Source organism: Mesorhizobium sp. M0140 (assembly GCF_040322475.1).
GTDB lineage: Bacteria > Pseudomonadota > Alphaproteobacteria > Rhizobiales > Rhizobiaceae > Mesorhizobium.
Genome location: NZ_JAMYTM010000041.1, coordinates 1 through 49,957, shown reverse-complemented (window position 1 = coordinate 49,957; position 49,957 = coordinate 1). Strand labels below are relative to the sequence as shown.

Annotated in this window: 38 protein-coding genes; 24 read left to right on the top strand and 14 right to left on the bottom strand. The window is 63.3% G+C overall.

Features of this window, described 5'->3' with window-relative positions; genetic code table 11:
• Positions 1-157: 157 nt before the first annotated feature.
• The 4 genes from NKJ37_RS28540 to NKJ37_RS28525 are packed head-to-tail and all read left to right on the top strand — an operon-like array spanning position 158 to position 4,216.
• Entirely contained in the window at positions 158-1,705 is a 1,548-nt protein-coding gene (locus NKJ37_RS28540) for a sugar ABC transporter ATP-binding protein (RefSeq protein WP_352611329.1), read from the top strand.
• Complete coding sequence (locus tag NKJ37_RS28535; RefSeq protein ID WP_127295462.1) at positions 1,702-2,682, top strand: ABC transporter permease; 981 nt, start codon at positions 1,702-1,704, stop codon at positions 2,680-2,682. The genes NKJ37_RS28540 and NKJ37_RS28535 overlap by 4 nt, the downstream gene beginning before the upstream one ends.
• Positions 2,679-3,665, top strand: coding sequence for an ABC transporter permease (locus NKJ37_RS28530; RefSeq protein WP_127295464.1), 987 nt, complete (start codon positions 2,679-2,681; stop codon positions 3,663-3,665). Before NKJ37_RS28535 ends, NKJ37_RS28530 begins: the two co-directional genes overlap by 4 nt.
• Positions 3,666-3,667: 2 nt before the next feature.
• Entirely contained in the window at positions 3,668-4,216 is a 549-nt protein-coding gene (locus tag NKJ37_RS28525) for a gluconokinase (protein WP_352611328.1), read from the top strand.
• A gap of 63 nt (positions 4,217-4,279) precedes the next feature.
• On the opposite strand, the gene NKJ37_RS28520 is transcribed toward NKJ37_RS28525, so the two are convergent.
• Together NKJ37_RS28520 and NKJ37_RS28515 are read right to left on the bottom strand one after the other, a co-directional pair.
• Positions 4,280-4,441: a hypothetical protein gene (locus NKJ37_RS28520; protein WP_352611327.1), complete on the bottom strand. Its 162-nt coding sequence runs from the start codon at positions 4,439-4,441 to the stop codon at positions 4,280-4,282.
• Positions 4,442-4,554: 113 nt separating this feature from the next.
• A complete protein-coding gene (locus NKJ37_RS28515; RefSeq protein WP_352441166.1) occupies positions 4,555-5,460 on the bottom strand; it encodes a LysR family transcriptional regulator in 906 nt (301 codons plus the stop codon).
• A gap of 119 nt (positions 5,461-5,579) precedes the next feature.
• Between NKJ37_RS28515 and NKJ37_RS28510 the strand changes: the two genes are divergently transcribed.
• Both NKJ37_RS28510 and NKJ37_RS28505 read left to right on the top strand, forming a co-directional pair.
• A complete protein-coding gene (locus NKJ37_RS28510) occupies positions 5,580-6,002 on the top strand; it encodes a DoxX family protein (protein ID WP_127295470.1) in 423 nt (140 codons plus the stop codon).
• Positions 6,003-6,045: 43 nt separating this feature from the next.
• Entirely contained in the window at positions 6,046-6,915 is an 870-nt protein-coding gene (locus tag NKJ37_RS28505; protein ID WP_023813228.1) for an NmrA family NAD(P)-binding protein, read from the top strand.
• Between the two features lie 120 nt (positions 6,916-7,035).
• On the opposite strand, the gene NKJ37_RS28500 is transcribed toward NKJ37_RS28505, so the two are convergent.
• Positions 7,036-7,485 carry an RrF2 family transcriptional regulator gene (locus NKJ37_RS28500; protein WP_023813227.1) on the bottom strand — a complete coding sequence of 150 codons (450 nt, stop codon included), beginning with the start codon at positions 7,483-7,485 and terminating at the stop codon, positions 7,036-7,038.
• Positions 7,486-7,741: 256 nt separating this feature from the next.
• The gene (locus tag NKJ37_RS28495) at positions 7,742-8,728 is read right to left on the bottom strand and encodes a sulfate ABC transporter substrate-binding protein (protein ID WP_352551694.1); all 987 of its coding nucleotides are present in this window, start codon (positions 8,726-8,728) and stop codon (positions 7,742-7,744) included.
• Positions 8,729-8,981: 253 nt separating this feature from the next.
• On the opposite strand from NKJ37_RS28495, the gene NKJ37_RS28490 reads away from it, so the two are divergent.
• The 4 genes from NKJ37_RS28490 to NKJ37_RS28475 all read left to right on the top strand — a co-directional run bounded on the left by NKJ37_RS28490 (position 8,982) and on the right by NKJ37_RS28475 (position 10,575).
• The gene (locus NKJ37_RS28490) at positions 8,982-9,263 is read left to right on the top strand and encodes a type II toxin-antitoxin system TacA family antitoxin (RefSeq protein ID WP_023813225.1); all 282 of its coding nucleotides are present in this window, start codon (positions 8,982-8,984) and stop codon (positions 9,261-9,263) included.
• Positions 9,263-9,748 (top strand): GNAT family N-acetyltransferase, encoded by a 486-nt coding sequence (locus tag NKJ37_RS28485; protein WP_128303536.1) that lies wholly within the window; start codon positions 9,263-9,265, stop codon positions 9,746-9,748. The genes NKJ37_RS28490 and NKJ37_RS28485 overlap by 1 nt, the downstream gene beginning before the upstream one ends.
• 155 nt (positions 9,749-9,903) lie before the next feature.
• Positions 9,904-10,176 (top strand): AbrB/MazE/SpoVT family DNA-binding domain-containing protein, encoded by a 273-nt coding sequence (locus NKJ37_RS28480; protein ID WP_023813223.1) that lies wholly within the window; start codon positions 9,904-9,906, stop codon positions 10,174-10,176.
• Complete coding sequence (locus NKJ37_RS28475) at positions 10,177-10,575, top strand: type II toxin-antitoxin system VapC family toxin (RefSeq protein WP_023813222.1); 399 nt, start codon at positions 10,177-10,179, stop codon at positions 10,573-10,575.
• Between the two features lie 15 nt (positions 10,576-10,590).
• Here the strand turns inward: NKJ37_RS28475 and NKJ37_RS28470 are convergent, their stop codons facing one another.
• The 7 genes from NKJ37_RS28470 to NKJ37_RS28440 all read right to left on the bottom strand — a co-directional run bounded on the left by NKJ37_RS28470 (position 10,591) and on the right by NKJ37_RS28440 (position 23,360).
• A complete protein-coding gene (locus NKJ37_RS28470; RefSeq protein WP_023813221.1) occupies positions 10,591-11,631 on the bottom strand; it encodes a sulfate/molybdate ABC transporter ATP-binding protein in 1,041 nt (346 codons plus the stop codon).
• Positions 11,632-11,644: 13 nt separating this feature from the next.
• Positions 11,645-12,529 carry a sulfate ABC transporter permease subunit CysW gene (gene cysW, locus NKJ37_RS28465; RefSeq protein WP_352776011.1) on the bottom strand — a complete coding sequence of 295 codons (885 nt, stop codon included), beginning with the start codon at positions 12,527-12,529 and terminating at the stop codon, positions 11,645-11,647.
• Positions 12,522-13,373 (bottom strand): sulfate ABC transporter permease subunit CysT, encoded by an 852-nt coding sequence (cysT, locus tag NKJ37_RS28460; RefSeq protein WP_013530875.1) that lies wholly within the window; start codon positions 13,371-13,373, stop codon positions 12,522-12,524. Before cysT ends, cysW begins: the two co-directional genes overlap by 8 nt.
• Before the next feature lie 21 nt (positions 13,374-13,394).
• The gene (locus NKJ37_RS28455) at positions 13,395-14,420 is read right to left on the bottom strand and encodes a sulfate ABC transporter substrate-binding protein (RefSeq protein WP_127271865.1); all 1,026 of its coding nucleotides are present in this window, start codon (positions 14,418-14,420) and stop codon (positions 13,395-13,397) included.
• A gap of 220 nt (positions 14,421-14,640) precedes the next feature.
• Positions 14,641-15,297 carry a M15 family metallopeptidase gene (locus NKJ37_RS28450; protein WP_502895930.1) on the bottom strand — a complete coding sequence of 219 codons (657 nt, stop codon included), beginning with the start codon at positions 15,295-15,297 and terminating at the stop codon, positions 14,641-14,643.
• Positions 15,298-15,605: 308 nt separating this feature from the next.
• Positions 15,606-17,687, bottom strand: coding sequence for a penicillin-binding protein 1C (pbpC, locus tag NKJ37_RS28445; RefSeq protein ID WP_352722521.1), 2,082 nt, complete (start codon positions 17,685-17,687; stop codon positions 15,606-15,608).
• A gap of 174 nt (positions 17,688-17,861) precedes the next feature.
• The gene (locus tag NKJ37_RS28440) at positions 17,862-23,360 is read right to left on the bottom strand and encodes an alpha-2-macroglobulin family protein (RefSeq protein ID WP_352441162.1); all 5,499 of its coding nucleotides are present in this window, start codon (positions 23,358-23,360) and stop codon (positions 17,862-17,864) included.
• Positions 23,361-23,632: 272 nt separating this feature from the next.
• Between NKJ37_RS28440 and NKJ37_RS28435 the strand changes: the two genes are divergently transcribed.
• From NKJ37_RS28435 to NKJ37_RS28400, 8 genes are all read left to right on the top strand, one after another.
• On the top strand, positions 23,633-25,561 hold the full coding sequence (locus tag NKJ37_RS28435; protein ID WP_352776006.1) for an autotransporter assembly complex protein TamA: 1,929 nt from the start codon (positions 23,633-23,635) through the stop codon (positions 25,559-25,561).
• Between the two features lie 3 nt (positions 25,562-25,564).
• On the top strand, positions 25,565-31,618 hold the full coding sequence (locus tag NKJ37_RS28430; protein WP_352776003.1) for a translocation/assembly module TamB domain-containing protein: 6,054 nt from the start codon (positions 25,565-25,567) through the stop codon (positions 31,616-31,618).
• A 266-nt stretch (positions 31,619-31,884) separates the two neighbouring features.
• Positions 31,885-33,537 carry an ABC transporter substrate-binding protein gene (locus tag NKJ37_RS28425; protein WP_352441159.1) on the top strand — a complete coding sequence of 551 codons (1,653 nt, stop codon included), beginning with the start codon at positions 31,885-31,887 and terminating at the stop codon, positions 33,535-33,537.
• A 228-nt stretch (positions 33,538-33,765) separates the two neighbouring features.
• The gene (locus NKJ37_RS28420; RefSeq protein WP_027035014.1) at positions 33,766-34,800 is read left to right on the top strand and encodes an ABC transporter permease; all 1,035 of its coding nucleotides are present in this window, start codon (positions 33,766-33,768) and stop codon (positions 34,798-34,800) included.
• 12 nt (positions 34,801-34,812) lie between these two features.
• Positions 34,813-35,970 (top strand): ABC transporter permease, encoded by a 1,158-nt coding sequence (locus tag NKJ37_RS28415; RefSeq protein ID WP_023813215.1) that lies wholly within the window; start codon positions 34,813-34,815, stop codon positions 35,968-35,970.
• Positions 35,971-36,037: 67 nt separating this feature from the next.
• Complete coding sequence (locus NKJ37_RS28410; protein WP_128303439.1) at positions 36,038-38,386, top strand: dipeptide ABC transporter ATP-binding protein; 2,349 nt, start codon at positions 36,038-36,040, stop codon at positions 38,384-38,386.
• A gap of 118 nt (positions 38,387-38,504) precedes the next feature.
• Positions 38,505-38,732 (top strand): ribbon-helix-helix domain-containing protein, encoded by a 228-nt coding sequence (locus tag NKJ37_RS28405; RefSeq protein ID WP_023813213.1) that lies wholly within the window; start codon positions 38,505-38,507, stop codon positions 38,730-38,732.
• Positions 38,729-39,166: a TA system VapC family ribonuclease toxin gene (locus NKJ37_RS28400; RefSeq protein ID WP_023813212.1), complete on the top strand. Its 438-nt coding sequence runs from the start codon at positions 38,729-38,731 to the stop codon at positions 39,164-39,166. Before NKJ37_RS28405 ends, NKJ37_RS28400 begins: the two co-directional genes overlap by 4 nt.
• An 87-nt stretch (positions 39,167-39,253) precedes the next feature.
• Here the strand turns inward: NKJ37_RS28400 and NKJ37_RS28395 are convergent, their stop codons facing one another.
• Entirely contained in the window at positions 39,254-39,844 is a 591-nt protein-coding gene (locus NKJ37_RS28395; protein WP_352441157.1) for a transglycosylase SLT domain-containing protein, read from the bottom strand.
• Between the two features lie 215 nt (positions 39,845-40,059).
• On the opposite strand from NKJ37_RS28395, the gene NKJ37_RS28390 reads away from it, so the two are divergent.
• Positions 40,060-41,598 carry a trimethylamine methyltransferase family protein gene (locus NKJ37_RS28390; protein ID WP_352775997.1) on the top strand — a complete coding sequence of 513 codons (1,539 nt, stop codon included), beginning with the start codon at positions 40,060-40,062 and terminating at the stop codon, positions 41,596-41,598.
• A 57-nt stretch (positions 41,599-41,655) separates the two neighbouring features.
• A complete protein-coding gene (locus NKJ37_RS28385) occupies positions 41,656-44,082 on the top strand; it encodes a GcvT family protein (RefSeq protein WP_128303441.1) in 2,427 nt (808 codons plus the stop codon).
• A gap of 112 nt (positions 44,083-44,194) precedes the next feature.
• Here NKJ37_RS28385 and NKJ37_RS28380 read toward each other — a convergent pair whose 3' ends face one another.
• Positions 44,195-44,587 carry a DoxX family protein gene (locus NKJ37_RS28380; protein WP_128303442.1) on the bottom strand — a complete coding sequence of 131 codons (393 nt, stop codon included), beginning with the start codon at positions 44,585-44,587 and terminating at the stop codon, positions 44,195-44,197.
• A gap of 200 nt (positions 44,588-44,787) precedes the next feature.
• Between NKJ37_RS28380 and NKJ37_RS28375 the strand changes: the two genes are divergently transcribed.
• A complete protein-coding gene (locus NKJ37_RS28375) occupies positions 44,788-45,276 on the top strand; it encodes a hypothetical protein (protein WP_206517306.1) in 489 nt (162 codons plus the stop codon).
• Between the two features lie 81 nt (positions 45,277-45,357).
• Here the strand turns inward: NKJ37_RS28375 and NKJ37_RS28370 are convergent, their stop codons facing one another.
• Positions 45,358-46,134: a VOC family protein gene (locus NKJ37_RS28370; protein WP_128303444.1), complete on the bottom strand. Its 777-nt coding sequence runs from the start codon at positions 46,132-46,134 to the stop codon at positions 45,358-45,360.
• A 165-nt stretch (positions 46,135-46,299) separates the two neighbouring features.
• Here NKJ37_RS28370 and NKJ37_RS28365 point away from each other — a divergent pair, with 165 nt between their 5' ends.
• The 3 genes from NKJ37_RS28365 to preA all read left to right on the top strand — a co-directional run bounded on the left by NKJ37_RS28365 (position 46,300) and on the right by preA (position 49,838).
• Positions 46,300-47,037, top strand: a complete 738-nt coding sequence (locus NKJ37_RS28365) for a gamma-glutamylcyclotransferase (protein ID WP_128303445.1) — start codon at positions 46,300-46,302, stop codon at positions 47,035-47,037.
• A 120-nt stretch (positions 47,038-47,157) separates the two neighbouring features.
• Positions 47,158-48,522 (top strand): NAD(P)-dependent oxidoreductase, encoded by a 1,365-nt coding sequence (locus NKJ37_RS28360; RefSeq protein ID WP_023813204.1) that lies wholly within the window; start codon positions 47,158-47,160, stop codon positions 48,520-48,522.
• Positions 48,523-48,524: 2 nt separating this feature from the next.
• The gene (preA, locus tag NKJ37_RS28355) at positions 48,525-49,838 is read left to right on the top strand and encodes an NAD-dependent dihydropyrimidine dehydrogenase subunit PreA (protein WP_027035003.1); all 1,314 of its coding nucleotides are present in this window, start codon (positions 48,525-48,527) and stop codon (positions 49,836-49,838) included.
• The last annotated feature ends 119 nt before the right edge of the window (positions 49,839-49,957 follow it).

The window sequence follows — 49,957 nt, the reverse complement described above, 5'->3', positions numbered from 1 at the left end:
CCCCCCATTCGCTGCGCGCGCGCCGCAACAAATCCCCCCCCCTACAAAATCGTGGCACAACCCTCCCAAAAACATAAAACGCACGTGGCGGGCCGCGGGCCGCCGGGGGCGCCGCGGGGCCGCTTGTCTCAATCCCACAATCGCCCTGGGAGGGCCGATGGACGGTGCGGCTCCGCTCTTTCGTATGGAAGGCATATCCAAGCGCTATGGCGGCGTACGTGCGCTGGAGAAGGCCGAGCTTGTCGTCGAAGCCGGCAGCATCCACGCCATTCTCGGTGAAAACGGCGCCGGCAAATCGACGCTGATCAAGGTCATGGCAGGTGTCGTGGCGCCCGATGAGGGCCGCATGACGCTGGACGGGCGCGAGGCGACCTTCGCTTCTCCGGGGGCCGCCAACAAGGCCGGCATCGTCTGCATCTTCCAGGAACTGTCGCTGGTCCCTGAGCTCAGCGTGGCCGACAACATCGTCATTTCCGATCCGCCCAAACGCTTCGGCATGATCGACCGCAAGGCGCAGCGCCGCATCGCCGAAGAAGCACTTGCTCGCGCCGGCGCAGCCGACATCCACCCGCTGGCGCTGGTCAAGGACCTGCCATTGTCGCGCCGCCAGATGGTCGAGATCGCCAAGGCTTTGGCACGCAAGCCGCGCATCCTCATCCTCGACGAAGCGACCTCCGCGCTGACCGCCGCGGATGTCTCGAATATCTTCGCGGTGCTGAAGCGGCTGCGCTCGGAAGGGCTGGCGCTGCTTTACATCTCGCACCGCATGAACGAGATCGCCGAACTGGCGGATCAGTGCACGGTGTTCCGCAACGGCCGCAATGTCGCCAGCTATGCAGCCGGCTCGAAGAGCGACAATGAGGTGGTCGAACTGATGATCGGCCGCGAATACAGCCATATCTTTCCGCCCAAGCCGGCGGCCGTGCCTGCCACCGCGGCCCCCAGGCTCGAGGCCCGCAAGCTCTCATGGGCCGACCGGCTGCACGATATCTCGCTGACCGTCAGGGCAGGTGAGGTGGTCGGCCTTGGCGGCCTCGACGGCCAGGGCCAGCGTGAATTGCTGCTCGCCTTCTTCGGCGTGCTGCGGGGCCTCAGCGGCCAGATCCTGATCGACGGCAAGTCTGTCTCGATCACCAGTCCATCCGTTGCGCGCGACGACGGCATCGGCATGGCGCTCATTCCCGAGGACCGCAAGACCGAAGGGCTGATGCTGCCGATGACGGTGCGCGAGAACCTGTCGTTCGCGGCGCTCGACCGGCTGTCGAAAGCCGGCATCATCGATCGCGCCGCCGAGCAGCGGCTGATCGACGACATGGTCGGCCTCTTGGCGATCAAGACGGCGGGCCTCGACATTCCGGTCGGCGCGCTTTCGGGCGGCAACCAGCAGAAAGTGGTCATCGCCAAATGGCTGATGCGCCAGCCGCGCATCATCCTGCTCAACGATCCGACGCGTGGCATCGACGTCGGCACCAAGCAGGAGTTGTACCAGCTGATGCGCAAATTGGCCGACGCGGGTGCGGCGATCCTGTTCTACTCGACCGATTATGACGAACTGATCGGCTGCTGCGACCGCGTGCTGGTGCTCTATGACGGGGCGGTCAAGCGCGAGTTGGTCGGTGCCGAGATCACCGAACGGGCGCTGATATCAAGCGCGCTCAACATCCATGGCGAGGAGAGCCCAGTGGGCCTGGGAGCAAGCGCGTGAAAGATTGGCGCTACTGGCTGGCCGAGCAGCGCGGAACGCTGCTGGCGTTCGGCATCTTCATCGTCATGTTCGTCATCTACACCTCGAACCATCCGGCGGGCTTCACCGCCAATGTCGTGCAGACGGCGTCGAACAAGGGTGTGCTGCTCGCCTTTGTCGCCATGGCGCAGACGCTGGTGGTGATCACCGCCGGCATCGACCTGTCCGTCGGCATGATCTTCCTTTTGACCAACTGCCTGGCCTCCTGGCTGGTGGTCGGCACGCCGATGCAGACGACGCTCGGTGTCATCGCCGTGCTGGCGGTAGGGCTGCTGTGCGGCGCGATCAACGGCGCCATCGTCATCTATGGCCGATTGCAGCCGATCGTCGCCACCATTGCCACGGGGGCCGTCTATTACGGCATCGGCCTTTTGCTGCGGCCATTCCCGGGCGGCTCGGTCAATGAGGATCTGGCCGATGCGCTGACCGGCCGTGTGTTTGGCGTGGTGCCGGCGAGCCTGGTCGTCCTGCTGGCCGTCGTGCTGGTGATCTGGGTGCCGTTCAGCCGCTCGGTGCTCGGCCGCGCCGCCTACGCGGCAGGCTCATCGGAGACGGCGGCCTACATGTCGGGTGTGCCGATCCGGCGCGGCAAGTTCGCCGCCTACACGCTGGCCGGCCTGCTGGCGGCGATCGGCGGACTGTTCCTGACCTTCTTCACCTATACGGGTGAAGCGGCCTATGCCAGCGGCAACTCCTACACGCTGTTTTCGATCGCCGCCGTGGTGCTCGGCGGCGTTTCGCTGTTCGGCGGCAAGGGCAGCGCGATCGGCGCCATCTTCGGCGCACTGGCCTTCCGCACCATCGGCGACCTGTTGTTCGTCTTCGATTTCGATCCGCTCTGGCAGCCGCTGTTCCAGGGCGTTATCCTGCTGGTCGCCGTCAGCCTCGGCGCCTTCGCCCTGTTTCGGGTCCGCAACCGGCTGGAGTGGTTCCTGTGAGCGAAACGACGCTTGGCGGCATTGCCGGCCGCATGCCCAGATTCATCCGCCGTGCCGATCCGGCGGTGCTGACGGCCTTTGCCTGCATCGTTCTCTTGCTGTTCCTGGGCAGCCTCTATTCCAGAAGCTTCCTGTCGCCTGAATATCTTCTGCAGCAGCTCAAGGTGGCTTCATTCCTCGGCGTCATCGCCACCGGGATGATGCTGGTCATCCTGCTCGGTCAGATCGACCTGTCGGTGCCGTGGGCGGTGGCGGCGGGCGCCATGATGGCCTGCGCTGCGGCGGCGTACGGCCCGGTCGGCGTGGCGCTGGCCATTCCGTTCGGTATTTTCTGCGGCATGCTGATCGGCGTCGTCAACGGCATCGGCGTCGCCTATCTGCGCATCCCCTCGATGATCATCACATTGGCCACCAACGCCGTCGCGCAAGGGCTGATGGTGGTCTACACCGGCGGCTTCTCGCCGCAGGATTCGGCGACGGGCGCGATGCGCTACCTGGCGACCGGCTTCGCCATTCCGGGCGTGCCCAACGCGGTCATCATCTGGGCGCTGATCGGAGCCGCGATGGTGTTCGTGCTGACCCGTACCAGCTTCGGCCGCACCGTCTACGGCATCGGCAACCGCGAGCGCGCGGCCTATCTCTCCGGCATCGATACGCGGCGCGTGGTGATGATCGCCTTCGCCGTCTCCGGCGGGCTCTCGGCTTTCGGCGGCGTGCTTCTGGCGGGCTATGCCTCCAAGGCGGCGCAGTCGATGGGCGACGCTTATCTGCTGCCGTCGATCGCCGCGGTGGTGCTTGGCGGCACCTCGATCCTGGGCGGACGCGGCTCTTATCTCGGCACTGTCGCCGGTGTCATCCTCATCACGCTGCTGCAGTCCATCCTGTCGGTCATGCAGATGCCGGAGGCGGGGCGGCAGATCATCTATGGTGTCGTCATCGTCGCCATGCTGCTGCTCTACGGCCGCGCGCCGGCAAGCCGCTGACAGTGGATGAAAAGGCAGCACAGGCGCCAGCGGGCGCTCCCGGCTCGGTGTCTCCGGCCATCGTGGTGATGGGCGTCGCCGGCTGCGGCAAGTCGGCCGTCGGTATTGCGCTGGCGGCCGCGCTGCGCGTTACCTTTATCGAGGGCGACAGGCTGCACCCGCCGGAAAACGTCGCACGCATGGCAAGCGGCGAACCCCTTACCGATCAACTGCGCGAAGGCTGGCTCAACGCGATCGGCGAGCGCATCGCGGAGTCGGTGGGCGGCCGACAGGGCGTGGTTGCCGCCTGCTCGGCACTGAAGCGCAGCTACCGCGAACGGTTGAGCGGCTTCTGCCCGGAAATCGTCTTCCTCTATCTGGAGATCGACCCTGCCACGGCCAGGCAGCGTGTCGGCAACCGCAAGGGCCATTTCATGCCGGCAAGCCTGGTCGACAGCCAGTTCGCCATCCTCGAGCCGCCGGCAGTGGAGGAGCGGGCCTTGTCGCTCGATGCGACGCGCCCGGTCGGTGAGCTCGTCGCTGCCGCGGTCCGACTGATACGCCGGTCATGAACTTTCATCGTCAGTGCCGATGCCGGTGCTGTCCTGGGCCTCGGTCAGCCGCTGCCGGCGGGATCACGTCAGCATCTGCTCGGGGTAGAGCCTCAGCGCCTCCAGCAGGCGGTCATGCTTGAGCAGGATGTAGTGCGCCTGCACGGCCATGTTCTTGGCGCCATCCCTGGCGGTGTCCGTTGCCGGGGTGACAGACGCCTCCGGCGCCAGCGCGGGGCTGAGCACGGCCCGGTACTCATGTCCGTGCTTGAGCCGGCGCCCGCGACGCCGGACCGCCGATCGGCAGACACAACTTCAGAAATGTTGATTTCGAGGGTCGGACGAAGATATTCGTGTCGCTATTCCATATATGGCGTCAGCACATCTTCGATCCATTTCATGAATGCGCGGACTCGGCGCGACAGATTGCTCCGATGCGCAACGACGAGGGACACGGCGAGCGCCCGGCGACGAAAATCGGGTATGATCTCGACAAGCGCTCCACTCTCCAAGTATCGGCCAATGCCCAAGAGTGGCGCCTGAATCACACCAAGGCCGGCGAGGGCGGCGGCTTCGTAGGTCTGCGCGCTGTTGACGTGTAGCCCACCTGGCAACTGAAGCGTCGCGTAGCTGTCGCCGTCCGGATATTCCCATCCATAGGGTCTCGCGCCCAGCACCGTCGAAAAGTGAATTGTCCTATGTTCCTGACGCTGGAGATCTTCCAGCGACCGAGGGACGCCATGGCGCGCCAGATAGGCGGGGCTGGCAGCGTTGGCCATGCGCAACAGGCCCAGTGGGCGGGCAATCAGCGTCTCGTCCCGAATGGGTCCAAGCCGCAATACACAATCGAACCCCTCTTGAACCAGATCGACTTGCCGATCCGTACTCGACACCTCCAGCTCCAACTCGGGGTGCGCCGCCATGAAATCCGGCAAGGCCGGCACGATCGTTGTGCGCGCCACTTCGGTTGGAAGGTCGACCCGCAAACGCCCGCGAAGTGCCACGCGATCGCCGGCGAACATCGAGTGCAGATCATCGACTTCAGCAAGCAGATCGCGGGCACGGGCATGAAATGCGCGTCCGTCTTCCGTCAACCGCACGCTGCGCGTCGTCCGGTGCAGGAGCCTGACACCGAGATCTTCTTCCAGCTTCCGGACCGCCGTTGAGGCTCTCCCCTTTTGGATGCCCAGGCTGTCGGCTGCGCGGGTGAAGCTCCCCATTTCCGCTACCGTTATGAAAATGAGGATGGGTTCGAGATTTTGCATTTTCGTGCCCCGGTATTGTTTCCCGAAAAGAGAACAGTCGGTTCATTTCCTCGGTGTTTATCACGTCTTGGGGGCACAGTAAGCTTGGAACATGGGATCTTCCCAATGGAGAATGACAAGTGTCGGAAACCGTAAACCTGCATCAGACACCTGAAACTATGACCTTGCATCGCGCCCTGTGGGCCGGCCGGATAATGAGCGCGTTTGTCGTTATCGCTTTGATGGCAGACGGCACTGTTCAGCTTTTCGCGCCGGCACGGATCGCGAGCATGTTGCAGGAAACCGGGTTCGCGATGGACCTGACCCGTGTCGTGGGTCCGATCATACTCGCCTGCGCCATCCTCTATGCCATCCCGGTCACCGCCGTCCTCGGCGCGATCCTGGTGACTGGCTTTCTGGGAGGTGCCATCTGCGCCCATCTCCGCATCGGTGAGTTGGGGTCGCCGCCGGAAATCATTTCCCTGCTTCTGGGCGCGATGACCTGGGGCGGCCTCTATCTGCGCGATCCGCGTATCCGGGCCATTCTGCCGCTCATCCATTGAACCAACAGGGGCAGCTCTGTCCCTAAACATCAGGAGAAAACACATGTTCTTAGTAATGGGAATCACGGGAAACGTGGGCGGCGCGACGGCAAGGCATTTGCTAGCGCAAGGCAAGAAGGTGCGCGCGCTGGTCCGCGACCGCGAGAAGGCATTGAGCTGGGCGAACCGGGGCGTGGAGCTCGTTGACGGCGATTGGAACGATTCGGCAGCCATCGAGCGAGCGCTCGAAGGCGTCGAAGGCGCGTTCGTCATGCTGCCCCCTGTCTGGGCGCCTTCGCCCGATTACAAGGAAGCAAAGGGCGTGATTGCAAGCTATGTCGAGGCGCTCACCAAGACAGCGCCGCCGCGAGTGGTTGCGCTTTCGTCTATGGGGGCGAACAGAACCAGCGGGCACGGGGTAATCGCGGCCTTGTCCCTTCTGGAGCAAGGTTTTCGCGACCTGACATCGCCAGTTGCTTTTGTGCGCGCAGGCGGATTCTTCGAGAATTTTCTTTTCGGGTTGCAGGTCGCGCAGGGCGGAACGCTGCCGGCTTTCTACAATCCGACAAACCGGAAATCGACAATGGTCGCGACGAACGACATCGGCGCGGAATTCGCAACGCTTTTGACCGGGCCAATGTGGTCAGGGCAGCGCATCGTCGAGCTTGGTTCGATGGTCAGCGCGGACGACGTCGCCGAGCAATTGGGCGAAGTCCTGAATCTCGACGTGAAAGCCTTTGCAATCCCGCGTGCGGGGTGGGCGGAAGCGCTCGAGCAATTCGGCATCCCGAAGGGCCACAGCGGACCTGCCGAAGAAATGTACGAGGCCGTGAATGCGGGATGGATGGACCTCGGTGTGGCGGGTACGGAGCACGTGGCGGGTACGACGTCCGCACGCGATGTATTCGAGGCTGCGTCCAATTTGAACGGGTAGGCCAAACTGTATGGGGTTCTCCTGTGATTTCAGGTCTTCGCAACCCGGGATTTGGAGAACTCCCTCTTCAATGGAAGAATCTCATGTCTGTCTGAGCGCGGTCAGCTTGCAGTCGGTGGTTTAGATCTGCGACGTCAGCTCGACCGGAAAATCGTCATTGTCCGCATCGCGCATGGCGGCGAGGCTGCGATTGTCCAGCACCTCGGCGATAGCCTGCCGCACCTCCAGCATCATGTGGCGGACCTGGCAGGTCGCCTCGTCGCAATCCTCGCAGCGCTGATACTGCGTGCGGCTGGCGCAAGGGATCGGCGCCAGCGGCCCGTCAAGCACGCGCACGACATGGCCGATCTTGATTTCGGAGGCCAACCGGGCAAGGCGGTAGCCGCCTTCCTTGCCTTTGCGGCTCTGGACGAAGCCGGCATTGCGCAACTCGCCCAGGATGGCATCGAGGAATTTCTTCGGGATATTATTGGCCACAGCGATGTCATTGACGAAGGCCAATTGGCCGGCCGGCAGGCCAGACAGATGCACGAGGGCCTTGAGGCCGTATTTGCCTTTTTTTGTCAGCATGCCCAGATCAACCCATAAAAGCCCCAACCACTCGCATCTGCCGACTGTTTGTGTGCAAATAATGACGTCTTCGCCCTGCGATGATGTTTCGCAAACAGCCACCAAATTGCACGTTAGGCATAAACGCGTTGATTCTTTGTAACGTTTTGCACTGAGAAGGCGGATATTCTGCTGATAACCAGGTTTTCGGCGTTCAAAAACGAAAAAAGCCGGCAGGGCGCCGGCTTTTCCGTCTACTCCGCAGATATCGCGGCCTTCAGCGGCTGCCGTAGGTCTGGTCGAGCAGGCCGCCAGCGGCGAAATGCTCTTTCTGTACTTTGTCCCAGCCGCCGAAGACGTCTTCCACCGTCAGCAGCCGGATATCGGGGAAATCGACCTTGTATTTTGCCGCCACAGCGGCGTCGCGGGCTCTGAGGCCGTTGCGGGCGGCGATGTCCTGGCCCTCCGGCGTGTAGAGGAAGTCGAGATAGGTCTTGGCCAGATCGCGCGTGCCGTGCTCGTCGGCAACCTTGTCGACGATCGCGACGGGGAATTCGGCCAGCAGGCTGACCGAAGGCGTGACCTGCTCGAACTTGCCGTCGCCATACTCCTTGCGAATGCCGCGCGTCTCCGACTCGAAGGTGATCAGCACATCACCGATCTCGCGCTGCACGAAGGTGGTGGTCGCGGCGCGGCCGCCGGTGTCGAAAATCGGCACGTTGTTGAACAGCTTGGTGATGAACTCCTTCACCTTGGCGTCGTCGCCCTTGAAGGCCTCCTTGGCGTAGGCGGTGGCCGCCAGATAGGTGTAGCGCGCATTGCCGGAGGTTTTCGGATTGGGGAAGATCACCTGCACGTCGTCGCGCACGAGATCGTTCCAGTCCTTGATATGCTTGGGGTTGCCGGCGCGTACCAGGAAGGACGGCAGCGAATAGAAGGGCGAGGCGTTGTCGGGAAAGTTCTTCTGCCAGTCTGCCGACACGAGGTCCTTCTTGACCAGGAAGTCGATGTCGGTGACCTGGTTGAAGGTAACGACATCGGCGCCAAGGCCCTCGGCGATGGCGCGCGCCTGCGCCGAAGTGCCGGCATGCGACTGGTCGACGGTGACGCCCGGATGCTGAGCGATGAAAGCCTTGTTGACCTGCACGAACAGTTCGCGGCCGACATCATAGGATGCGTTGAGCAGTTTGTCAGCCGACCAGGCCGGGGAGGATGCGAGGAACAGGCCGGCGACGGTGGCAAGCCCGAGGAAAAATCGCTTCATGAAAACAGGCTCCGATGCAATGTGTTTATGGTCGGACCATAGCCGGGGTGCGTGGTGTGCGACGAGGCATGGGTCCGGGGATCAATGCATCGCTTCTAGAAAACCTATCCCCGGAATAGAAGGTTCGTAGTTTTTTCTTTCAAGTGCGACTTCGCCTCGGTGGACGCCGATCGTTCCAATTCGTTTGACTGTTCCGAAAAAAGATACACATTGTGTATGCAGGTGTGCTACGGGAGCGACAAGGAGCGCTGCCATGACAAAGACCACACCCGAGACCCACGCCAAGCCTGTCAATCTGCGCATCCGAGAGGATGTGCGCATATTGATCGACCGTGCTGCGAAAATACGCGGGAAGACCCGCTCCGACTTTATGATCGATGCTGCATATCGTGCGGCCGAGGACACGCTGCTCGACCAGGCACTGATCAAGGTGGATCCCGAGAGCTATCGGCACTATCTCGACATCCTCGATGAGACGCCAAGCGGTGAAGGTTTTGCACGCCTTATGAACGTGCCCAGGCCGTGGCAGGGATGATACTATCGGCGCCCGCGCCTCTGGCCGAAAATCACGATCTCGACCTTTTTCGAAGCGGGACGGAAAGTCTCGACCAATGGCTTCGCCTGAGGGCGCGAGCCAACCAGGTCAGCGGCGCGTCGCGTACCTATGTGGTGGCGGAAGACGCGCGCGTTGTCGGTTATTCCTGCCTCTCTTCGGGCGGGCTTGATCTCGCGCAGGCACCCGGCGCCATTCGTCGCAACATGCCTGATCCCATTCCGATGGTCGTGCTCGGGCGTCTTGCCGTCGACGCGGGCTGGCAAGGCAAGGGGCTGGGTGCCGCGCTGCTGCAAGACGCCGTTTTACGGGCAGGTCGCGCCGCGACGATCCTCGGGATTCGCGGGATATTTGTTCATGCCATATCGGATGAGGCGAAAGCCTTTTACGAACACTACGGTTTTGCGGCTTCGCCGAAAAACCCAATGACCTTGGTGCTGTCGCTGAAAGGCGTGACGAAAGGATAGTCGTGTCGCTCGAAGCATGAATTAAGCCGACCGCCATCAGACCGAAACGTTCCGGGGTGCGATGGCAGGCGATGTCTCCTGTGCCGAGTTTTCCCGGGCCTTGCACCGTGGCGCTGTTTGGCATATACAAATGGCATATACAAAAGAGCTGCAACATGCCCCAGAACCGTCATTCAACAACGCCGCCCAAGGAGGCGAAGCTGTTTCGCAACAACCGCAGCCAGGCGGTGCGCATTCCTGTCGAGTTCGAGCTTCCCGGCGAAAAAGTCCTGATCAGCCGGGAAGGCGATCGTCTTGTCATCGAGCCGGTTCGCAAACCTGGCCTCACCGCGTTGCTCGCCCAGTGGGCGAAAGAGCCGCCGCTCGATCCTGAAGACGACTTCCCCGAGATCGACGACACGCCAGTCAAATCCGAGGACATTTTCTAGATGCGGTTCATGCTGGATACGAACATCATCAGCGACATGATCCGAAACCCGGCTGGCAAGGCCGCGAGGGCAATGTCGCGCGAGGGAGATGACGCGGTTTGCACCAGCATCGTGGTCGCCTCGGAATTGCGATATGGCTGCGCCAGGAAGGGATCGGCCAAGCTGCTCAAGAAGGTTGAAGACTTGCTGGCCGAGATTCCTGTCTTGCCGCTCGATGTGCCGGTGGATGCCGAGTATGGCGGACTTCGCGCCGAGCTTGAAGCGGCAGGCCAGACCATTGGCCACAACGATCTTTTTATTGCCGCTCATGCCTGTGCATTGGGCGCCACGCTGGTGACCGCCAACACGGGCGAGTTCAACCGGATCAAAGGCCTGAAGGTCGAGAACTGGCTGGCGTAGCCCTCGACCAGAGGATCAAGCCGCCGGAAAAAGTTTCCAGCGTCCGGGGCGAAACGCCACCCGGCTTTTCTGCGCCGCGGGGTGGTCGACGGGCAGTTCGATTTCGACCCGCTGGCGCTCTCCGCCGATCTCAAGCTCGACCCGGCGCGTGCCGGCGACGCGGCGGCTGGCGGCGACCGTGCCGGCGATACAGCCGCTGCAGCCGTCCAGCAGTTCGACATCATGCGGGCGGAAATAGAGCGTCGCATCGCCCGAGGGCTCGTTGGGCGCGGCAATCCCGATCGGACGGTCGGCGAGCCAGATCTCGCCATTCTCGACCTTGACGGGAAGCGAGCTTGATTCACCGATGAAGCCATAGACGAAGGGCGAGTTCGGCGTGTCGTAGATATCGTCGGCGGTGCCGACCTGCTCGATGCGGCCCTGGCTCATCACCACGACGCGGTCGGCAAGCTCCAGCGCCTCTTCCTGGTCGTGGGTGACGAAGACGGTGGTATGGCCGGTGGCGTCATGGATTTCGCGCAGCCAGCGGCGCAATTCCCGGCGCACCTGCGCGTCAAGCGCGCCGAACGGCTCGTCGAGCAGCAGCACCTTGGGCTCGATCGCCATGGCGCGCGCCAGCGCCACGCGCTGCCTCTGGCCGCCGGAGAGCTGCGCCGGATAGCGCTTTTCGAGCCCTGAAAGCTGGACGAGGTCCAGAAGCTCGGAGGCGCGACGGCGGATCTCCTGCGCCGGCGGGCGCGACGGTCCGTGCCGGACCTTCAGGCCGAAGCCGATATTGTCCGCCACCGTCATATGCCGGAACAGCGCATAGTGCTGGAAGACAAAGCCGACATTGCGCTCCTGGATCGACTTGTGCGAGGCGTCCTCGTCGCCGAAGAATATCTTTCCCCGTGTCGGCCGCTCCAGCCCGGCAATCAGCCTGAGCAGCGTCGTCTTGCCGGAACCGGACGGTCCCAGCAACGCGATCAGTTCGCCCGACTTGATGTCGAGCGAGACGTCGTGAAGCGCCGGAAACCGGTCAAACTCCTTGCGCACGTTGGCAACGCGAACTTCCATAGTGGTCCCTTTGTCAGTGCCCGCGTGTTGCGGCGATCTCGGCGCCGTAGCGCATCTCGAGAAGTGTTTTCAAGACCAGCGTGACGAGCGCCAGGCCCGCAAGCAATGAAGCGACGGCGAAGGCACCGACGGCGTTGTACTCGTTGTAGAGGATTTCGACATGCAGCGGCATGGTGTTGGTCAGGCCGCGTATGTGACCCGACACCACCGATACCGCGCCGAACTCGCCCATGGCACGCGCATTGCACAGGAGCACGCCGTAGAGCAGCCCCCATTTGACGTTGGGCAAGGTCACGTACCAGAAGGTCTGCCAGCCATTGGCGCCGAGCGAAAGCGCTGCCTCCTCGTCGCCATTGCCTTGTTCCTGCATCAGCGGGATCAACTCGCGGGCGACGAAGGGGAAGGTGACGAAGATTGTGGCCAGCACGATGCCCGGCACGGCAAACAGGATGGCGATGCCATGCGCTTTCAGCCAGGTGCCGAGCAGCCCTTGGGCGCCGAACAGAAGCACATAAACGAGGCCCGATATGACCGGCGAGACCGAGAAGGGGAGGTCGATCAGCGTGGTCAGGAAGGCCTTGCCCTTGAACTCGAACTTGGCGATCGCCCAGGCGGCGGAGATGCCGAAGACGATGTTGAGCGGCACCGAGATCGCCGCCACCAGCAGCGTCAGCCGGATCGCCGAGCGGGTGTCGGCACTGCCGAGCGCTTCGGTGTAGGCACCGATGCCCTTGGCGAAGGCTTCGTTGAAGACGATGATCAGCGGCAAGAGCAGGAAAATGCCGAGGAAGGCGAAGGCGACGGCCATCAGAGCCAGGCGCGCAGGGCGGCTTTCCGTGACCGCCGCCGACTGGCTTTCATGATGCGGTTCGTAGGATTTGATCTCCGGGTCAGCCATAGCGCTTGCGGCTCCATGACTGTGCGAGGTTGACGACCAAAAGCATGATGAACGACAAAGCGAGCATGATCGCCGCGATCGCGGTTGCCGCCGGATAATTGTATTCCTCCAACCGAATAACGATCAGCAGCGGTGCGATTTCTGATTTGTAGGGCAAGTTGCCGGCGATGAAGATGACCGAGCCATATTCGCCGACGCCACGCGCGAAGGCGAGCGCGAAGCCGGTGACGATGGCCGGCGCCAGGCCCGGAAACAGGATGCGGGTGATGATCTGGAAGCGATTGGCGCCAAGCGTGGCGGCGGCTTCCTCCACTTCCTTGTCGATCTCCTCCATGATCGGCTGCACGGTGCGCACGACGAAGGGCAGGCCAATGAAGATCAGCGCGATGACGATACCGAGCGGCGTATAGGCTACCTTGATGCCGAGCGGCATCAGCAATTTGCCGATCCAGCCGTTCGGCGCGTAGAGCGTGGTCAGCGCGATGCCGGCCACAGCCGTCGGCAGGGCGAAGGGCAGGTCGACCATGGCATCGACGATGCGGCGGCCGGGGAAGCGGTAGCGCACCAGCACCCATGCGACCAGCGTGCCGAAGACGACGTTGACCGCAGCTGCGACGAAGGCGGTGCCGAAGCTGATTCTCAGCGCATTGATGGTGCGGCGATCGGTGGCGATCGCCCAGAATTCAGGCCAGCCAAGGGCGGCCGAGCGCCAGAGCAGCCCGGATAGCGGGATGAGGATAATGAGGGTGAGGTAGGCAAGCGAGAAGCCGAGCGTCAATCCGAAACCCGGAATTACGCTCGGCTGCCTGAATCGCCACCCCGCCTGGGCGGGTGCTGTGGTCATGTCGTCCTGAATATCGACTGCTTACTGGGGCTTGTAGATCTGGTCGAATATACCACCATCGCCGAAATGATAAGGCTGTGCTTTTTTCCAGCCACCAAACTGTGGATCGTCGATGGTTACGAGCTTGATCGGCGGCAGCTTGGCGAGGTCTTCGGCCGGCACCAGATCGGGCTTGGCAGGACGATAATGGTTCTTGGCGATGATCGTCTGCGCTTCTTTGGAATAGAGCCAGCTCAGATAGGCTTCGGCGACCTTGCGCGTGCCCTTGGCATCGACATTGGCGTCGACCACCGCCACCGGCGGTTCTGCCAGGATCGAGGTCGGCGGGTAGACGATGTCGAAATTGTCGGCACCGAACTCGTCGAGCGCCAGATAGGCCTCGTTTTCCCAGGCGATAAGCACATCGCCCAAGCCCTTTTGCGCGAAGGTCACGGTCGAGCCGCGCGCGCCGGTGTCGAGCACCGGGGCATTGGCGTAGAGCTTGCCGACGAACTCCTTGGTCTTGGCCTCGTCGCCGCCGTCATTGGCGTTAGCGTAGGCCCAGGCGGCGAGATAGTTCCAGCGCGCGCCGCCGGAGGTTTTAGGATTAGGCGTAATCACCTGGACACCGTCCTTGACGAGGTCGCTCCAGTCGTGAATGCCTTTGGGATTGCCCTTGCGAACGAGGAAGATGATGGTCGAGGTGTAAGGCGCTGAATTGTTTTCGAATTTGGTGCGCCAGTCCGGATTGATCTTCTTCGCCTTCGAGACGATGGCATTGATGTCGCCTTCAAGTGCCAGCGTCACCACATCGGCGTCGAGGCCATCGATCACGGCGCGGGCCTGGGCGCCCGATCCGCCATGCGACTGCTGGACGGTGACCGTCTCTCCGGTCTCGGCCTTCCAATGCGCGACGAAAGCTTCGTCATAGGCCTTGTAGAGCTCGCGTGTCGGATCGTAGGACACGTTGAGAATGGTGGTATCGGCAAACGCGAAACCGAGCGTGCCGAACTGGACAGATGTGGCGACCAGTGCGCCGAGCAGTTTCCTGAAATGAGGTTTGGTCATTTCTGCCTCCGTTGAACCCGCGCCAAATCTACCGAATTGGTAGAAATTAGATGCATTCAATGTTGCCTTTTTTGCCCCTCTTGAGAAAATGTTCGACGCCATTTCGCCGTTAGGAGAAATATTTTCCTCTTGCGGCCAAAGGAAGAATCCATGGCCCGGCCACTCAGCCTATCTAGCAAGGGGCGGTGCCGAGGCAAGGTGTGGAATTTGGTCCGGTGCATCAATCGGCGGTGATGGGAAAGTCGAAACGCTGTCTGGCGAACGGTTCGCTTTTCAGCGTGAAGTGCCACCATTCCCTTGCATAGTTCTTGAAGCCGCCAGCGCGCATGGCGTCGACAAGCATCTTGCGGTTTGCCGCCGCTTCACTGGCAAGGCCGCGGTGGGCGGTTTCGCTCATCGGATCAAAGCAGTCGAAGCCGGTGCCGAAATCGAGCGTGTCGGCATCAACCGCGCCACAGGCCGGGTTGGGGCTGGACCTGCGGTCCGTCCGGGCGATGGCGACGTCGACGGTCGAGCCTCGTGAATGGGTCGACAGCTCTCCGACATAGCCGTTGGCGATCAGGTCGCTGCGCCTGACCTTCGGATACCATTGCGGATCGGGCGGCCCGCCCTCGCGCGTCCATTCATTCATGTCGGCGACGGCGCGGGCAGGGCGGTAGCAATCGAACAACACCAGGGTCAAGCCTTTGGCGGCGATCGCTTTCTGGACGGCGGACAGTGCCTTTGCCGCCTGCCCAGTGAGGATGCAGGCCGGGGCGTCATAGCCGTCCACCTTGCGATGCAGAAAATTATCCGATCCGGCGTAGCGTATGTCCTGGCGGATCGAGGGATCGACATCGGCGAGCCGGACAAAGCCGGCGGGCAGGGCATCGGCCAAAGCGGGGAGTGTGGTTGCCGCGATAAGGATTGTTGCTGCCAGTGCTGAGGCTGCTGACGATAGAAGATGGCGCGAGGCACCCCCCTCTGCCCTGCCGGGCATCTCCCCCGCAAGGGGGGAGATTGGCAGCTTTGCCGTTGCGTATTGTCTTTGACAGTTGGCGAAAGCGGAAAGGACATCCGATCTCCCTCCTTGCGGGGGAGATGGCCGGCAGGCCAGAGGGGGGTGCCTCGGAACAGGCATGGGGTGAGTATCCTGCTATCCGCTGAGCCTGTGGAAAGCCAATTCCATGAATCGCTTGGCGCGATCTATTCGACAAACACCTTCACACTCGCCGCACGCCCCGCGGCGTCGATGACGGTCAGTGTCGAATAGCCGGCGCCGTCGGGCTGCCAGGTCGCGGTGCGGCGACGGTCGATGCCAGTGAGCGGCTTGCCGTTGGCCAGCCAGCGGAACGGCGCGCGGCCGCCTTGCAGCTTCAGCACAAGCGGCGAGGCGTCGGCAGAGCTGGTGCCGAGATCGACGCGGGCGCCGTCGGGCGGGAAGATGATGGTCGGTGCGGGTTCGGTCACTGTCGCCTGCACCAGTCCGTCCGACCCGGCGCCGAAGCGGGCGAGCGTCACCGGGAGGTCCTCGCGCCTGGGGCTGAACATGCCGGGCGGTTTGCCCGGCAAGGGGACGGTGGCGATGCCCGAGCGGACAAAACCCTCGAACAGGATGGGAGCGGCCGAGACATAGCCGGAAAGGCCGGGCACCGCGCCGGCATCGGGGCGGCCGACCCAGACGCCCAGCACATAGCGGCCGTCGAAGCCGATCGACCAGGCGTCGCGGTATCCGTAGGACGTGCCGGTCTTGTAGGCGATGCCGCGCTGCAAGGCACCCTCGGGCGGCTTGACGCCCGACAATATGTCGATGATCTGCCAGTTGGCCTGACCGTCGAGGATGGTGGCGCTGGTGCGCTCGGCATTGGCAGGCTCGGTGCCATCATGCAGCGTGTGCGTCTTGCCGCCATTGGCGAGCCCTGTGTAGAGCTGGACGAGGTCGCGCAATGTCACCCCGACGCCGCCAAGACCGATGGCCAGGCCCGGGGCTTCGTTGACCGGCAGTATGGGGCTGACGCCGGCCTGGCGGAAGCGCGCCATCAGCCGCGTTGGCCCGACCGCGTCGAGCACGCGGATCGCCGGCACATTGAGCGACAATTGCAGCGCTTGCCGGATGCTGACATCGCCCTGGTAGCCCATATCGAAATTCTTCGGTCGGTAGCCGGAGAAATCGACGGGGCTGTCGTCGATCAGCGTTTCCTGCGCCACCAGGCCCTGTTCGAAGGCCAGACCGTAGATGAAGGGCTTCAGCGTCGAGCCGGGCGAGCGGACGATCTTTGTCATGTCGATCCAGCCGGAGCGGCTGGCGTCGAAGAAATTGGCCGAGCCGACTTCGCCAAGGATGTCGCCGGTGCGGGAGTCGGCCAGCACCATAGCGACCGACAGGCGAGGGCCGAGCTTGGTGGCCGCGTCCCTCGCCACCTGTTCCAGCCCCTCCTGGACGCTCTTGCGGATCGTCAGCTGCAAGGGCTGGCCGGGGACGGCCTTGGGCAACATCGCATAGGCGGCGTGCGCGGCGAGCGCCGGCAGCGTGCGGCGCAGGTCCGAGACATCGTCGAGGGCGGCCCGTGCGGCCTCGCGCTCGCCGAGCAGGCGGGAGGAGACCATTCGGGTCAGCACCCGGTCGCGGGCGGCGTGGGCGATCTTCAAATTGCGGTCGGGCCGGCGCTTTTCCGGCAGTTGCGGCAGAGCGACGAGCAGGGCGGATTCGGAAACGGTGAGCCGTTTCGGCTCCTTGCCGAAATAGGCGAGCGAGGCGGCGCGCACGCCTTCCAGATTGCCGCCATAAGGCGCCAGCGTCAGGTAGCGTTCGAGGATTTCGCGTTTCGACAATCGCCGCTCGATCTGGATGGCGCGCAGCATCTGCCTGACCTTGGAGCCGAGGCTGCGGCTTTCGCGCGGCTCGATCAGCCGGGCAAGCTGCATCGAAAGCGTCGAGCCGCCGGAGACGATGTGGCCGCTGGTGGCGAACTGGCCGGCGGCGCGGGCCAGCGCCAGCACGTCGACACCTCCATGGTCCCAGAAACGCTTGTCTTCATAGGTGACCAGCATGTCGACGAACTGCTTGTCGACCTGGTCGAGGCGGGTTTCGAGCCGCCAGTACCCGTCCGGCGTGGCAAAGGCGCGCAACAATTCGCCGTCGCGATCCTGGACTTCGGTGGAGACCGTGAGTTCGGCTGGAAGCGGGGGTGGGAAAGCACGGTCGAGTTCCCAGAGGCTGGCTGCGGAGAGCGCCAAAAGGCAGGCGCCCCCTGCGGCTCCAATAGCGAGTTTGCGAAGTATCTTCATGGCTGGAAAGACGCCCCCTCATCCGGCCGCTTCGCGGCCACCTTCTCCCCGATGGGGAGAAGAGACTGGCGCCGGCGCTGGTCGTCTCCTCTCCCCTCGGGGAGAGGTCGACCGAGCGAAGAGGAGGGCGGGTGAGGGGGCACTTTGCTTATCGCGTCCATCACCATCGGAGCCTTACGGCGCCTTGACCTCCATCATGCCGGTGGCGGTGCGGGCCGAATATTGCGGCCGGTACATGTCCTCCACCGTTGCCGCCGGGTGCGCATAGGTACCCGGCGTCACCGCGCGCACGACATAGGCGAGTGTCAGATTGTGGTCATGATCGCCATCGGCCGGGTTGAACGCCGCGACGAAACGGTCGTCGCGGAATTCGAGATGGGCCGCATCGGTCTGCGCCAGCCAGGAGAAGTTCGTCAGCTGGGCGCTGGAGACCAGGCCGGGATTGTCGATCTCGAAGCCGGCCGGCAACAGGTCGGTGACCAGCAGGCGCGACGGCCATTTGTTCTGCTCGTTGACCTTGAGCACGACGACATAGCGTTCGTTCTGCGTCGCCTCGGTGACATTGGCCTCGGTGCCGTCGAGCTTGTAGTAGGTGCGGCTGATGGTGAAGCCGTCGCCGCCGGCCGGCAAGGGCTGGACCGGCGACGCCACGGTGGTAACGACTGCCTGCAGCGGGGTCTTGCCGGTGTTGGCGATGGTCAGCGGGCTGTCGGCCAGGTCAGAGCCTTCCACCTGGTTGGAGTAGCCGCCGGAATGCGCCGCGCCATTGACGGCCAGCGTGATCGAATCATTGCCTTCCTTCAGCGCGCGGGCCGCAAGCAGCATCCAGGATTCGTCCTGGGTGCTGGTCCAGCGGGCTTCGGCGCGTTCCCTGGTCACCAGCTTGATCAGTTCCGGCACGATTGTCGGCACCGGCTTGGATTCCGCCGCCAGCGCCAGCATCGCCGCGCCATCACGCAGCCGCGAGCCGTAGTCGGAGCGGTAGTAGTCGTAGTCGGTGGTGGACTTTGCCAACTGCAAGGCAGTCTTGAAGGTGGCTTCGGCGCGCGGTGTATCGCCGTAGAGCGCCAGGCTTGCCGCCAGCTGGGCAACGGCCATCGGGCTTGAGAAAGCTTCGAGCTGGGTGTCCGCATAGTAGCGCAGGTCGCCGATCGAGGCCTTCTTGTTGCGGGCCAGAACGTAGAGGGCGTAGGCGATCTCGCTGCCACGGTCCTGGACGCTCTGGTCGTAGCCGAGCGAGTTCTGCAGATTGCTCAGCGCCTGGTTCATGGCCAGGCTCGGCACGTCGTATTTCTGCTCGCGCGCCCTGGTCAGGAAGTCCGTGACATAGGCATCGAGCCACAGATCGCCGGAGCCCGGACCCCACAGGCCGAAGCTGCCGCCCGAGGCCTGATAGCTCAGAACCTTGTAGATGGCGTCCTGGATGCGGCCATGGATATCGGGATCGCTGGCCATGCCGATGCCGGATGCCAACTCATTGACGTAGAGAAGCGGCATGGCGCGGCTGGTGGTCTGCTCGGCGCAACCATAGGGGTAGCGGTCGAGTGTCATCAGCAGCGACGGCACGTCGAAGGCTGCCGCCTGCGAAACGCCGACGCTGACGGAGGCGCCGTCAAGCAGGCTTGCCGCCAGCAGTTCCTTGTCGACGCGCAGCGCGCCGCCATTGCCCTTGAGGTCGACCACCAGCCGGGTGGTGACCGGCAATTGCGCCGGACGCACCGGTACATAGAGCGTCTGCTCGACCTTGGTGCCGTCGGCATGGGCGAGCTTGATGGTAAGCGAGGCATTGCCGGCCGTCTGTGCGATCAGCGGCACGGTCAGCGTCTGGCGCTTGCCCTGGGCGAGCGTCAGCTTCTGGGGCAGGGGCTTGTCGCCCGTCGACAGGTCGCCCGTCGTTTCGATCGAGAAGGCGTAGTCGCCGGCCGGACCATCGGTGTCGGCGACATCGATGCGCATGACGGCGGCGTCACCGGGCGCCAGGAAGCGCGGCAGTCCGGCGGTGATGACGACGGGATCGCGCACGATCACGTCGGACTGGGCGTGGCCGACCGCTTCCTTGGTCCAGGCGACGGCCATGACGCGCACGGTGCCGTTGAACTGTGGGATGTCGAAGTCGATCCGCGCCTTGCCGTCGGCGTCGAGCTCGACAGGACCGGAGAAGAAAGCGACCAGCTTTTCGGTCGGCGGGCTGCCTTGCGCCTGCATGTTGGCGCCGTCGCCGCCGGTCCTGAGCTTGCCGGTGTTGCCAAGCGAGCCGTCGATCAGGCGGCCGTATATGTCGCGGATTTCCATGCCCAGCATGCGCTGGCCGAAGAACCAGTTCTCCGGGTCCGGTACCTTGTAGTTGGTCAGGTTGAGGATGCCGACATCGACGGCGGCAACCATGACATAGGCATTGCTGCCCGGCTGCACGCCGGCGACCGAAACCGGGATCGACAGCTGTTGGCGCGGCATGGTCTTGTCCGGCGGCGTCAAGGTGACGGCCAGCTTCTTCGAGCCCGGATCGACCTTCAGCCATTTCACGCCGATGGCGCGCGCCGGCATGCGCGTTTCCTGCGCCTCGCCCGGCCGGAACAGGGTTGCCGTGACATAGGCGCCGGCACCCCAGTCGTCGCCGACCGGGATGTCGACCGTGCTGCCGCCGGCCGGCACGGATGCCGTGACGGTCTTCAACAGCTTGTCGGAACCGATGTTGATGAGAAGTTCGCCGGCAAAGTGCGGCGAGACTTTCAGCCTGGCCACTTCGCCGGCGGCATAATTGTCCTTGTCGAGGGCGATTTCGAGGCCGTCAGGCGTTTCGGTGGTGGTCGAGGAGACATACCAGCCGGCATCGAACTCGTAGCTTGTCGCCGGTCCCTCGGGATCCGATGTCTCGACTTCGAGGCGGTACTGACCCCAGTCGACCGGCACGGAGACCGTTGCGTCGCCGTCGGCGCTGAGGTCGACCTGGCCGTTGGCGATCGACTTGGTGAAGTTGACCGGCTCGTAGTTCCAGGAATTGTTGGAGCGGTACCACTGGTAATTGCGTTCGACCTTGACCAGCGTCCACTGCGCGCCTTTCAGCGCCTCGCGCTTGCCGTCGGGATCGACGGCGATCAGGCTGAACTTGGCGGTGCCACCCTGCGGCACTTCATTGTCGGCGAAATCCGGACGGATGCCGATCATATGGCCTTGCGGGCGGATGCCGATGTTGAGCGAGCGCTCTATGGCGCGGCCGCCGGATTCGCGCATCCTCACCGTCACCTTGGCGTCGACCAGCTTGGTGGTCGAGGGCAGTTGGTCGACGGAGACCGGGAAGGTCACCTTGCCGTCATCGCCGACCACCGGCAGATCGGCGAGGGGGGTGACCGTGGGTTCGGCCGACTGCTCGTCGGCGAGACCGAAGGAAAAGCCCTGGAAGCGGTCCCAGTCGCGCGACGTCGACAGCGTCAGCTCGCCTTCCAGCGCCAGGCCGGCCGCCGGAGCGCCATAGAGGAAGCGGCCGTCAATGTCGATATTGGCGGTTTCGCCCAGGGCGATTTCCTGCTTGTCGGCCTTCATGTCGAATTCGATGCGATCCGGTACGAAATCCTCGACCAGGAACATGTGGCTGGCCACCGCCGGCTGCTTGGGATCGGTGTAGATCGACACCGACCAGGTACCGCGCATGGCGTTGGGTTCGAGCGGCAGGTCGACGGCATGGCCGCCCGCGGATGCGCCGTCACTGACGATACGGCGGTTTTCGACACCGTCGGGGCGCGAGAAGATGAAGGTCAGCGGCAGGTTCTCGACTGCCTTGGCGGCGCCGTCGCGAGCAAGGGCCGCGACATGAACATCCTCGCCGGCGCGGTAGATACCGCGTTCGGTCCAGGCATAGACGTCAAGCGCACCGGGCGCCGCGCGCCCGGTGACGCCGCGGTCGGACAGATCGAAGCCGGCCCGGCCCATGTCGAGGAAGACGAAATCATTGTCGCCCTGCTTGGCCATCAGCACGGCCGGCACCATGCCGCCGTCGCCGCGCGTCAGGCCGGGGTTGAAGACGGCATGGCCGTCAGCATCCGATGTCGCCGTGCCGAGAACCTCATTGTTCCTGGCAACCAGGGTCAGTTCGGCGCCTGCTATCGGCTTGGCACTGCCCAGCGAACGGGCAAAGACATTGAGCCCGTCCTGGCCGGTATAAGTCGACAGGCCGATGTCGGAGACGACGAACCATTGCGTGGCCATCGAATTGTAGTCGTCGCTCTTGTCGTTGACGGCCTGGGCGGTCAGCACGTAAACGCCGGGCTTGCGCTGCGGCACCGCCTCGTCGACCGGGAAGGAGGTGGTGACCTCCTTGTTGAGATCATCGGCGATGTCGAGCTGGCCTTGCCAGACCGGCGCGCCCATCTGCTCGGAAATGTTGGAGATGTCATAGCCGTCGAGCTGGTGCAGGAACTGGTAGCCCGACAGAAGCTGGGCGAGCGAACGATCGCCGATGCGATAGAGCTTCATCTCGGCGGCGTTCATGTTGACGGTGACGATCGGAATGCCACGGCGCGCGCCAGCCGGCAGCACGAAGCTGTCACCGGTGAAGCGGGCGGACGGTGCGCGGTCCTGCACATAGATCGACAGCACCACGGGGGCCGCGGTCACTTCGCCGATTGCCGCCGGCAGGCCGGCGCGGAAGGTGACGTCGTAGTGCTGGCCATGCTCCAGTCCTTCGACGCAGATTTGCTTGTCCTTGGCCTCGACGCCCTTGGGCGGTGCATTGTCCACGGTGACGAACTGCGCGTAGTCGACGCCGGTCTTGACCAGATCCTCGGAGAATTGCACGCAGATGCGCGGCGCGCTGGTGTCAGCGTCGACGGTATGGTCGATGACGCGAAAACCCTTGCGGGCCTTGAGATCGGCATAGTCGGCCTGGACCGCCGGCGAAGGGTTCAGGGCAAGGCTGGCCTCATAGGCCTGCAGCGCCGGCCGGTAGAGATCGCGCTTGTCGAGCCCGTTGCCGAGCAGCGCCAGCACTTCGGCGCGCGTCTTGGCGGTGCGCAGCAATTTATAGGCATTGAAAGCGGCCGACGTGCCGTTCGCCGGCAAAGTGGATGCTTCGGAGGTGCTTGCGGCGGGCTGAACGGCCAGCGTTTCACGCGCCAGGTTGAGCCAGAGCTGGCCATCATCGGGCAGCACCGAGACCGCGGCCTCGTATTTCAGCATGGCGGAGCGGTGATCGCCGGTCAGCACGGCCTGTTCGGCGGCGTTATGCAAGGCAGCCATGCCTTCTGTAGGTCTGTCATAGGCCGGGCCGAGCAGCTTGTTGCGGTATTGCTGGGCCTGATCGGCCATCCAGTTGGGGAAGAAAGCGAGTTCCGGCGGCGCGCCGATATCAGGATCGCCATCGATGTTGACGACCTTGCCCGCGACCGCGCCGTTGAAGGTTTTCAGCTGGTTGTAGTCGGATTTGAGGAAGCACCATTTGGCTTTTTTGTTGTAGGTGAAGGCGCGGCAGGCCGGGTCTCCCAGGCACGTCGTCTTGCACTGGTCGATTGTCACATTCTGGTCGGACCTGAGATCAAAGCCGAAATAGTCGGAATTGTCCGTTGTCGCTATTCGCCGGGCCTCGGCCGCTTGCGCGGCGCTGCTCCAGGCCAGGACATTGGCCCAGGCGAAAAACAGAAGAATCAGGATAGACAGACCACGAGCCGCGCGCATTGCCATAACACCCCTCCAGACACAGCTGACGTCCGGGCATGATCAAGCTTCAGTCAGGCTTGTCAACACAAGGACGCGGCAGGGTTCCGCCTGCCAGCGGTTTCCTTTCCGGCCGATGACCGGTAGTACCTCCATAGGACAGGGGATCACGCATTCTTGCGGCGACGCAAAAGGTGTGAATTCCAAGCCCGCCCTATTTCAGACAATTGGATTGTGGCCCCTTTACGAGCGCTTCAGAACTTCATTCCAATTTTAGTTTTGTAATCTAGGTTGTCTTAATGCCGGCGCATGAAGAGCAGATGTCAGGAGGTCGCGCGCCAGGGCGTGCGCTTCCGCGCGCCCTGCTGCTGGCCATGATGTGCTCGACCGTGCTCGTCGCCGAATCGCGCCCGGCGGCCGCTTTCGAGCTTTTCGGCATCAAGCTGTGGGGATCGTCCAGCGACGAGGATGCCGATATCGTCGATCCCCTGCGCTACGCCGTGACCATCAATGCCCCCGACGCCGACAAGGATCTGGTCAAGAAGCTCGAAAATGCCTCGGCGCTGAAGAGTGACGAGGAGCGTCCGGTTTCAGGCTCGCTCGGGCTGATGGCCAAGGCGCGCAGCGACCGCGAACAGCTTGTCGCCGCGCTTTATGCCGATGCCCGTTACGAAGGCGTCGTCACCGTCACCATAGACGGCAAGCCGCTCGACGATTTGCCGCCGGATGCCGAATTCAAGGGGCCGCAGCCGGTTCCCGTGGTCATTGACATTGCCACCGGGCCGAAATTCACCTTGGGCAATATCCACCTTGAGGGCGATGCGGCAGGACTGATGAGCGCCGATTATGGCCTGATATCAGGCGGCGACGCCGGATCCGGCGCGGTGCTCAAGGCCGAGGCGCTGATCGTGCGGACGCTGAAGGAGCAAGGCAGACCGCTGGCCAAGGTGACAAACCGCCAGATCGTCGCCGACCATGCGACCTCGACGCTCGACGTGACGCTGACGGTCGCCGCCGGACCGGTCGCCGGCTACGGCCCGACCACGGTGGAAGGCACCGAGAAGGTCGACCGTGACTTCACCGAATACATGACCGGCCTCAAGCGCGGCCGGCAATATTCGCCGCAAGAAATCGACGACGCGCGCGACCGGCTGCTGGCGCTCGAGGTCTTCAACAGCGTGACGTTCAAGGAAGCCGACACGCTCGATGCCGACCGCAACATTCCGATCGGCGTCCAGGTAAGCGAGCGCAAGCCACGCTATTTCGGCGTCGGCGGCACTTTTTCCAACACCGAGGGGCTGGGCCTTGAGGGCTATTGGGGCCACCGCAATTTGTTCGGCCGGGCCGAGAAGCTGCGCATCGAGGGCAAGATCAGCGGCATCGGCAGCAACGATCTCGGCGAGCTCAACTACAATGCCGGCATCATGTTCGAAAAGCCGGGCGTGATCGGGCCGGCATCGAAGTTCTTCGCCAGCGTCAAGACGGTGCTCGAACATCCTGACGCCTACGACCATTTCTCGGTCAAGGGCAGTACCGGGCTGTCCTACGAACTGACGAAGAAGCAGACGGTTTCGGCGGAAGTGGCGCTCGACTATTCTCGCATCCACGACGCTTTCGGCAAACACAAATACCTGATCGCCAGCATTCCGCTGCAATATGTCTACGACAACCGGGACAACCGGCTGAACCCGACAAGCGGCTTCCGGGTGCTGGCCTATGCCGAGCCCAGCTACGACATTTTGAGCGGTGCGGCGTTCCTGAAGCTGAGGGGCGAAGGGTCGGCCTATCAGTCGCTGGATTCGGCTTCGAAGTTCGTCCTGGCCGAACGTGTCGCTATCGGTTCGATCGTCGGCACCAGCCTCGAACATGTGCCAGCCGACCGGCGCTTCTATTCCGGCGGCGGCGGTTCGGTGCGCGGCTATGCCTATCAGGGCATCGGACCCAAGGACTTCACCGGCCAGCCGATCGGCGGCCTGTCATTCTTCGAAACCTCGGTCGAGATGCGCATCGCCATCACGGACACGATCGGCATCGTGCCGTTCGTCGACGCCGGCACCGTATCGACCAAATCGGCTCCCGATTTCTCCGATGTCAAGGTCGGCGCCGGCGTCGGCCTGCGCTATGTCACGCCGTTCGGGCCACTGCGCATCGATGCCGCCGTGCCGCTCAACCGCGATCCGGGTGACCCGCATTTCGGCATCTATGCCGGCATCGGACAGGCATTCTGAGCGATGAAAACAGTCTGGCGCATCCTCCGCATTGTTCTCTACACGCTGCTGATCGTGGTTGCGGGAGCGATCGGCGCGCTGGTGATGCTGACCAAGACCGAGCGCGGCCGCGACAATCTCGCCGGCATCATTTCGCGGCTGGCCTCGAACGACGACCGCAAGATCACGGTCAGCGGCATAGACGGCATCTGGTCCGGGGCGCTCAGCGTCGATCATGTCGTGCTGGAGGATCGCGAGGGCGCCTGGCTGGTGGCGCGCAAGGTGGCCGTCGACTGGTCGCCGCTGGCGCTGCTGTCGAAAAGCTTCAGCGCCGACCGTATCGCTGCCGAGCGCATCGAACTGGCCCGCCTGCCGGTGGCCGGCACGCAACAGCCGGCGCCGAGCGGCACGACGACGCTGCCGGTTTCCATCGACATCAAGCAGATCGATCTGCCCGAGATCGCGCTTGGCCAGCAACTGGCCGGCAGCGGCATCGCAGAGCTTGCGGCCAAGGGATCGGTCAAGGCCGATGCCGCGCCACTGGCGGTCGAGACGGTGCTCTACATCACCCGCCATGACGGCAAGCAAGGTAATGTCGACGCCAAGATCCACTTTGCGCCGGCGGACAACAGGCTCGATCTCGACCTCCAGGCCTCGGAGCCGGCAGGCGGTATCATCGCCAACCTGCTCAAGCTGCCCGACACGCCGCCGGTCGACATAAATGTCTCGGGCACCGGGCCGCTCGCCAATTGGAACGGCATCGGCACGTTCTCGGTCGACGGCAAGATCGTCACCCAGCTGACGGGTCGCCACCAACTGACCGACAAGGGCAATCATATCGAGGCCAAGGGCGATGGCGATTTCGCTCGCTTCCTGCCTGAGAATCTCAAGCCGCTGTTTGCCGGCAAGACCAGTTTCGACATTGCCGGCACCGCCACATCGGCCGGTGGCGTCAGTGTCGACCGCGCCAACATCGACAGCGATGCGGTGCACGGCACCGCGACCGGCATTGTCGATCCTGCCGGCGCCAGCGACCTCTCGGTCGAACTCGCCGCCAAGGGGCCGCCCGTGGTGATCAGCGTCGGCAGCAAGGCGCAGCCGATCACGCTGGCGATCAGCAATGCCACCGCCCGCGCCTTCGGCGACGGCAAGGCGCCGATCATCGACGTCGGCGCCTCCTTCGTCTCCATCGTCGCCGGCGGCACGCGGCTGGATGATCTGGCGGCCCAGATCCATTCCGACGGTTTTGACATCCAGAACCGCGCCGGGCCGGTCACCGTCAAGCTGGAGGCGGGCGGCCTCAACACCGACGTGGCGACGCTGGCGCCGCTGATCACCGGCAAGATCGATGTCGACCTGGCCGGGTCGGTCAGCAAGGACGCCATTGCCATCGACCAGGGCACGCTGCGTTCCGACGCGCTCAACGCTTCGCTGACCGCGACGGTGGCGCTTGCCGACCTGTCGATGCAGCTCAAGATGAACGCGGATGCCGTGGCGACGGCCTTTCCGCCGCAGATCGCCTCGGTGCTCGGCGCTAGGGTGAAATTCTCGGCGAGCGCGGCCCGCGACCCGCAAGGGTCTTTCGCCGCCAACTCGATCGAGTTCACGTCCGGCACGCTCAGCGCCGCCGGCACGGCCAGCATGCAAGGCACCGACATCCAGGCCGACATCAAGGGCAAATTGGGCGACGTTTCCGTGCTGTCGCCGACAGTCGGCGTGCCGGTTGCCGGTGGCGTCGATTTCGCGCTGTCGGCAAGTGGCGCCATGACGGCGCCGGATTTCACCGTTACCGCCGACAGCGACAGCCTGACGGCATCGGGCCGCACGGTGAAGAGCATCAAGCTGACGGCAAGCGGCAAGGCCGATATCACCAGTCCCGCCGCCAACGTATCGCTGACCGGCTCCGTCAACGACCAGCCGCTCGACATCAAGGCAGCGCTGGTGACGAGCGAAGGCAAGCGTTCGATCAACGGATTCCTGGTCTCGCTGGGCGACAACAAGGTCTCGGGCGATCTCGCGCTCGACGACAAATTCATGCCGCTCGGCACGCTGACGCTCGATGCACCCGCTATCGACCAGCTGGCCGCACTTGCCGGCCAGGCAGTGACGGGCGACATCGACGGCACCATCCGCTTTGCCAAGGAGGGCGACGCACCCTCGGTCGCGATCGATGCGAAGAGCACGTCGATCGCGCGCGGTGAGGTGACGGCCAAGGCCATCACTGTCAATGCGCTGATCGCCAATTATCTCAAGGCGCCTGCGATCGCCGGTTCGATCAAGGCCGGCAGCGTCACCTCGGGAACCTCCGAAATCGGCGATATCGGCGTCGACCTGAAGCGCGATGGCGACTGGACCAATTTCACCGGCGGCGCCACCATAGCGGGCATTCCGGCAACCGCTGCCGGCCGGGTGAAGATCGCCGACGGCACGACCAGCGTCGAGATTGCCTCGGGCGAAGCCACTGTTCGCGGCATCAAGGCGGCAATCGCTCAGGCGTCGACAATGAGCATCGCCAACGGCACGACCAGCATCGAGAAACTGGCTCTCGATGTCGGCGGCGGTTCGGTGACGCTGTCGGGCACTGCCGGTCAGACGCTCGACCTCGCGGCGCAATTTTCGGCACTGCCCGCGGCGCTCGCCAATGAATTTTCGCCCGGCCTCGATGCTGTGGGCACGCTCAGCGGCACGGCTGGTGTGACCGGACCGCCAGCCGCTCCCGATGTCCGCTTCAATGCGCAACTGACCGGAATCGAAACCAGCCAGACCCGGCAGGCCGGGCTCGGGCTGCTCGCCGTCGATGCGGCCGGCAGCTACACCTTGGCCGGCGGCGTGATGCTCGATCAGGCGACGCTGACCGGCGACAAGATTTCCGGCAAGGCCGCCGGCACCCTCAACCCGAACGGCGCTAGCGATTTTGCGCTGGATCTCATATCATCCGGCCCCAGCCTGCCCCTGACTGTCGGCAGCGCCGAGAGTCCGGTCAAGATCGAGATCCAGTCGCTGTCGGCAAAGGTGGCGGGCGAGAGCACGCGGGCCCGCCTGGATATCTCCGCGATCCTGCCCTCGATCGTCACCAGTCCGGCGAGGGTGGAGGGGCTTGCCCTGGCGTTGCACTCGGATGCGTTCGATCTCAAGAACCGTGCAGGGCCGGTTTCCGGCACAGTGTCGGTGGACGAGGTCGGTCTCGACAATCCGGTGATCGCGCCGCTGATCGCCGGCAAGGTCACGGCAGCCGTCAGCGGCCGCCTGACGGCCGACCTGTTTGCCATCGACAGCGGCTCGCTCAAGAGCGATGCGTTGAACAGCCAGGTCGCCGGCCAGGTATCGCTGCGAGACGGTGCCATCGACCTCAATCTGAAGGCGGATGCCCCATCGTCGGCCTTGCCGGCGGCGGCGCGCGGCATGCTTGGCGAACGCGCTGAGATCAGCGCCACGCTGAAGCGCGATCCCAAGGGCAGCATCAACATAGGCGGATTGAAGTTGACCTCGGGTGCGCTGACTGCCGACGGGCAAGCCAGCCTTGCCGACAACAAGGTGGCCGCCGACATCAAGGGCGCGCTGAGCGACATCTCTCTGCTGTCGAAGGATGCCAAGGGCGCCATCGCCTTTGCGTTGAAGGCACAGGGGCCGGCCACCGCGCCGGACCTGTCACTGACGGTCGACAGCGACAGGCTGCTGGTGGCGGCGCGAGAGATCACCGGGTTGAAGCTGACCGCCACCGGCAAGGCCGATGCCGCCAATCCGGCAGCCAACGTGCAACTGACCGGCAATGTCGCCGGCCAGGCGCTGCAAGGCAGCGCGGTGCTGGCGACGGCTGACGGCAAGAGCGCCATCAACGGGCTGCTGCTGTCGCTCGGCAAGAACAGGATTTCAGGCGATCTGGCACTGGACGAGAAGTTCGTGCCGGTCGGCACCATCGCGCTCGACCTGCCTGATATCGGACCGCTGGCGGCACTGGCGCTGGAAAAGGCCGAAGGCGACGTACGCGGCACGATTGCCTTCTCGAAGAATGGCGCAGCACCCCAGGTCGCCATCAAGGCGGCGACAGCGTCGATTACGCGCGGCGACCTGCAGGCGAAAGCCGTCTCGATCGATGCGCTGGTCGCCAACTATCTGGCGGCGCCCGTGATCTCCGGAAAGATCCGCGCCGACACCGTCACGTCGGGCGGCACCGTGATCAGCGGCATCGATGTCGATTTGAAGCGCGACGGCGACTGGACCGGTTTTTCCGGCGGCGCCACAGTCAAGGGCATTCCGGCACAGGCTGCTGGCCGCGTGAAAGTGGCCAACGGCACGACGACCATCGAGCTTGCCTCCGGCCAGGCGACCGTCCAGGGCATCAAGGCGGCCATTGCCCAAGCCTCGACCGTCAGCATCGCCAATGGCACGACGACGCTGGACAGGCTGGTGCTCAACCTTGGCGGTGGTACGGCGACGGTAACCGGCAAGGTCGGCACGGCGCTCGACATCAACGCGACGCTGGCGCGGGTGCCGATGTCGCTTGCGAACAGTTTCTCGGCCGGCCTCGACGCCGCCGGCTCGATTTCGGGCACGGTGAAGGTGACGGGTGCGCCGGCCAGCCCTGCGGTCGCCTTCAATATCGATGCGGCCGGCGTGCAAACATCGCAGACCCGAGGCGCTGGTGTCGGGGCGGTGAGTGTTTCCTCGTCCGGCACCTTTGCCGCCAACAAGCTGGCCTTCACCGCCAATGTCAGCGATGGCGCCGGCCTTGGCCTCAAGGGCGGCGGCACCGTGACGACGGCCGGCACGCCGGCGCTGGTGCTCGACTTCAATGGCGCCGTGCCGTTCGGCCTGCTGAGCCAGAAGCTCGCCGCGCAAGGCATGTCGCTGACGGGCACGGCCAATGTCAACGTGCAGGTGCGCGGTCCCGCGACATCGCCCGTCATCGGCGGCAGCGTCAGCACCTCCGGTGCGCGCCTTGTCGATGCGCGCTCCGGCCTCGCCGTCAACGATCTCGCCGCCGATGTCACGATTGCCGGCGGCGTCGCCAGGATCAACCGGCTGACCGGAACGCTGTCGACGCGCGGCAGCCTGTCGGCCAGCGGCACGGTCGGCATCAACCCGGCGCAGGGTTTTCCGGCCGATTTGTCGATCAAGCTGGTCGACGGCCGCTATACGGACGGAAGGGTGGTGACCGCCAATCTCGGGGGCGACCTGACGATCAAGGGACCGCTGACCTCCGCACCGGTCATTGCCGGCACCGTGAATCTCGCCAAGACGGTGATCACGGTTCCGGACAAATTGCCGGGCTCGCTGGCGGCGCTCGACGTCAAGCACAAGAACGCGCCAGCTGCGGTCAAGGCACAGGACACGGCGCTGCGGCCGCCGACGACCAGCGGCAAGGGCGGCGGTAGCGGCCTTGCGCTCGATGTCACGGTCAACGCCCCGAACCAGATCTTCATCCAGGGCAGGGGCGTCGATGCCGAACTTGGCGGCTCGCTCAGGCTGACCGGCCCGGCCTCGTCGCCGCAAGCGGTCGGCACCTTCACCTTGCAGCGCGGACGGCTGTCGATCCTCGGCAAGCGGCTGACCTTCACCGAAGGCACGGTCGGGTTTTCCGGCTCGCTGGTGCCCTATCTCAATTTGACGGCGACCACGACGACGACCAGCGCCACCGTCACCATCGTGGTGTCGGGCGAAGCGACCAATCCGAAGTTCACCTTCTCCTCGGTGCCGGCGCTGCCCGAGGACGAGGTGCTGGCGCAATTGATCTTCGGCCGCTCGATGTCGAACCTGTCGCCGCTGCAGATCGCCCAGTTAGCCGAGGCCGCCGGGCAACTGGCCGGCGTCGGCGGCTCGACGTCGCTTCTGGAAAACCTGCGCAGCGCCATTGGCGTCGACGATCTCGACGTCACCACCGACGACCAGGGCGGCACGGCGGTTTCGGCGGGCAAATACCTCAACGACCGCACCTATGTCACGATCCAGAAGGGCGACAAGCCGGGCTCGGGCAAGGCTACGATCGACCTCAATGTCGGGCGCGGCGTCAAGCTGCGCGGCGAGGCCAACGATGCCGGCGAAGCCAAGGGCGGCATCTTCTACGAGAAGGAATACTGATAATTCGGCAGGGCTTTTGGCCTCATGATGGATCGATTCTGGCGCTGTTCGGGCTGGAGTAAATGTCTCAGTTTAATCGACTATCGAGATTCCAGAAGAATCCATCGGACAGTAGCAAATTTGCGCCAAGACTGTCGTTATCACGCGAACCGCTCCCCTTTCAAAGTTGCACATTCCCTAACATGTTCTCAATCCACGCCGTCTTTGACATCATGGCCTGGATGCGGAATGTTAAAAGGCGGAAAGCCAACAATGGGAGTTAAGTCATGACAATTTATAAGAGTAATGGCGATCGCGTTCCGGATCACATCCTGGCCATGGCCGAAGAAGCCAAGGCAGGCAAGGTGGACCGCCGCGAATTCCTGGCCATGGCCAGCGTCTTCGGCGCATCGACGGCAATGGCTTACGGCTTGCTCGGGCTCGCCGATCCGACGCCGGCGAAGGCCGAAGAGGTAAAGGGCAAGAAGGGCGGCACGCTGAAGATCGCCCAGTGGATCAAGGATCCCAAGGACCCGCGCAAGGCCGACTGGTCGGAAATCGCCAATGCCGAGCGCCAGGCGCTCGAGCCGTTGGTCAAGTACACGTCCGAATACACGTTCCGCCCCTATCTGCTGGAAAGCTGGGACGTCAACGACGATGCCACGCAGTACACGCTGCATGTGCGCAAGGGCGTCACCTGGTCGAATGGCGATGCCTTCACCGCCGCCGACGTCGTCTTCAACCTGAAGCGTTGGGCCGACAAGAAAGCCGAAGGCAATTCCATGCCAGGCCGTCTTGGCTCGCTGGTCAAGGACGACAAGCTCGACGAAAGCGCCGTGACCATGCCGGACGACCACACGGTCGTGCTGAAGCTCACCAAGCCGGACATCGCGCTGATTCCGAACATGTGCGACTATCCCGGCCTCATCGTCCACAAGACCTTCGACGAGAAGGGCGGCGACTTCAAGGCCTGCCCGATCGGCACCGGTCCGTTCGAACTCGTCTCCTACGATGTCGGTCAGAAGGTGGTCTACAAGCGCCGCACCGACGACAAGTGGTGGGATGGCGAAGTGTTCCTCGATGGCCTGGAATTCATCGACTACGGCACCGATCCGGCAGCCATGGTCAGCGCTTTCGAAGCCGGCGAAGTGCACACCAATTTCGAGACTTCGGCCGACTATGTGTCGATCCTCGACGGCATGGACCTGGTGAAGTCGGAGATCGTCACCGCGTCGACCATCGTCTGCCGCACCAACGTCAACAACAAGCCCTATGGCGACCAGAAGGTGCGCAACGCGCTGCAGCTTGCGGTCGACAACAATGTCGTCTTGCAGCTCGGCTACGGCAATGCCGGTTCGGTCGCCGAAAACCACCATGTCTGCTCGATCCATCCGGAATATTACGAGCTGCCCAAGGTTGCCCGTGATCCGGCCAAGGCGAAGGCGCTGATGGCGGAAGCCGGCCAGGCCGACTTCGAACACGAGCTGATCACCGTCGATGAGGACTGGCACAAGAACACCGGCGATGCGATCGCCGCCCAGCTGCGCGACGCCGGCATCAAGGTGAAGCGCACCGTTCTGCCGGGTTCGACGTTCTGGAACGACTGGACGAAGTATCCGCTGTCGATGACCAACTGGAACATGCGCCCGCTCGGCGTCCAGGTTCTGGCCATCGCCTATCGCACCGGCGAGGCCTGGAACGAGGCCGGCTGGTCGAATCCGGACTGGGATGCCAAGCTCAATGCGGCGCTCGCCGTTGCCGACGCCGCCAAGCGCAAGGAGATGATGAAGGAAATCGAGCAGATCCTGCAGGATTCCGGCATCATGATCCAGCCGTACTGGCGCAAGCTCTACAGCCACTCGGTCAAGGCGGTGCAGAACTACAAGATGCACCCGACCTTCGAGCGCGACTACGGCAAGATCTGGCTCGACCAGGCTTGATCGCACCGGCATTGGGGGAAGAGGCTCGCTCCCTTCCCCCGCTCTTTGCATCGTCCGTCCCTGCTGGTCCGCACTTTCTCAAAAAAGTTGCGGACTCGCGGGCAAGGCCATGCAACAAAAACAGGGTTGATCGCATCCGAAGGCCTGTTTGACAGCCAGCCCCGCCGGTCACGGTAGGGTTGGCTTTCATAGCCGGCTCAAACCCCAACCCATCGGCAGGGGGCCGCCATGCTTTCCTTCGTTATCAGGCGTCTTGGCACCATGGCATTGACGATGCTGTGCCTGACCATGGTCGTCTTCTTCCTGATCAACCTCGAACCCAATCTGAAGAAGCTGGCGATCAGTCAGACCGAAATGCATACGTCGGCCGAGCAGCTCGAGAGCTGGCTGGTCAATCATGGCTATCGGCAGAACTTCTTCGTCCGCTATGGGCAGTGGTTGGGCGTGGTGCCCAAGCAACCTGTGACAGACCCGGCGACCGGCAAGCCGGCGCAGCGTTTCTCCTTCTGCAACGATCCACTCGTGCCGACCTTCGCCGGCGTTTTCCAGGGCGATTTCGGCTGCTCGACCAAGTTCAAGGCGACCGTCGCCTCAAAACTGTTTCCGGCACTTGGCGCTACGGGCATCCTGATGTTCTGGGTGCTGGTGGTGATGGTGCCGATCTCGCTGCTGATCGGCATTCTGGCCGGCATGCGCGAGGGGTCGCGAACCGACCGCGTGCTGTCGGTGGCATCGATCGCCTCGACGGCGACGCCTGAATATGTGTCGGGCGTCATCTTCACCGTCATCTTCGCCTCATGGCTAGGCTGGCTGAACGGCTCGGCGGCTTCGGCCAGCCAGGGCATCACCTTCTATAATTTCACTTTGCCGGTGATGACGCTGGCGATTTACGGCATCGGCTACATCGCCCGCATGACGCGTGCCTCGATGGTCGAAGTGATGACGCAGCAATATATCCGCACTGCCAGGTTGAAGGGTCTTTCCTTCGGCAGCGTCGTGGTCAAACATGCCTTGCGCAACGCGCTGATCGCACCGTTCACCGTCATCATGCTGCAGTTTCCCTGGCTGCTCACCGGCGTCGTCATCGTCGAGGTGATGTTTCGTTACCAGGGCTTCGGCTACACGCTGGTCGAGGCGGCCGGCAACAACGACATCGACCTTTTGCTCGGCTGCTCGCTGGTCTCGGTGTTCATCGTCTTGATCACGCAGCTCATTTCCGATGTCGGCTACGCATTTCTCAATCCGCGTATCAGAGTTCAGTAGGGAGCGAAGCGGATGCCGGTTCAATACATCAGTGGCTTCACCGTCGTTCTCGAAGTGCTGTCGCGCTTCTGGCCGGTCTGGATCGCGCTCGTCATCGTCATGGGCGCGAGCTTCGCCTACAAGAAGAAGCTGGCGCTCTACGGCCAGCTGTTCGACAGCGGTGTCGGCATCGTCGGCGTCGGCATCTGCCTGTTCTGGCTGTTCACGGCAATCTTCGCCGCGACCGTTTCTCCCTTCGATCCGCTGGCCCAGATTCCCATCATGAAGGATGTGCTGCCGGGCGCCGTCGAACCGAAATCGGGGCTGACCTATCTGTTCGGCGGCGACAAGCTGGCGCGCGACGTGTTTTCGCGCATGGTCTATGGCAGCCAGATCGTGCTGATCATCGCGCCTGCGGCAACCGGCTTCGCGCTGATGGTCGGCATCACGCTCGGCCTGCCCGCCGGCTACTACGGCGGCAAGATCGACACCGTGCTGTCGTTCCTGGCCAATCTCGTGCTGGCCTTCCCTGTGATCCTGCTGTTCTACCTTTTGGTGACGCCGGGCATCATGGACACGCCGATCCCTTATGGCATGGCCGGCGTCTTCTTCCTGTTCCCGATCATCTTCTTCAGCGTGCTGTTCTGGACCCGCTACAAAAACCGGCCCGACCGGCTCTACATCCTGCTCGGCATCACCCTGATCCTCGGCGGCTGGATCTATGCCGGCCTGGTCTTCGACGCCGATCCGCTGAAGATCGTGCATATCGACCCCAACCAGCTCAATATCTTCGTGGCGGTGGTGTTCGCGTCCAGCCCCGGCGTGTTCCGCATCGTGCGTGGCTTGGTGATGGACATCAAGACGCGTGACTATGTGGCGGCGGCGCAGACGCGCGGTGAATCGCCCTGGTACATCATGCTATGGGAGATCCTGCCCAATGCGCGCGGGCCACTGATCGTCGACGCCTGCCTGCGCATCGGCTACACCACGATCCTGCTCGGCACGCTCGGTTATTTCGGCCTTGGCCTGGCGCCGGAAAGTCCGGACTGGGGCACTGCGATCAAGGACGCCAGCCGCCTGCTGCGCTCCTTCATCCACCCGGCGTTGCCGCCGACGATCGCACTGATGTCGTTCGTGCTGGGCTTGAACCTGCTCGCCGACTCGCTGCGCGAACAATCGATGAAAGACTGATCTCGCGGGTTTCGACCCGATGCGCCTGATAGAAACAGGCCTAGAAGAACCAGGATTGGAGCGACCCATGAACGAGGCAGTTCGAAATCCCGCGACGCCAACCAATGGGCCGGCCAACGCGCCGATCATCGAGATCGAGAACCTGTCGATCTCCTTCTTCACCCGCAAGGGCGAGATCCCGGCGGTCATGGATTTTTCCTGCACCGTCATGCCCGGCGAGGCGATGGGCATCGTCGGCGAATCCGGCTGCGGCAAGTCGACCGTGTCGCTCGGCATCATGCGCGACCTCTCCAACATCGGGAAGATCGTCGGCGGCAAGATCAAGTTCCAGGGCAAGGACATGGGCGAGCTCTCCGACGAGGAGTTGCGCTCCATTCGCGGCAACAAGATCGCGATGATCTACCAGGAGCCGATGGCGAGCCTGAACCCGGCGATGAAGGTCGGCCAGCAATTGATGGAAGTGCCGCTGATCCACGACAAGGTGTCGAAGGAAGAGGCCCATAAACGCGCGCTTGACATGGTGCGCGCGGTCAAGCTGCCTGATCCCGAGCGCATGATGCGCTCCTATCCGCACCAGCTCTCGGGCGGCCAGCAGCAACGCATCGTCATTGCCATGGCGCTGCTGTCGAAGCCGGCGCTGCTTTTGCTCGACGAACCGACGACGGCGCTCGACGTGACGGTGGAGGCCGGCATTGTCGACCTGGTCAAGGGGCTCGGCGAGAAGTTCGGCACGTCGATGATTTTCGTGTCGCACAATCTCGGCCTGATCCTGGAAACCTGCGACCGCATCACGGTTATGTATTCGGGCGAAGCGGTCGAAACGGGCAAGATCAAGGACGTGTTCGACCGGATGCGCCACCCTTATACGCAAGGGCTGTTCCGCTCGATCCCGCTGCCCGGCGCAGACAAGAATTCGCGGCCGCTAATTTCGATCCCCGGCCAGCTACCGCTGCCGCACGAGCGGCCCAAGGGCTGCAATTTCGGCCCTCGCTGCCACCATTTCGTCGAGGGCGTCTGCAACGCCGCCGAAATCCCGATGATCGAGGTCGCGGGCCACGAAGGCCATTTCTCGCGCTGCGTGCGCTTCAACGAGATCGACTGGGAGGCGCTGCCGCCCGGCGCCAAGAAGGTCAATGAGCGCGTCGTGCCCGGCGCTCCGGTGCTCAAGATCGAGGATCTCAGAAAATACTACAGGGTCGGCGGCAGCGAGGTGTTCGGCTCGAGCGAGGGCCGCGTCGTCAAGGCCAACGAGACGATCTCGTTCATGGCGCGGGAATCCGAGACGGTTGCCATCGTCGGCGAATCCGGCTGCGGAAAGTCGACGCTGGCCAAGGTGCTGCTTGGGCTGGAGACGGCAAGTGCCGGCACGGTGACGCTGGGCAACAAGGAAATCCAGTCGACGGGCATCGAGAAGCGGAGCGTCGACACGGTGTCGTCGATCCAGATGGTGTTCCAGAATCCGTTCGACACGCTCAATCCCAGCCATTCGGTCGGTTCGCAGATCATCCGCACGCTGGAGAAGTTCAATGTCGGCAAGACGGTTGCCGATCGCCGCAAGCGCATGCTGGAACTGCTCGACCTGGTGAAGCTGCCGCGGGCATTCGAAACCCGCAAGCCGCGCCAGCTATCGGGCGGCCAGAAGCAGCGCATCGGCGTGGCGCGCGCCTTTGCCGGCGACGCCAAGGTGGTGGTGGCCGACGAGCCGGTCTCGGCATTGGACGTGTCGGTGCAGGCGGCGGTGACCGAACTGCTGATGGACATCCAGCGCAAGAACAAGACGACAATGCTGTTCATCAGCCATGATCTGTCGGTCGTGCGCTACATCGCCGACCGCGTCGTGGTCATGTATCTCGGCTATATTGTCGAGCAAGGCACGACCGACCAGATCTTCGCGCCGCCCTACCATCCCTATACCGAGGCGCTGCTGTCGGCGATCCCGATCGCTGACACCAGCGTGGTCAAGCGGCACATCGTGCTGGAGGGCGACATTCCCTCGGCGATGAACCCACCGTCCGGCTGCCCGTTCCAGACCCGCTGCGGCTACAAGAAGCTGGTGCCTGACAATCTGTGCGAGACCAAGGTGCCACCGGTCAAGCATCTCGGCGGCGGCCATATGAGCCTGTGCTGGCTCTCCGACGACGTGCTGGCAACGATGGAGCCGGTGATCAAGTTCGACAAGGAGCACGCCGCGCACGAAGGCGTGCCGGATGACGCGCCGCATGGCGATGGCCCCGGTTTTGCCGGCACGCCACCGAAGCGTCCGCGCGGCAAGACGGGCAGCGCGGAAGCCGATGCAGCGAGGCAGGCCGGCGAGGAGACGGAAGCCGTTTCGAAAGCCCGCCGTCACGAGGTCCGCGACGAGGTTTCGGAAACCGGCGATACCCCAAAGCCGGGCGTTTCTAGGAAACCGAACTGACCGGCATCAGGCAATGCCATCAATTTCATATGCTGCGCAAAACATGCGTCCCTTGAGAATCTCAGTCTGTTGCTCTATGTGATGCGTGATGTTTGATGCTTGGAAAGGAGGACGAATTGTGAGAACGACACTTGCAATCGATGATGATGTCCTTCTTGCCGCCAAGGCTATGGCGCGGCAGCAGGATCGCAGCGTGGGAGAAGTCATTTCCGATCTGGTTCGCCGTTCGCTGCGTCGGCCGCAGGCGGGCGGTGAGCGCAACGGCATTCCCTTGCTTTCGTCGCGGCCCGGCGGGCCGATGGTCGATCTCGAAACGGTCAATGCGCTTCGCGACGAGCTGCCGTGACCTTCCTGCTCGACGTCAATGTGTTGATTGCGCTGATCGATCCGGCTCATGTCGCGCATGACGATGCCCATCGGTGGTTCGAATCCACCGGGCATCACTCATGGGCCACATGCCCCATCACCGAGAATGGCGTTATCAGGATCGTGGGCAACCCCAAATACCCCAACTCTCCTGGCTCCCCTGCCGTCGTCGCGCCGATCGTCGGCAAATTGCACGCACTTGCCGGACACCAGTTCTGGCCCGATGACATTAGCCTTGTCAGTTCCAGAGAGATCGACGCGGGCAAGATCCTGACTTCGACGCAAGTAACCGACAGTTATCTGCTGGCGCTGGCCAAGTCGCATGACGGCGAGTTGGCGACGTTCGACCGAAAGCTATCGACGACGGCGGTAAAATCAGGGAAGGCAATCCTTCATCTGATCCCAAGCAAGTGAATCGCTGAGATCTTTTCTGCTCGAGGGGCGACATCGCTTTTCGCAGCGCCAAGTGATTTCACTTGGCTGCGTAATGCTCCGGCAAAGTCAGTTGCCGCACTCGCTCAGTTGCTGCGCATAGTCCCGCGCCATCTTGTCGGTGGCCCGGGCATAGCCCTGGACGCCGGCATCGCCCCGGTTGCCGCGGCCATAGGCGGTCCAGCCGAGATAGTAGGCAAGATAGAGGTTGTAGGTATCGTTGCGGGCAACGCCATACCTGTCTGCGGTCTTGGAATGATACCAGCCGACAAAGTCGACGGCGTCGGCGAATTTCGTCCGCCGTGCCGCCCAGTTGCCGGTCTCGCGCTGATATTGCGACCAGGTGCCGTCCAGCGCCTGCGAGAAGCCGGTGGCCGACGAGACATGCTTCCACGGAATGAAGCCGAGCAGCTTGGTGCGTGGCGGCCGTGCATTGCTCTTGAAACCGGATTCTTTGCGCACCGTCGCCATCAGCACGGGAACGGGGATGCCGTATTTCTGCTGGGCGCGCTCGGCGGCCGACTGCCAGTTGTCGAACCAGCCGTCATTCTGGTCGAAGACGGCACAGACATTGTTGATGTGGCTGGGCGGCGTGGCGCAGGCCGAAAGCGCCAGCAGCACGCAAACCGCACCAATTTTACTAAAACTCGAACTACGCATGGGCAGAGCAATAGGCCGAAATCATAAAGGGAATCTTGCGGCGTCCGTTAACGCTTCGCCGGCGCAGTCTCTAAGGAAATCCAGTATCGATAATCCGACGCACTTCGTCGCTTTTTCTAAACAGACATTGCAGAAATGCCGCCGTGGCTAAAATCGCGCCCGCAGACGACGTATTTCTGACAGCTTGCCCGGTTTGCCGGGGCTTTGATACCGGCATGAACGAACCAAGACGCAAACGCGGCGCCGAGCGCACCAGCAACAGAGGGCCATCGGCCATCCCGCAACTGTCGCTCAGGCGGGTGACAAATCCCTATCCGCCAATGGCGATGCTGTCGCCCGACCAGATCGAGCAGATCCATCAGGCGTCGATGCACATATTGGAGAATCTCGGCATCGAGGTGATGAGCCCGCGGGCGCTGTCGCTGTTCGAGAAGGCCGGCGCCAAAGTCGATCATGCCTCGGCGAATGTCCGCATCGATCGCGGCCTGGTCGAAGACGTGCTGAAGACCACGCAGTCCAGCTATGTGTTGACGCCGCGCAACCCGGCCAACGCGGTTCATCTCGGCGGCAACACCATCAATTTCACGCTGGTTGCCGGACCGCCCAATGTGCACGATATGGAGCGCGGCCGCCGCGCCGGCAATTTGCGCGACTATGCGGATCTGACCCGGTTGGCGCAGCATTTCAACTGCATCCACATGCTGGGCAACCAGGTCTGCGCACCGGTGGAACTGCCGGCCAATTCCCGCCATCTCGACACCTATTTCACCAATCTGACGCTGACCGACAAGAGTTTCCATGTCTCGGCGATCGGGAGGGGCAGGGCGCTTGACGGCATCGAGATGATGGCGATTTCGCGCGGGCTGACGCTCGATCAGATGCGCGACGATCCCGGCATCACCACGATCATCTCGGTCAACTCGCCGCGCCGCTTCGACGAGATGATGACCGAAGGACTGATGACCATGGCCGAGTTCGGCCAGTCGGTGGCGGTGACGCCGTTCACGCTGATGGGGGCGATGAGCCCGGTGACGCTGGCTGGCGCGCTGGCGCAGCAGAACGCCGAGGCGCTGTTCGGCGTCGTGCTGACGCAGCTTGTCCGTCCAGGCGCGCCGGTCATGTATGGCGCCTTCACCTCCAATGTCGACATGAAGTCCGGCGCGCCGGCCTTCGGCACGCCTGAGAACACCAAGGCCAACATTGCGTCGGGGCAACTGGCGCGGCGCTACGGGCTTCCGTACCGCACGACGCCGGGCTCGGCTTCCAACGCTGCCGATGCGCAGGGCGCCTATGAGACGCTGATGGCGCTGTGGGGCGCGGTGCTCGGCCACGGCAACCTCGTCTACCACGCCGCCGGCTGGCAGGAGGGCGGGCTGACGGCGTCGTTCGAAAAATTCATCATCGATGTCGAGATGATCCAGCACATGATGGAGTTCTTGCGCCCGATCGAGGTCAATGAGGCCGAGCTCGCCGTCGAGGCGTTGGGCGCGGTGCCGACCGGCGGCCATTTCTTCGGCGAACCGCACACGCTGGAGCGCTACGCCACCGCCTTCTACCAGCCGATGCTGTCCAACTGGCAGAATTACGAGGCGTGGCAGGAGGCTGGCGGGCTCGACGCGACGGCGCGCGCGACGCGGCTGTGGAAGAAGGCGCTGGAAGACTATGTCGAGCCGGTGATGGATATCGCCGTGCGCGAGGCGCTGGAGGCTTACATGGCCAGGCGCAAGGAAGCGATCGGGCAGGGCGAGCCGTGATCGTTCCCAGCTTGAATCCACTCACCCATCCAACTCACTGATAACAGAGCAAAACTCATGAAATCGCATGCAAAGGTCGTGGTCATTGGCGGTGGCGTCGTCGGGTGCTCCGTGCTGTTCCATCTCGCCCGCCACGGCTGGACCGATGTTGTCCTGCTGGAGCGCGACGAATTGACGTCCGGCTCGACCTGGCACGCGGCCGGCGGCATGCACACCATTAATGGCGACCCTAACGTCGCCAAGCTGCAGAAATACACCATCAACCTCTACAAGGAGATCGAGGAGCTTTCCGGGCAGGCGACCGGCGTGCATCTGACCGGTGGCGTGCTTCTGGCGGCAACCGAGGCGCGGCTGGACTGGCTGCGCGGCGTCGTCGCCAAGGGCCGCTATCTCGGCATCGAGCTGGAGGAGATCTCGCCCAACGAGGCGGCCGAACTGATGCCGCTTCTCGACCCCAGGCAGTTCGTCGGCGCCGTCAGGAACAAGGAGGACGGCCATCTCGACCCCTCGGGCGTCACCCATGCCTATGCCAAGGCCGCGCGGAAACTTGGGGCGGAAGTGGAGCGTTTCACCAAGGTCGAGGACATTGTGCGGCGTCCTGACGGGCTGTGGCGCATCATCACCAACAAGGGCGAGGTGGTGGCCGAGCATGTCGTCAATGCCGGCGGCCTGTGGGCGCGCGAGGTCGGCCGCATGGTTGGTCTCGAACTGCCGGTGCTGGCCATGGAGCACATGTACCTGATCACCGAGGATATGCCGGAGGTCGCCGCCTGGAACGCCAAGACCGGCACCGAGATCATCCACGCGGTCGACTTCGATGGCGAGCTTTACCTGCGCCAGGAGCGCGGCGGCATGCTGATGGGCACCTATGAGAAGGCCAACAAGCCGTGGTCCGAATACCAGACGCCATGGAATTTCGGCCATGAACTGCTGGCGCCGGACATCGACCGCATCGCGCCGTCGCTGGAGGTCGGCTTCCGCCATTTCCCGGCCTTCCAGAACACCGGCATCAAGCAGATCATCAACGGCCCCTTCACCTTCGCGCCGGACGGCAACCCGCTGGTCGGGCCGGTGCGCGGGCTGCCGGGCTTCTGGGTCGCTTGCGGCGTCATGGCCGGTTTTTCGCAAGGCGGCGGCGTCGGCCTCGCTTTGTCGAACTGGATGATCGAGGGCGATCCCGGCGCCGATATCTGGGCGATGGATGTCGCGCGCTACGGCGACTGGGCGACGATGGCCTATACCAACGCCAAGGTGCGCGAGAATTATTCCAGGCGCTTTTCGATCCGCTTCCCCAATGAGGAGTTGCCCGCCGGGCGGCCGCTGAAGACGACGCCGATCTATGATCTGCTGTCTGCTGGGGGTGCGCAATGGGGCGTTGCCTATGGGCTGGAAGTGCCGCTGTGGTACGCGCCGGAAGGCGTCAAGGACGAATTCTCGTGGCGCCGCTCGAGCGACTTCACGCAGGTCGCCAGGGAGGTCGCGACGGTTCGTGACGGTGTCGGCCTGTCCGAGATTTCGAGCTTCGCCAAATACAAGGTGACGGGTGAGGGGGCGGCCGCCTGGCTCGACCGGATGCTTGCCTGCAAACTGCCGAAACCCGGCCGCATGACGCTGGCGCCGATGCTGAAGCAGGACGGCAGGCTGATCGGCGACTTCACGCTGGCCAATCTGGGGGAAGACGGCTGGTTCCTCGCCGGCTCCGGCATCGCCGAGCAATACCACATGCGCTGGTTCGAGCAGCACCTGCCAGACGACGGCTCGGTCCGCATCGAGGCGCTGGGCCAGAAGCTCAGCGGCTTGTCGATCGCGGGGCCGAAGGCGCGGGATGTGCTGGCAAAGGCCACGCGTTCGGATGTCTCCAATGCGGCATTTTCCTTCATGGCCATTGGCCGGATGGATATCGGCATGGCGCCGTGCCTGGTCGGCCGTGTGAGCTATACCGGCGATCTCGGCTACGAAATCTGGGTGACGCCGGAATACCAGCGCGCCGCCTATCAAGCGCTGATGGCGGCGAGCGAGGAATTCGGCATCGGCCTGTTCGGCTCGCGCGCCCTCAATGCGCTGCGGCTGGACAAGAATTACGGCTCATGGGGGCGCGAGTACCGGCCGATCTACGGACCGCTGGAAGCGGGGCTCGACCGCTTCGTTGCTTACGGCAAGGACGCCGATTTCATCGGCAAGGCCGCGGCGCTGGCCGAGCGCAAGCTGGGCGGCAAATTGCGCCTGCGCGCCTTTATCGTCGATGCCGACGATGCCGATGTCATTGGCGACGAGCCGATCTGGTTCGATGGTGCGGTGCGCGGCTGGGTGACGTCGGGCGGCTATGCGCATCATTCGAAGAAATCCGTCGCCATCGGCTATGTGCCGAAGGAGATCGCCGATGAGAGCGACGGCTTCGAAATCGAGCTGCTGGGCAAGCGCCATGCGGCGCGCATTCAGGTGGTGCCGCTTTTCGACGCCAATTTCGAACGGATGCGTGCCTGAAGCGCTTCGGCTTCGCCGATGCGCTTCAGATTCCTGTTTTGTACATGTCGTTGTCCCAAAACCGCGGGCACTTTTGGGCGACATGCACTAGGCCCGCCCCTTCTTCTGGGCGTCAGGCGCTGCGGCGGTTGTCCAGCGCGAAGGCGCCGGCGCCCGCAAACACCAGATAGAGGAAGATGAAGCAGAATGAGATCGCCGAATCGCCGCCATTGTTGACCGGGAAGAAGTCGCGCGGCGCGTGCGCCATGAAATAGGCGATCGCCATTTCGCCGGCCAGAAGGAACGCGACCGGCCGGGTGAACAGGCCCAGCGCCAGCAGGATGCCGCCGGCGAATTCGAGGATGCCGGCGGTCATGGTCAGCCCGGAAAGGGCGTGGGGATCGGCGCTGACGGGGAAGTTGAACAGTTTCTGGCTGCCATGCTCTATGAACTGCAGCGCGGTCACGATGCGCAGAATGCCGAGTGCCTGCGGCTGATATTTGGCAAGGCCGTCGAAAAGCTTCATCTAAAACTCCCTTTAGCTTCCGGGATCGGCCATAGTTTATCGCCCGGCATTGGACCATTCATTTCCCCTGGTTTGCCATCAACAATCAGTGATTGGGAATGTTCCCAATTCCCTTCAAATGTTTCTCGCCAGGGTTGCATTAATACCTCTATGGTTGTATTAATGCGTGTACAACAATCTGAATGTGTGGGGGTCTTGCCATGAAAAAAGTCGTCATCAGCCTGTTCGCGATCGTCGCAGGCACCAGCTTCGCCATGGCCGAGGACGCCGGCTGTGAGGCCTTCAAATGGCCGGTGACGCGGGAGCAGACCCTGTTTGCCGCGGCACCGGCAGCGCCGTCCGGAGCGGCGCTGGCGGTTGGTGCGGCTGCGGACCTGGCGCTGGTGCCGGTAGAGAAAGCCGGTTTTGCGGTGGCGCCCGAACGTGCGCCGGCATCAGACACGTTTGGGGCCGTCGCCAGCGTGGAAGTGCCATCCGAGGGAGCCATCCAGATCAGTCTCTCGGGGGAGGCCTGGATCGATGTCATCCAGGATGGCCAGGCCATCAAGTCGGCGGGCTATAGTGGCGTGAAAACATGCCCTGGCATCCGCAAGAGCGTGCGCTTCAAGCTTGCGCCCGGCCCGGCCACCGTCCAGTTCAGCGGCGCGAAAAAAGCTGAGTTGAAGGTTGCGGTGCTGGCGCCGGAATGAGACGGCGCCAGGCAGGGGTAGAGGCCTTCATTGGTGGTCTGATGAAAACCCGCGCTTTGTGTCAGCGGTTTTCGATCGCGGTCAGCGGACTGGCGCCATCAAGGCGAAGTGCGCGTCTTGCGGGTCCTGGCATTGGACGATCCAACTGCCGCCGGGGACCTCCATCGGGCCCATCAGGATCTTGCCGCCATTGTCGGTGACCCGTTTTGCGGCCGCGTCGATGGCCGCAACGTTGAAGTAGAATTGCCAGACCGGCACCGGGATCTGCTCCGGCTTGTTCATGATGCCGCCGCCGGATTCGGGGCCAGCCGTAAAAGTCTGGTAAGTGCCCATCGGACCCATGTCGAAATCGCCGGCGTCGATCCAGCCGAACTGCTCGGAATAGAAATCGAACGCGGCTTTCCAGTCGCTCGTATAAAGCTCGTGCCAGCCGATGTGGCCCGGCGTGCCGGCCGGCACGACAGGCTGGTCGGGACCGTTCGGCTGCAGGAACATGAAGGTCGTGCCTTGCGGATCGGCGACGACGGCAAAGCGGCCGACACCCAGCATGTCGTCGGGCTGGCGGTGAACGGTGCCGCCGGCTTTCTCCAGCGATGCCGTGGCGGCGTCGACATCCTTGGTGTGAATATAGCCAAGCCAGGCAGGCGGCATGCCCATCTTGGCGGCATCCTCGGGCAAGGTCATCAGTCCGCCGACGCCACGTTCGCCGACATTCATCACGATATAGCGCGGCATGCCGGGTGCCTTATCGAAGGGCTGCGCCGTCCAGCCGACCACTTGGGTGTAGAACGCCTCGGCGGCGTCGAGATCTGATGTCATCAATTCGTACCAGAAGAAGGGCATCGGGGTTTTCGGCATTTTCGGTCTCCTCACCTTTCATGGATCGATCGTCGTCCATCTTAGGACGATCCTCACGACGGAAATCCGACACGCCCGGACAACAATGGGTGTGTGTGCCAAGCGTTCCCTGGTTGCGCGAGCTCTGGTTTTCGATTTCTCTGCGGTGATGAGGGGTTGTCGTCCATGCGCTTGATGTCGCTCACGCCCGAGCTTGTCGCACTGTGCCATCGGGAAGAGGCCGATCCCGGCCCGGACCCGAGTTGGACAGACATGAACGACGAGGATTTCCGCACCCTTGCCTTGCGGCTGTCCAATGAAGCCGATGAGGGACCACTATGGGTGTTCGCTTACGGGTCCCTGATCTGGAAGCCGGAATTCGAGTCGGTCGAGCAACAGCTCGCCACGGCCTTTGGCTGGCACCGCTCTTTTTGCCTCGACATGGTGCGTTGGCGGGGCAGCGCCGAGCAGCCGGGGTTGATGATGGCGCTCGAACGGGGCGGACGCTGCAACGGCGTGATCTACCGCTTGCCGGAGGGCGAAAAGCCGGCGCAGATCGAAAGGCTGCTGCGACGCGAGATCAGCGACCACGAAAGCATCGAGACGGTCCGGTGGCTGCCGGTGCATACGCCGCAAGGTACGCTGCGCGCGCTTGGCTTCTGGGTCGGCGTGAAGGGCAGGGGAACGTCGCTGAACCAGCCGCTGGACAGAGTGGCGAGCGTGCTGGCCAGAGCCTGCGGGCATATTGGATCCGGCGCCGAATATCTCTACAACACGGTCAGCCATCTCGAGGAATTCGGCATCCATGACCGCAATCTGTGGCGGCTGCAGCAACTGGTAGCCGACGAGGTCAAGACCATTCATGGCTGTAAGCTTGAACCCGGCCATTCGCGCGCACTGAAAAGTGGCCCTCGCCTCCAATAACATGACTAAAAAAATCATGTTATTGTCGAGCCTTTTCAGGGGCTTGCGCCGAAAATTGACCAATTGATAAAAAAATAAAACGTGCTAGCCTTCCTCAAAAGAAAACATGGGGAACTGACGATGCCAGAAGGCCAATTCAGGGAAGGCATTGCGGGCGGCAGGCTCTCGGCCGACCAGTATGCGGACAATTTTTCCGACCTGCATCCGCCGCTCGATCACCACGAGGCGCTGGTCGAATCCGATCGTTGCTATTTCTGCTACGACGCGCCGTGCATGAATGCATGCCCGACCTCGATCGACATTCCGCTGTTCATCCGCCAGATCTCGACCGGCAATCCGATCGGTTCGGCCAAGACCATCTTCGACCAGAACATATTGGGCGGCATGTGCGCCCGCGTCTGCCCGACCGAAACGCTGTGCGAGGAAGTCTGCGTGCGCGAGGTGGCGGAAGGCAAGCCGGTGCAGATCGGCCGCCTGCAGCGCTACGCCACCGATGTCGCCATGGGCGAGAACAAGCAGTTTTATCCGCGCGCCGAGCCGACCGGCAAGACAATCGCCGTGGTCGGCGCCGGGCCGGCCGGCCTTGCCGCCGCGCACCGGCTCGCCCGCCACGGCCATGACGTGACCATCCTGGAAGCGCGCGCGAAGGCCGGTGGCCTCAACGAATACGGCATCGCCGCCTACAAGAGTGTCGACGATTTCGCCCAAGCCGAAGTCAACTACGTGACCGCGATCGGCGGCATCGACATCCAGAACGGCAAGGCGCTCGGCCGCGACTACCAGCTGTCGGACCTGATCCGCAATTACGATGCGGTGTTTCTCGGCATGGGCCTTGGCGGCGTCAACGCGCTGCGTGCTGATGGCGAGGAGGCCGACGGCGTCATCAACGCGGTCGAGTTCATTGCCGAACTGCGCCAGGCCAGCGACCTTTCCGGCCTGCCGGTTGGCCGCCGTGTCGTCGTCATCGGTGGAGGCATGACGGCCATAGACGCCGCGGTACAGTCGAAGCTGCTCGGCGCCGAGGAGGTGACGATCTGCTACCGGCGCGGCCAGGAGCACATGAACGCTTCCGAATTCGAACAGGATCTGGCGGCAGCCAACGGCGTCAGCATCCGCCACTGGCTGCAGCCGAAGCGGGTGATCGCCGAAGGCGGCAAGGTCACCGCCGTCGAACTCGAATACACGGCGCTGAACGGCGACAGGCTTGCCGGCACCGGCGAGACACTGACGCTCGTTGCCGACCAGGTGTTCAAGGCGATTGGACAGAGTTTTGTGCCGGTCGCCCTTAATGGCAGCGGTGCGTCGATCGATCTTGAAGCCGGCCGCATCAAGGTCGATGCGGAAGGGCGCACTTCTCTCGCCAGGGTCTGGGCCGGCGGCGACTGCATCTTCGGTGGCGACGACCTGACCGTCTCGGCGGTCGCGCAAGGCCGCGACGCTGCGGAGAGCATCAATCGGGCACTGACCTCGAACGGGAGGGCATGAGCATGGCAGATATCAGAAACAATTTCGTCGGCATCAAATCGCCAAATCCGTTCTGGCTGGCCTCGGCGCCGCCGACCGACAAGGCCTACAACGTCATCCGCGCCTTCAAGGCCGGCTGGGGCGGCGTGGTGTGGAAGACGCTGGGCGAGGAAGGCCCACCGGTGGTCAACGTCAACGGCCCGCGCTACGGCGCGATCTGGGGCGCCGACCGCCGCCTGCTCGGCCTCAACAACATCGAGCTGATCACCGACCGCGACCTGCAGGTCAATTTGCGCGAGATCAAGCAGGTCAAGAAGGACTGGCCCGACCGCGCCATCGTCGTCTCGCTGATGGTGCCATGCGTCGAGGAGGCCTGGAAGGCGATCCTGCCGGTGGTCGAGGAGACGGAGGCCGACGGCATCGAGCTCAATTTCGGCTGCCCGCACGGCATGTCGGAACGCGGCATGGGTGCCGCCGTCGGCCAGGTGCCGGAATATATCGAAATGGTGGTGCGCTGGTGCAAGCAGAACACCCGCATGCCCGTCATCACCAAGCTGACGCCCAACATCACCGATGTGCGCAAGCCCGCACGGGCGGCACATGCCGGCGGCACTGACGCGGTGTCGCTGATCAACACCATCAATTCAATCACCGGTGTCGACCTCGACAGCTTCGCGCCGCAGCCGACAATCGACGGCAAGGGCTCGCATGGCGGCTATTGCGGCCCGGCGGTGAAGCCGATCGCCATGAACATGGTGGCCGAGATCGCGCGCGATCCCGAAACCCGCGGCCTGCCGATCTCCGGTATCGGCGGCATCACCACCTGGCGCGATGCTGCCGAATTCATGGCGCTCGGCGCCGGCAATGTGCAGGTCTGCACGGCGGCAATGACCTATGGCTTCAAGATCGTGCAGGAAATGATCGCGGGCCTCGAAAACTGGATGGACGAGAAGGGGCACGCCTCGCTCAACGACATCGTCGGCCGCGCCACGCCCAATGTCACCGATTGGCAGTATCTCAACCTGAACTACGTCGCCAAGGCGCGTATCGACCAGGATGCCTGCATCAAATGCGGCCGCTGCCACATCGCCTGCGAGGACACTTCGCACCAGGCGATCACCAGCATGGTCGACGGCGTCAGGCACTTCGAGGTGATCGAGGCCGAATGCGTCGGCTGCAATCTGTGCGTTAATGTCTGCCCGGTCGAGAACTGCATCACCATGGAACCGCTGGCGGCAGGCGTGATGGACCAGCGCACCGGCAGGCCGGTATCGCCGGTCTATGCCAACTGGACGACGCACCCGAACAATCCGATGGCCAAGGTGGCTGCGGAATAGGGACTTACCCCAACAAAAGAGCGGCGCTTTCGAGCTAATGCAGTTCACTTAAGTTGGGCTGGATGAGGATCTGGTAAGACCTATCGAACAGGATGGAGATTCGTTTCCATCCTGTTCGT

Bases quoted from the DNA above. Each gene is read 5' to 3' on its own strand.
- NKJ37_RS28360 (WP_023813204.1), top strand. From the start codon at position 47,158: ATGCCAGAAGGCCAATTCAGGGAAGGCATTGCGGGCGGCAGGCTCTCG.
- NKJ37_RS28425 (WP_352441159.1), top strand. From the start codon at position 31,885: ATGACAATTTATAAGAGTAATGGCGATCGCGTTCCGGATCACATCCTG.
- cysW (WP_352776011.1), bottom strand. From the start codon at position 12,529: ATGGCTGACCCGGAGATCAAATCCTACGAACCGCATCATGAAAGCCAG.
- NKJ37_RS28365 (WP_128303445.1), top strand. From the start codon at position 46,300: ATGCGCTTGATGTCGCTCACGCCCGAGCTTGTCGCACTGTGCCATCGG.
- NKJ37_RS28395 (WP_352441157.1), bottom strand. From the start codon at position 39,844: ATGCGTAGTTCGAGTTTTAGTAAAATTGGTGCGGTTTGCGTGCTGCTG.
- NKJ37_RS28495 (WP_352551694.1), bottom strand. From the start codon at position 8,728: ATGAAGCGATTTTTCCTCGGGCTTGCCACCGTCGCCGGCCTGTTCCTC.
- NKJ37_RS28370 (WP_128303444.1), bottom strand. From the start codon at position 46,134: ATGCCGAAAACCCCGATGCCCTTCTTCTGGTACGAATTGATGACATCA.
- pbpC (WP_352722521.1), bottom strand. From the start codon at position 17,687: ATGAAGATACTTCGCAAACTCGCTATTGGAGCCGCAGGGGGCGCCTGC.
- preA (WP_027035003.1), top strand. From the start codon at position 48,525: ATGGCAGATATCAGAAACAATTTCGTCGGCATCAAATCGCCAAATCCG.
- NKJ37_RS28435 (WP_352776006.1), top strand. From the start codon at position 23,633: ATGCCGGCGCATGAAGAGCAGATGTCAGGAGGTCGCGCGCCAGGGCGT.
- NKJ37_RS28490 (WP_023813225.1), top strand. From the start codon at position 8,982: ATGACAAAGACCACACCCGAGACCCACGCCAAGCCTGTCAATCTGCGC.
- NKJ37_RS28375 (WP_206517306.1), top strand. From the start codon at position 44,788: ATGAAAAAAGTCGTCATCAGCCTGTTCGCGATCGTCGCAGGCACCAGC.
- NKJ37_RS28385 (WP_128303441.1), top strand. From the start codon at position 41,656: ATGAAATCGCATGCAAAGGTCGTGGTCATTGGCGGTGGCGTCGTCGGG.
- NKJ37_RS28500 (WP_023813227.1), bottom strand. From the start codon at position 7,485: ATGCTGACAAAAAAAGGCAAATACGGCCTCAAGGCCCTCGTGCATCTG.
- NKJ37_RS28475 (WP_023813222.1), top strand. From the start codon at position 10,177: ATGCGGTTCATGCTGGATACGAACATCATCAGCGACATGATCCGAAAC.
- NKJ37_RS28420 (WP_027035014.1), top strand. From the start codon at position 33,766: ATGCTTTCCTTCGTTATCAGGCGTCTTGGCACCATGGCATTGACGATG.
- NKJ37_RS28440 (WP_352441162.1), bottom strand. From the start codon at position 23,360: ATGGCAATGCGCGCGGCTCGTGGTCTGTCTATCCTGATTCTTCTGTTT.
- NKJ37_RS28470 (WP_023813221.1), bottom strand. From the start codon at position 11,631: ATGGAAGTTCGCGTTGCCAACGTGCGCAAGGAGTTTGACCGGTTTCCG.
- NKJ37_RS28540 (WP_352611329.1), top strand. From the start codon at position 158: ATGGACGGTGCGGCTCCGCTCTTTCGTATGGAAGGCATATCCAAGCGC.
- NKJ37_RS28480 (WP_023813223.1), top strand. From the start codon at position 9,904: ATGCCCCAGAACCGTCATTCAACAACGCCGCCCAAGGAGGCGAAGCTG.
- cysT (WP_013530875.1), bottom strand. From the start codon at position 13,373: ATGACCACAGCACCCGCCCAGGCGGGGTGGCGATTCAGGCAGCCGAGC.
- NKJ37_RS28410 (WP_128303439.1), top strand. From the start codon at position 36,038: ATGAACGAGGCAGTTCGAAATCCCGCGACGCCAACCAATGGGCCGGCC.
- NKJ37_RS28455 (WP_127271865.1), bottom strand. From the start codon at position 14,420: ATGACCAAACCTCATTTCAGGAAACTGCTCGGCGCACTGGTCGCCACA.
- NKJ37_RS28415 (WP_023813215.1), top strand. From the start codon at position 34,813: ATGCCGGTTCAATACATCAGTGGCTTCACCGTCGTTCTCGAAGTGCTG.
- NKJ37_RS28390 (WP_352775997.1), top strand. From the start codon at position 40,060: ATGAACGAACCAAGACGCAAACGCGGCGCCGAGCGCACCAGCAACAGA.
- NKJ37_RS28515 (WP_352441166.1), bottom strand. From the start codon at position 5,460: ATGCAAAATCTCGAACCCATCCTCATTTTCATAACGGTAGCGGAAATG.
- NKJ37_RS28430 (WP_352776003.1), top strand. From the start codon at position 25,565: ATGAAAACAGTCTGGCGCATCCTCCGCATTGTTCTCTACACGCTGCTG.
- NKJ37_RS28505 (WP_023813228.1), top strand. From the start codon at position 6,046: ATGTTCTTAGTAATGGGAATCACGGGAAACGTGGGCGGCGCGACGGCA.
- NKJ37_RS28380 (WP_128303442.1), bottom strand. From the start codon at position 44,587: ATGAAGCTTTTCGACGGCCTTGCCAAATATCAGCCGCAGGCACTCGGC.